Genomic DNA, 54,407 nt, shown 5'->3' with positions numbered 1-54,407 from the left:
GCTGGTGATGACGCCCAGCGACGAAAGCGAGCTGCGCAGAATGCTCAGCACCGGCCACCTGTACAACGGCCCGGCTGCCGTGCGCTATCCGCGCGGTACAGGCCCTGGCGCGGCTGTCGACGAGGGGTTGGAACCGCTGGAGATTGGCAAGGGCGTTGTGCGTCGCCGGGGTGAAAAGGTCGCGCTGTTGGTCTTTGGCGTACAGTTGGCCGAAGCCCTGCAAGTGGCCGAACAGATCAATGCCACGGTCGTCGACATGCGCTTCGTCAAGCCTCTGGATGAATCCCTGGTGCTGGAAATGGCAGGTAGCCACGAACTGCTGGTAACCATCGAAGAGAACGCCATCATGGGCGGTGCCGGTGCTGCCGTAGGCGAGTGCCTGGCCAGGGAGGCGGTGGTCAAGCCGTTGCTGCACCTGGGCTTGCCGGACCTCTATGTCGAACACGCCAAGCCTGCGCAGATGCTGGCAGAGTGCGGGCTGGATGCAGCGGGCATCGAAGCGAGCGTCAAAGCCCGCATGGTCAAGCTGGGGCTTTGACGTGCAGGGCTGCGCTGCAGCCCTGTTGCTCAGCCAAACGAGCCGGCATTCATTTACCCAACGAGGTCGGTGATTGCCGGCTTTTTCTTCGTTCATGGCGACTCTGAGGGCAAGGGCCTTTCTCCGCTGGGCCCCGTCGTGTTGGAGTGCGCAGACTTCGCAGACGTGTACCGCCCGTGAAAAGCCCGACCCTCGCCACCCTGCTTTGCCTCCCTCTGCCCCTGCTGGCGTCCGAACGCGACGAAGCCCTGAAACTGCCCGATGTGCTCATCAGCGCCAGCCGCCAAGTAGAGTCGCGCACCGCAACCAGTGCTGCGAACACCGTGTTCACCCGGACCGATATCGACCGCCTGCAACCGAGCAGCGTCATGGACCTGCTCAGCCGCGTGCCGGGCGTGCAGGTGGCACCGACCGGCGGACGCGGCAGCTTGCCAGGCCTTTTCATTCGCGGCACGAAGACTGCGCAAACGCTGGTGTTGGTCGATGGTGTACGCATCGCCAACGCGACTTCAGGCGACAGCGGCCTGCAGTTTCTCAACGTCGACCAGATCGAGCGTGTCGAAGTGCTTCGCGGCTCCCGGTCGGCGGTGTATGGCAGCGATGCCATTGGCGGGGTCATCCAGGTGTTCACCCGGCGCAGCGTCGGAGATGGCCTGCACCCGCGTGTGCGTCTGGCCGCCGGTAGCCGAAAAACCTTCCAGCGCAGCCTGGGTGTGTCGGGCGCCGACGGCTCAACGCGCTTCAACCTGGGCGCAAGCCTGGACGAAACGGCAGGCATCGATTCAACAGGACCGTCGTTCGGCAGCGACGCCGACCATGACGCTTACCGTAACAAATCGCTCAACTTCAGCCTGAGCCAGACGCTCGGCGAGCGCGTGGAAGTCGGCATGAACCTGCTGCACAGTCAGGGCCGCAGTCAATACGACAACCCATTCGGCGGCTTCGACCCTGTCACCTACGAAAGCGTCGGCCAGCAGCCTTACACCGACTTCAGTATCGCCAGCCTGGGCAGTTACCTCGACGCCCAGCCCAACGACAACTGGCACACGCGGCTGGAGGTAGCGCACAGCGAAAACCGTGACGACAAGCGCGACATGTTGAGCAGTGAACGCTTTGTGTTCAATACCTACCGCGACCAGATGACGTGGCAGAACGACTTGGCGCTGGACGACCAGCACAGCCTGCTCGCCGGTGCCGACTGGTATCAGGACCGGGTGCACGCCAGTACCGACTTCGAAAAGGACAGCCGTTGGAACCGGGCGGTGTTTCTTCAGCACCGCTACCAAGGCACGCTGTTTTCCACTGAAGTGGGCGTACGCCAGGACCGCAACGAGCAATTCGGCACCCATACCACCTGGAGTGGCAGCGTGACCGTTGCGCTGGATGATCGCAATGATGTAGTGCTGTCCTATAGCGAAGGTTTCCGGGCACCTACGTTCAACGACCTGTACTACCCGCAGTTCAGCAACCCTGACCTGGACCCCGAGCATTCTAGAACCCATGAAGTGCAGTGGCGCAGCCAGCTGTCTTCCGACACCCGCCTGGAGGCTTCCTTGTACCGCACCGACCTGCGCGATGCGATCGTGTTCGGCCAGGATGCTATTCCCCGCAACGTGGCCTCGGCGCGCGTCGACGGTGTAGAGCTGGCCCTGGCCCAGCAGTGGGGCGACTGGAGCAGCCAGCTGGGCCTGGCGATGATCGACCCCCGAGACCGCGACAGTGGCCATACATTGGCCCGACGGGCACGCCGCACCCTGAGCCTGGATCTGGACCGCCGTGTGGGTCCCTTCGGCGTCGGTGCCAGTGTGCAAGCCGTCAGCAGCAGCTACGACGATGAAGGCAACCGCAGCCGTTTGGGTGGGTACGGGCTGCTGGGGCTGCGCGGCAGTTGGGCAGCCACCGAGGCGCTGACGGTGGAGGCGAAGCTGGACAACCTGTTCGACCGTGGCTACAGCCGCGCCCTGTACAGCTACGAGGGCAACCCCCACGCCTATCGGGAAGAAGGGCGCACGTTGTTGTTCAGCGTGACCTGGACACCGGCGCTCTAGCAGCTAGCAGTTCGCACAGGCGAGCCGTCGCTTCGATCATCTGCCCACTGGGGCGCTCGATGCCGTTGTCCGGTACCACCAGCAAGCCGTCCTGCGCCACCGCGCGCAGCATCGGCCAGGCCTTCCAGCTGGCCAACTGTTGCACATCTGCGGCCAGGATGATGTCGGGGTCGCGGGCGATGACCGACTCCACGCTCACCTGTGGCGCTGCCGGGTTCAAATCCGCAAAGACATTCCGCGCACCACAGACGGCGAGCGCATCGCTGATCACTTGTTGCCCACCCAGGGTGTACAAAGGGTGATCCCAGACTTGGTAGAAGACCTGCAGAGGCCTGTCACGGTGGTATTGCTGGCGCAGTGCCTTCAATCGTGCCCGCAAGGCGTGAGCGTAGCGGCGCCCTTGATCAGCGCGGCCCACGTGCTCGGCAATTTCTTCGATCTGGCCAATCAACTGTTCGATGCCGCGGGGCTCTGCGCTGAAAGTAGGGATGCCTAGACGCTTGAGCTGGTCGCGCTGCGCAGGGGGTACGCTGCCCGGCCACAGCAAGAGCAGATCAGGGCGCAGACTGAGCAAGCGCTCCATATCCAGCTGGCCATAGCGCCCCACCGAGGGGAGCGCTCGCAGCGCAGGGGGCCGTTCCCCCCCATCGAGCACCCCCACCAGCAGATCGCCTGCCTGAAGTTCGAGCATGATGTCCGTCATCGACGGCGCCAGGCTGACGACGCGCACTGGCCCAGCGCTCGCCAGGCTACAGGCCAGAAGCGCCAGCCCCGCAATGAGCCGGCGCATCAGCCGAGCTGAGGCGGCAGGCGGTACAGGTACAGCAACACCACGGTGGACAAGGCCAGCAGCACCTGCGGGACGGTCTCCAGCCCTACCAGCACCGACACCGCGGCTACCCAGGCGGGGAAGCAGGCATAGGTCATGGCCAGGCGCCGCACGCGAGCCAGTTCGATCCACGCAGCAGGCTCGGCTTCGGTACCGAGGGCCTTGGAGGTGGCAATCAGCGCGCGCTTGTAGGCCCCGAAGCGCGGCAAGGTGAGAAACAATGTGGCTGCGCCAGCGATGAACAGCGGCATGGCCAACATGGGAATCATCGCCTCGCCACCGCCAAAGGCCCAGGCCATGACCGGCAGCGGCACGAGGCCCACCGCCAGGTATTGCCACCAGGCCAGGGCAAGACGCCGCTTGACCTCGGCACGGGTCACGCCTGGGGCACCTCGCCCTGGTGTTCGTTGCCCAGCATATGGCCCAGCTTGCCGGCCTTGGTCGCCAGGTAATGGCTGTTGTGCGGGTTGTGCCCGGTATGCAGCGGCACACGCTCGGCCACCACGATATCCATGTCGGTCAGGGCCTTGACCTTGCGCGGGTTGTTGGTCATCAAGCGCAACGCCTTGACTCCCAGGTGCTCTAGCATTGGCAGGCAGATGGCGTAGTCGCGTTGGTCGGCGGCAAACCCGAGGCGCTCATTGGCTTCGACCGTGTCCGCCCCGCCGTCCTGCAGTTCATAGGCGCGGATCTTGTTCAGCAGGCCAATGCCACGGCCTTCCTGGCGCAGGTAAAGCAGCACGCCACGGCCTTCTCGGGCGATCGCCTGGAGGGCAGCTTCGAGTTGCGACCCGCAATCACAGCGTTGACTGAACAAGGCGTCGCCGGTCAGGCACTCGGAATGCAGGCGCCCCAATACCGGCTGCCCATCGGCGATATCACCCAGGCTGAGCACCACGTGCTCGCGGCCGGTGGCTTCATCCAGAAAGCCGTGCATGGTGAAAGTCGCGAAAGGCGTCGGGAGTTTAGAGGCTGCAACAAAGACGACGGGCACGTTGTGCTCCTGGGATAAGTGGGAATTTCAATGGACCGATTGTATCAGCAGCTTACGAGCAGTGCTCCGGCAGTATACCGCCGGTTATTATCGAAAACCTCGATGCGTGGCAGGTGCGGTTATACGCAACGCGCTACGGCTTGGCGCTGGTATCGAAAGGATAAGGCTGTTTCCAACGCTCGAATATCGGCCTGAGTTCGCCGCTGCGCACCAGTTCGGCCATGCGTTTGTCGAACACATCACGCAGTGCCTCACCCCGTTCACTGCGGGCGAACGCCAGGTACATGGGCAGCTCGACCACGTGGGTACGCCGGAATCGATCAGGTTGCGAGCTTTGCCCAATGACGTAGTCCACTTCGGTCATGGCGTCGACATAGAAGTCCACCCGGTCATGCTCAAGCATGGGCAGAATGCCTTCGCGCCGCTGGATTTCACGGTACTCCCGCACGCGGGGCAAGTATTTGCCATAGGCATAGCCACGCACCCAGGCCAGGCGATAGTCGCCTATGGTTGCCAGTGTGGGGGCCGGCTTGCTGGCAAGCCCGAGGGCGTAGACATGGTCGACGTCGAAATGCCAGCGAGGGTAGAGGTTGTCTTCACTTTCGTTCTTGTAGGAGCCGACCCAGGCATCAGCCTCGCCACGTTTGACCAGGCCAATGGCACGGCTGTAGGGCGCACTCTGCGGCACGACCTCGATCCCTGCGGGCTGGAACACCTTACGCATCACGTCCCAGGCCACACCGGTGCCATCTGCGTTGGTGTAGTCGGCCCACTCCTCGCTGACCAGGTGAACCTGGTCAGGTTGGCTATCGCCGGCAGTCGCCCACGGGGCCGCGACCATCAGTAATGCCAGCAGCATACCCTTCAGCACCATGGCAGCCCCCGTTCTATGCGACAGCCCATACCAGAACCTGCATGCCCAACCAGGCGAAGACGCCGGCCAGCACGTCATCGAGCATGATGCCGACGCCGCCATGGACGTGACGATCAATCCAACGGATGGGCCAAGGCTTGAGGATGTCGAAGAAGCGGAACATCAGAAAGCCCGCCAACAGCCACTGCCAGCCATCGGGCACCAGCCACAGCGTAATCCACATGCCGACCATTTCGTCCCAGACGATGCCTTCATGATCATGCACGCGCAAGTCATTGGCCACCTTGCCGCACAGCCAAAAGCCGAACAGCATGGTGATACCCAGTACCAGCCAGTAGCCCCAATCGGGCAGCATCTGCCAGAGCGGAATGAAGGGTATCGCCACCAGCGAGCCCCAGGTGCCAGGCGCCTTGGGCAAGGTGCCGGAGCCGAACCCGAACGCGATGAAGTGCCAAGGGTTGCGCCAGACCGATGGCGGAACGAACTCCGCAGGCACCTGATTGGGGTGGTCGGTCACGGTATCTCCCTAAAGTGTTGGTAGCCCCGCTGCCGAGGCGTGATGTCCTGACCGTGCGCGTCGCGCAGGGACACGCCCTGCCCTTGCAGTACGCGGCCAATGGGGTAGACCTGGATGAAGCCAAAGTGCGCAAGGTGCGTCAAGGCGTCCGGGGGTGCCGTGAACGCCAGGATGTAGTCGTCACCACCGGCGAGCGCTGCCTGCACGGCCGCCTCGCGCCCCAGGAACGCCTCCACTTCGGGGGACACCGGCACTTGTGCCAGGTTCACCTCGAGCGCCACGCCAGAGGCCTTGGCGATATGACCGCAATCGGCTAGCAAGCCATCGGAAATATCGAGTGCCGCCGTAGCGTGCCCTCTGAGCAAGGCACCGAGGGTGAGCTGCGGCATGGGCGCCCAATAGTGGGCCAGCAGCGGCGCTGCCACGGCCGGCGGTGCCTGGCGCTGCCCGAGCACCAGGGGCAAGGCGCCAGCGGCCTTGCCCAGCGAGCCACCGACATACAGCAGGTCGCCTGGCTGGGCGCCAGTGCGTCGTAATGCCTGCCCGGTGGGCACACGGCCGAACACCGTCACGGTGATGCTCAACGGACCCCGGGTCGTGTCACCGCCAATCAGGCTCATGCGGCAACGGTGTGCCATGCGGCTGAGCCCTGCCGAAAACTCCTCCAACCAATCGTGGCTGACGTCAGGCAGGGTAAGGGCCAGCGTGAAGCCGATCGCAGTGGCGCCCATGGCGGCCAGATCACTGACAGCGACGGCCAGGCAGCGCTGCCCCAGCAGCTTCGGGTCGCAGACGGCAGGGAAATGCACGCCGGCTACCAGGGTGTCGGTCGAGACGGCCAACTGCTCACCGGGAGGGAGATCCAGCAGGGCACAGTCGTCACCGATGCCCAGCGCCACCCCTTCGCCCTCGCCGTGCACTGCACAGTGCGCGGAGGCGAAGTAACGGTTGATCAGCTCGAACTCACCCATGGCCAGGCTGCGCCGCAATCAGCGCTTGTTCGCCTTGACTTCGACTTCGCGCAGCGTCGGTGCCAGTTTGTCGAGCACGCCGTTGACGAACTTGTGGCCGTCGGTGGCGCCGAAGACCTTGGCCAGTTCGACGCCTTCGTTGATCACAACGCGATAAGGCACGTCGATGCGCTTGATGAATTCCCAAGTGGACAGACGCAACACGGCCAGTTCGACCGGGTCGAGCTCGTCGAGGCTCAGGTCCAGGCAGGGCTTGAGCGCACCGTCGATTTCGTCCTTGATGGCCGGAACGCCATGCAGGATTTCACGGAAGTAGGCGCCGTCGACATCCGCAAAATCGTTATCGACCCGAAACTGCGCTTCGATCTCGTTCAACGAATGCTGCGCCATGTGCCATTGATACAGCGCTTGGGTCGCGAGCTTGCGGGCTTCACGGCGCTTGGCGCTCTTCGATGGCTTGCCGGCATCCGCAGGTTTGGGATCGCGCGGGTTGAAACGATCGCTTTCGTCGCTAATCACTTGGCCTCCAACTGCGCCAGCAGGCTTACCATTTCCAGGGCAGACAGGGCGGCTTCTGCACCTTTGTTGCCGGCCTTGGTGCCGGAACGCTCGATGGCCTGCTCGATGGAGTCGACGGTCAGTACGCCGAACGCCACAGGGACACCGAACTCCATGGACACCTGGGCCAGGCCCTTGGTGCACTCGCCCGCCACGTATTCAAAGTGCGGGGTGCCGCCACGGATCACAGCGCCCAGTGCGATGATCGCGTCGTAAGCACCCTGTTGGGCGACCTTCTGGGCAACCAGCGGAATTTCGAACGCGCCAGGTGCACGGATGATGGTGATGTCGTTTTCGCTGACGCCATGGCGTACCAGGGCATCAACGGCACCACTTACCAGGCTTTCGACAACGAAGCTGTTGAAGCGGCCAACCACCAAAGCATAGCGACCTTTGGGGGCAATGAAGGTACCTTCGATGGTCTTCAGGGTCATTGCGATATTCTCATCTTCAAACGCAAGGCCGCTTGCTGGCGGCCTCGACAGGGGTATGGACTCGAGCTGCAGGGCGTCATTGCCGCCTCAAGTCACTTGGAGGGCACGTATTCTACAACTTCCAGGTCGAATCCGGATATCGCATTGAACTTCATCGGCGAACTCATCAGGCGCATCTTGCGCACGCCCAGGTCACGCAGGATCTGCGAACCGGCACCCACGGTGCTGTAGGTGGTCGGGGTCTTGGCCGGTGCATCGCCTGCGCTTTCGCGGATATGCGCGAGCAGCACGTCGCCATCAAGCGGGTGCCCCAGCAGCAGCACCACACCGCTTCCGGCTTCGGCCACGGCGGCCATGGCGGCGCGCAGGCTCCAGCGGCCCGGCTGCTTGACCAGCAGCAGGTCACGCAGCGGGTCCATGTTGTGCACCCGCACCAGGGTGGGCTCTTCGGCGCAGATGGTGCCCAGGGTCAAGGCCATGTGCACGTCACCTTCCACCGCATCGCGGTAGGTGACCAGGTTGAACTCGCCCAGCTCGCTTTCCACCGACTGCTCGGAAACCCGCTGCACGGTGCGCTCGTGGATCATGCGGTAGTGAATGAGATCGGCGATGGTGCCGATCTTCAGGCCGTGCTCGGCCGCGAACACTTCCAGTTCGGCGCGGCGCGACATGGTGCCGTCGTCGTTCATCACCTCGCAGATCACGCCGCTGGGTTCGAACCCGGCCATGCGTGCCAGGTCGCAGGCTGCCTCGGTGTGCCCGGCGCGTGCCAGCGTACCGCCTGGCTGAGCCATGAGCGGGAAGATATGCCCGGGGCTGACGATGTCTTCAGCCTTGGCGTCCCGGGCGGCAGCCGCTTGCACGGTGCGGGCACGGTCGGCGGCGGAGATGCCGGTGGTGACCCCTTCGGCCGCCTCGATCGAAACGGTGAACTTGGTGCCGAAACCCGAACCATTGCGCGGCGCCATCAGCGGCAGCTTGAGGGTTTCGCAACGTTCGCGGGTCATTGGCATGCAGATCAGGCCACGGGCGTGCTTGGCCATGAAGTTGATGTGCTCGGGCTGGCAGCATTCGGCTGCCATGATGATATCGCCTTCGTTCTCGCGGTCTTCGTCATCCATCAGGATGACCATTTTGCCCTGGCGGATGTCTTCGACCAGTTCTTCGATGCTGTTGAGCGCCACGCGGCACCCCCTTCTCAATCAGGATTTCAAGAAGCCGTTGGCGGCCAGGAAACTTTCGGTGATGCCACTGCCCTTGCTCGGCTCGGCCGCCTTGTCGCCCAGCAGCAAGCGCTCCAGGTAACGGGCCAGCAGGTCGACCTCAAGGTTAACCCGACGCCCTGCGCGGTAGTCGGCCATGATGGTTTCGGACAGGGTGTGCGGGACGATGGTCAGCTCGAATTCGGCGCCATTGACCTCATTGACCGTCAGGCTGGTGCCATCGACGGTGATCGAACCCTTGTGGGCGATGTACTTGGCCAGTTCTCGCGGCGCACGCACGCGAAACTGGATGGCGCGGGCGTTATCGCTGCGCGAGATGATTTCGCCCACGCCGTCGACATGGCCGCTGACCAGGTGCCCTCCCAGGCGGGTGGTGGGCGTCAGCGCTTTTTCAAGGTTGACCTTGCTGCCACTTTTCAGGTCGACGAAGGCCGTGCGCTTGAGGGTTTCCACGCTGACATCGGCCCAGAAGCCGTTGCCCGGCAACTCCACCGCCGTCAGGCACACGCCATTGACGGCGATGCTGTCGCCAAGCTTGACGTCACCCAGGTTGAGCTTGCCGGTGTCGACGTGCACGCGCACGTCGCCGCCTTTGGGCGTCAGGCTGCGGATGGTGCCGATGGATTCGATGATGCCGGTGAACATGGGTCTTCCTCAAAACGGTGTGCGCGGGGCAAGCCGCGCATTATACGCCGGGAGCAGGCAGCGGTACGGCTGTGACCCGCCAGTCATCGCCTACTGCGCGCATGTCGGTGATCTGCAGCCGCGGTGCCTCGCTCATGCGGTTCAGTGGCCAGTCCAGCAGGGGACGTGCGCTTGAGCCCAGGAAGGTGCCGGCCATGAACAGCTGGTACTCGTCGACAAGGCCTTGCTGGGCGAAGGCACCCACCAGACCTGCGCCGGCTTCCAGCAGGATTTCGTTGACGCCGCGGGCAGCCAGTGCTTGCAGCAGGGCGCGCAGGTCGACACGGCCATTGTCGCCGGGCAGGCTAAGCAGTTCATGGCCGGCAGCGGCATAACGTGGGTCATCTGCGACGGCGGTCACCACCAGCGCCGGGCCGGCCTGGAAGAATGGTGCCTGCAAGGGCAAGCGCAAACGGCCATCGACCAGCACCCGCAGCGGTGCCCGGCTCAGGGCAAGCGCGGTGGTTTCGGCGTCCAGGCCCAACTCGGCGCCACGCACCGTCATGCGTGCACCGTCAGCCAGCACGCTGCTTGCACTGGTCAGCACCACGCTTGAGCGCGCCCGCAGGCGCTGCACGGCAGAACGCGCCGCAGGGCCGGTGATCCACTGGCTTTCGCCGCTGGCCATGGCGGTACGACCATCCAGGCTCATGGCCAGCTTGGCGCGCACGAACGGCAACCCCTGCTCCATGCGCTTGAGAAACCCGGGGTTGAGTGCCCGTGCCTGCGCTTCGAGCACCCCGCTGGCCACGTCGATACCGGCCTGGGCAAGCCGCTGCAGGCCTTGCCCGGCTACCTGAGGATTCGGGTCCTGCATGGCGGCCACCACCCGCGCCACACCGGCCTTGACCAAGGCTTCGGCACACGGCGGCGTACGGCCATGGTGGCTGCAGGGTTCGAGGGTGACATAGGCACAGCCGCCCCGCGCACGCTCGCCTGCCTGGGCAAGCGCATTCACCTCGGCGTGTGGCTCCCCGGCGCGTACATGCCAGCCCTCGCCCACCACCTCGCCATCGCGGACGATGACGCAGCCCACACGCGGGTTGGGGTGGGTGGTGTAGAGCCCCTTGCGCGCCAACTCAAGCGCGCGGGCCATGTAATGGGCGTCAAGCACAGCTGCGGGGGTTTGCATGCTCACTCTTTGGCTGGCTCACGGGCCAGGCGGTCGATTTCTTCGCGGAATTCGTCAAGGTCCTGGAAGCGCCGATAAACCGAGGCGAAGCGGATGTAGGCCACTTCATCGAGCTTGCGCAACTCGCCCATCACCAGCTCGCCCACCACCAGCGACTTGACCTCGCGCTCACCGGTGGCCCGCAGCCGACTCTTGATGTGGGCCAGGGCGGCTTCGAGGCGCTCGACACTGACAGGGCGTTTTTCCAGCGCACGCTGCATGCCGGCCCGCAACTTGTCTTCGTCGAAGGGCTGGCGAGTACCGTCCTGCTTGATCAGCCGGGGCAGTACCAGCTCGGCGGTTTCGAAGGTGGTGAAGCGCTCGCCGCAGGCGACGCATTCGCGACGGCGCCGCACTTGCTCGCCCTCGGCGACCAGGCGCGAGTCGATGACCTTGGTGTCGTTGGCACCGCAAAACGGACAGTGCATGGTGGCAGGCAACAAAAAAAGGGAGGGCCATGGTAGCGCATCCCACTGGCAAGACAAGCCAAAGGGGTTAACATCCATGCAATTCTGCCCCTGAAGGACTACCCCATGCCTCTTCGCGCGCTTGCCGTGCTGTGCTGCGCCGCCCTGCTCACCGCCTGCGGCAGTGACCGGCCCAAGACCGAACAACCGCCTGCCCCGGCGCCCGCCAAGGTGGCCAAAAAGGCCCAGCCGCTTGGCCCCTTGCCGGCTTATCAGCGCGAGCTGAGCGGCACGTTGCTGGGAATCCCCGCAGGCGCAGAGGTGGAACTTGCCCTGCTGGTGATCGATGAGCGCGATCGGCCGCAACAGCTGCTGGCCAGTAGCACCCTGCCGGGTACCGGACAGGCCTTGCCCTACCAGCTGCGCTTCAATCCCGAGGCATTTCCGGCCGGCGCCAGGGTGGAGCTGCGCGGGCGAGCCAGCCGCTCTGGCCAGTTGATCATGCACTTGCCGCCGCTGCGCATCACCCAGGCACAGACCCAGGCCACCGGCCCGCTGCAGTTCGAAAAGGCACCGTAAGTGGCGCCAGTGGCATTGCAACAGGCCCTGAGCGGCCTGATTGGCGAAGCACGGCTGGTGATCAGCGACCTGCCCGGCTGCGCGTTGAAACTATGGCTGATCGATGACCAGAACATGGACCGCGCCTTCAGCAGTGAAGAAACCCGGCGCATTCTCGAAGACCCGCCGTACTGGAGCTTCTGCTGGGCCAGCGGCCTGGCCATGGCGCGCTACCTGGCCGAGCACCGGGAGTGGGTAGCCGGCAAGCGGGTGCTCGATTTTGGCGCCGGTTCCGGCATCGCCGGCATTGCCGCCGCCCGTGCAGGTGCGCTGGAGGTCGTGGCCTGCGACCTTGATCCGCTGGCCTTGGACGCCTGCCGTGCCAACGCCGCCCTTAACGAGGTAGCACTGGGCTACAGCAGCGACTTTTTTTCCGAAGATGACCGTTTTGACCTGATCCTGGTGGCCGATGTGCTCTACGACCGCGCCAACCTGCCGCTGCTCGATGCCTTCCTCGACCGGGGCCGACAGGTACTGGTAGCCGACTCGCGCGTGCGGGACTTCAGCCACCCTTTGTACCGATCGCTCGGGGTGCTCGACGCCTTGACCCTTCCGGACCTGGCCGAGCCGCACGAATTCCGCCGGGTCAGCCTGTACCACGCCAGCCGCGAGCCTTTATAGTGGTGCCATTCACGGATTTGCGAGAGTCGCGATGAGCCAGGACACCCCATACATCTTCGATGCCACCGATGCCACGTTCCAGCAATTGGTGATCGAGAACTCATTCCACAAGCCGGTGCTGGTCGATTTCTGGGCCGAATGGTGCGCGCCGTGCAAGGCTTTGATGCCCCTTCTGGCAAAAATTGCCGAGGAGTACCAGGGCGAACTGCTGCTGGCCAAGATCAACTGTGACGTCGAGCAGCAGGTAGTGGCGCAATTCGGCATCCGCAGCCTGCCGACCGTGGTGCTGTTCAAGGATGGCCAGCCGGTCGACGGCTTTGCCGGTGCCCAGCCGGAATCGGCGATCCGCGCCATGCTCGAGCCGCATGTGCAGCTGCCGGCGCCACCCACCGCTTCGCCGCTGGAACAGGCTCAGGCGCTGTTCGCCGAAAGCCGCTTTGGCGAAGCCGAAGCCGTGCTGCAGCAATTGCTTGCAGAGGACAACAGCAACGCCGAAGGCCTGATTCTGTACGCCCGCTGTCTGGCCGAGCGCGGTGAACTGGGCGAGGCCCAGGTGGTGCTGGATGCGGTCAAGACAGAGGACCACAAGGCCGCTCTGGCCGGCGCCAAGGCGCAACTGACGTTCCTGCGCCAGGCCGCCAGCCTGCCGGAGGTTGCCGACCTGAAAAGTCGCCTGGCGCAGAATCCACAGGATGACGAAGCCACGTATCAACTGTGCATTCAGCAGTTGGCACGCCAGCAGTACGAGCCCGCGCTCGAAAGCCTGCTCAAGCTGTTCCAGCGCAATCGCGGTTACGAAAACGGGCTGCCACACAAGGCATTGCTACAGGTGTTCGAGTTGCTCGGCAGTGCCCATCCGCTGGTGGGTACGTATCGCCGTAAGCTGTTTGCAGCGATGTACTGACGGCTATCAGGCGTGGAGGCATGAGCAAGGTACGCCACCCTGCTCATGCCCTAGTGCTCAAACTCTGCTCTGGGATACGAGCGGCTCGGTACTGATCAGGCCCAGCACCTGTTGCCTGGGTTGCTCCGCCTTGCCCCGTGAGCCGGCCACTGACACGCTTGTCACGCCGTTCGAGGTCGTCTACGCCTTTTCGCCGGCCTGCCACACATACACCGGCGTTTCGCCCTCACTGAACACCCGCACTTGCCCATGGTGCCGCAACCGCACCAGCAACCGCTTGGCTGCGCCAAAGTCCCCCGTGAGGCCCTGCAAATGCTCAAGCAGCTCAGGCCCCTCCATCCGGCCAGCCGTGCGCAATAATTCGCAGGCTACCCGCCACGGCCCATCATCCTTTGCTGCTGCGGGAGGCACCGCGGCAGCTGGCTGGGGTGTCGAAGCGGGGAGCTGTTCGGCTGGCCGTGCCAACTGCGCCCATTCCTGGGGATCAAGCTCGATGGTCAAGTCCACCGGCCACTTACCGATCGTTCCACGAATTCTCACTGTAGGTCCTCGCTCAAGTCATTGTCGCCATGCTACCGCAACATGAAACCTGAGCCACGAGGCTGGCGGCCCGCCAAACAATCGTTATAACATAACTACCCCTACAATCCGCTCCTGGAGTCGCCCATGCGTCGTCTGCTGCTAGCCTTGCCCTTCGCCTGCTTGCCATTGGCCATGACGGCCCATGCCCACGGAGAACATGAGCATGATCACGGCCATGGCACGCTTGCCGCCCATGAGCATGGCGTGGCCAAGCTCAATGCCGTGCTTGAAGGCAATACCCTGGAGCTTGAGCTGGACAGCCCGGCGATGAACCTGGTCGGCTTCGAGCACATGGCCAGCAGCGATGCCGACAAGGCCAAGGTGGCCGCGGTGCGTCAGCAGTTGGAACAGCCCCTGAAGTTGTTCGCATTGACGGCGGCCGCGGGTTGCACACCAGACCAGCAAGAACTGCAAAGCCCGCTGTTTGGGGATGCCGCCAAGGCGGACGATGATGCCGACGAGCACGAAAAAGGCCACGTTCACAGCGACATCAACGCCCATTACCAACTCACCTGCACAGCGCCCGAAAAACTCACTCAGATCGACCTGTCGCCGCTGTTCAAGGCCTTCCCCGCCACGCAGAAAATCAATGTGCAATTGATCGGCCCGAACGGCCAGAAGGGGGTGGAAACCTCGCCAACCAAGGCTGTGGTCACACTCTGAATGAACCAGCCGCTGATCCACCTGCAAGACCTGGCGTTCGCCTGGCCGGGACAACCGCCGTTGCTGGATATCCCGGCCTTTGAACTGCAAGCCGGTGAAGCCGTGTTTCTCAAGGGCCCAAGCGGCAGTGGCAAGACCACACTGCTGGGCCTGCTCGGCGGGGTCAACCGGCCAGGCCGTGGGCGAATCCAACTGCTTGGACAGGACTTGGCCCTACTCGCCCAAGGTGCCCGCGACCGTTTCCGTGTGGACCACACCGGCTACATCTTCCAGCAATTCAACCTGCTGCCGTTTCTCTCGGTGCGGGAAAATGTCGAGCTGCCCTGTCGTTTCTCGCGCAGCCGCGCCCAGCGTGCCGTCGAGCGCCACGGTAGCGTCGACCAGGCCGCCCGCGAATTGCTTGCCCACCTGGGCCTGGGCGATCCGCAGTTGCTCACGCGGCGAGCCGACAGCCTGTCGATCGGCCAGCAGCAACGCGTCGCCGCCGCCCGCGCCTTGATCGGCCAACCCGAGCTGGTGATCGCCGATGAACCCACATCAGCGCTGGATGCCGATACCCGCGAAGCGTTCATCGCGTTGCTGTTCGATGAATGCCGCGCGGCAGGCTCTAGCTTGCTGTTCGTCAGTCATGACCAGAGCCTGGCCCCGCTGTTCGACCGACACCTGTCCCTGGCCGAGCTCAATCGTGCCGCCAAGCCCCGGGAGGCATGATGTACCTGCTTCGCCTTGCCCTGGCCAGCCTGGCCAACCGCCGCTTCACCGCCTTTCTGACCGCGTTTGCCATCGCCTTGTCGGTTTGCCTGCTGCTGGCTGTCGAACGGGTGCGCACCGAAGCCTGCGCCAGCTTTGCCAGCACCATCAGTGGTACTGACCTGATTGTCGGTGCGCGTTCAGGTTCGGTGAACCTGCTGCTGTACTCGGTGTTTCGCATCGGCAATGCCACCAACAACATACGCTGGGACAGCTACCAGCACTACGCCCAGGACCCACGGGTGAAGTGGGCGATCCCCATCTCGCTGGGCGACTCGCACCGCGGCTACCGGGTGATGGGCACCACCGGCGCCTATTTCGACCACTATCAGTACGGGCGCAAGCAGCACCTGGCGTTGCGCGAGGGCCGGGAATTTGCCGACGATCCTTTCGAAGTGGTACTGGGCGCGGAGGTTGCCGACGCCTTGCACTACAAGCTGGGCGACAAACTGGTGCTGGCCCATGGCGTGGCGGCGATCAGCCTGGTCAAGCACGACGACAAACCATTTACCGTGGTCGGTGTACTCAAGCGCACCGGCACGCCGGTTGACCGCACCTTGTACATCAGCCTGGCCGGCATGGAGGCGATCCATATCGACTGGCACAACGGGGTGCCGGCCCGAGGTGCGGGACGCATCAGTGCAGAACAGGCGCGTGGCATGGACCTGCAACCCGCTGCGATCACGGCGTTCATGCTGGGCTTGAACAACAAGATCGCCACCTTCAGCCTGCAGCGCGAAATCAATGAATACCGCAGCGAGCCGCTGTTGGCGATTTTGCCGGGGGTGGCGTTGCAGGAGTTGTGGAGCCTGATGGGCACTGCCGAACAAGCCCTGTTCGTGGTCTCGCTGTTCGTTGTGCTGACCGGGCTGATCGGCATGCTCACGGCGATTCTTACCAGTCTGAACGAGCGCCGCCGGGAAATGGCGATCCTGCGCTCGGTAGGTGCACGACCATGGCACATCGCCGGGCTGCTGGTACTTGAGGCTCTGGCTCTGGCAACGGCCGGGATCGTTGCCGGGCTTGGCCTGCTGTACGCCGGCATCGCCCTGGCCCAGGGTTACGTGCAGGCCAACTATGGCTTGTACCTGCCATTGGCCTGGCCCAGCACGCATGAATGGTCGTTGCTGGCTATCATCCTTGGCGCAGCGCTGTTGATGGGCAGCGTTCCGGCATGGCGAGCCTATCGGCAGTCGTTGGCAGATGGTTTGTCGATCCACCTTTGAGAGCCTGTGATGATCCGATTTCTCACTGCCTGCCTCGGGGCTCTCCATGCGCTTGCAAGCGCATGGACATGCCGTATGGGGGCCCGCCTGCCAACCGGTAGCCCCGCCCGGCGCCTGCTTTTTTCGCTGCTCGTGATGCTTGCGGTACCTGCATGGGCATCGCAGCCCAGAGAGCTCGACTGGCCCGCCCTGATCCCCGAAGGCGCACCGGTCGTCGCGCCGCAACTGGCGCCCCTGCATGACATGTCGCAGCTCAGCGATGCACTGTCTGCCGAGTCCGCCCCGGCCGCGCGCCAGCAGGCGCCTGCTGCACCCGTGGTGAACAGCCTCGATGGCCAGCAGATCAAGCTGCCGGGCTACATCGTGCCGCTGGAGGTCAATGAGCAAGGCCGCACCACCGAATTTCTGCTGGTGCCGTACTACGGTGCGTGCATCCACGTGCCCCCGCCCCCGTCGAACCAGATTGTGCACATCGTCAGTGAAATGGGCGTAAGGGTCGAAGATCTGTATCAGCCCTACTGGATAGAGGGCACGATGCATGTCAAACCCTCGAGCAGCGAACTGGCTGAGGCGGGTTACCAGATGGAAGCCGAGAAGATCTACGCCTACGAACTCAGATGAGCCTTCCGAAGGCCGGTGCAGACGCTTCTTTGAGCTGGGTCAAACTTTCTGTTTAGTTGCATCCGTACCATTGGACTACACGATTATCAACGTCCTTTGGGAGCTTCCATGAACAAGTCCTTGCTCGGTGCCTCACTCGTGGCCCTGGCACTCACCGCCCCGGCTGCGCACGCTTATCAACCCGGTGATTTCATCGTACGTGCTGGCGCCATCACCACCGCGCCCAACGAGAGCAGCAGCGACCTGAAGTTCGACGGCAACAAGGTGGCAGGCACCAAGGCGACCCTGGACAGCGATACCCAGCTGGGTCTGGCATTCGCCTACATGCTCACCGACCACATTGGTCTGGAATTGCTGGCAGCCACGCCGTTCAAGCACACGGTAGGGGTGAAAGGGCTGGGCGGTGGGCTGGATGGCAAGCTGGCCGACATCAAGCAACTGCCGCCAACCCTTTCGTTACAGTACTACCCGATGGAGGCGTCGTCGAAGTTCCAACCCTATGCGGGCGTGGGCATCAACTACACCTTGTTCTTCGATGAAGACCTGAGCAGCAACCGCAAGCAACAAGGGTTCAGCAACCTGAAACTGCAGGATTCGGTCGGGTTCGCCGGCCAGCTGGGCATGGACTACATGATCACCGACAACCTGCTGGTCAACGCCGCTGTCTGGTATGTGGACATCGACACCAAGGCCAGCGTGAACGGCCCGAGCGCCTTGGGCTATAGCAAGACCAAGGTCGACGTGGACGTGGACCCTTGGGTCTACATGGTCGGCCTGGGCTACAAGTTCTGATCGAGCGCTGTAAAACACACGGGGCGGCCAAGGCCGCCCCGTTTCGTTACTGTCGTACTGAGCGCCGGACTGGGCGCCCATCGGTCGCTAACGGAGCTTGCCCAACAACCGGGACAGCCCCTCCACCATCGAGGTGGCCCGCTTGAAGTCGAAGCGAGCCAGCAACCGCCTGTTGTCCGCACGCGAATGGCGGATGTCGCCCGAGCGCGGCGTGGTATAGCTGACTGCGGGCAAGCTGCCCACCACCTGCTGGAGCGCAGCGAGCATCTGGTTCAGTGACGTGGCCTGGTTGAGACCGATGTTCACGGCCCCCTCCTCGACCTGCGCTTGCTCGAGCGCTTGCACCATGACCTGTACCAGGTCACCCACATACAGGAAGTCCCGCGTCTGTTCGCCGTCACCGAACACGGTGATTGGCTGACCTTGCAGTGCACGCTCGCTGAAGATGCTGATGACGCCCGAATAAGGCGAGGAAGGGTCCTGCCGCGGCCCGAAGATGTTGAAGAACCGGAATATCACAGGCTCAAGCCCATGCTGGCGCCGGTAGAAGTCCAGGTACTGCTCGCTGGCCAGCTTGTCCACGGCATACGGTGTCAGCGGCGCCTTGGGCGTATCTTCGGCAATGGACTGGCCTTCACCGTTGTTGCCATAGACCGCTGCACTGGACGCGAACAACACGCGACGCACCCCGTGAACACGCATGGCTTCGCACACGTTGAGCGTGCCGATGAAATTGCTCTGGTGCGTGCGCACCGGATCGTCGACCGAAGCCTGCACCGAGGCCACCGCAGCCAAGTGCACCACGGCCTGGCAGCCTGCCGCTGCGCGTTGGACCAATTCGGCGTCGGCAACGTCCCCCTCGACAAGCTCAAGCAGGGGGTGGCCCAGTTGCAGGTTGTCGCGCTTGCCCGTGGAGAGGTCGTCGACAATGCGCACGGCGTAGCCACGCGCCAGCAAGGCGTCGCTCAGGTGAGAGCCGATGAAGCCGGCACCGCCGGTGATCAGGATGGGGGCATCAGCCATGGCGATAGAACCGGTCCAGAAGAGGCGGCAAGCCTGCACGCCAGGCACGGGGCTTGATACCGAAGGTGTGAAGGATTTTCTTGCACGCCAGCACTGCGTTCTGCGGCTCTTCGCTGGCATCCGGGCGCGCGGCATGGGCCTGCGGCGTTGGCGTCTGCACCGCGAGCTGTCGATGCTGGCCGGCCTCGGCGAGGATCGCCTGGCCTAGCGCCACAGGCGTGGTCGCTTCGTTCCCGGCGTAGTGGTAGGTACCCCACAACGGCGAATTGCAGTCCAGTTGCTTGAGCACCGAGAGAATGACCCTGGCCGCATCGTCGACGGGTGTCGGGTTGCCACGCCGATCATCGGCCAGCAGCAATTCCTGGGGTAGCTCGGCGCGCGTCAGGAAACGGCCAAGCAGGCCATCGATACTTTCGTCCAGCACCCAGCCGAACCGCAACAGCACATGTTGCGGGCAGGCCGCACGCACGCTTTGTTCGATACGCCAGAGCGCCTGCCCGCGCAGGCCAAGCGGCAATGGCTCGTCCTTTTCGCTGTAGGCGGTGGCACGCGAGCCATCGAACACGCGGTAGCTCGAGGGCTGGACCAGCGTGATCTGGTGGTGCTGGCACAACTCTGCCAGCCGCTCCACGGCGCGTTCCTGAAGCGCCAGACGCTGCTCGCTGACCGACTCGGCCTGGAACCAGTCGAAGTAATACGCCAGGTTGACCACGGCGTCGGGACGATGATCGTCGAGCAACTGGGTAAGGCTGGCAGGCGCCCAGCCCTCCTCTGGAGGGCGCGGCGCCATGAAAGCGATGTCCTCCTCGGCCCCAAGACGAATCAGCGCTTGCCCGAGGGCATTGCCACCACCCAACAGCATTAGGCGCATACGCATAGAGTCAGCAGATCCGGAGGTTGTAAGGGAAAGCGGCCATTTTGCGGTTTCCGGGCGGGGAAGTCCAACGTGGGGCCGTATGGGCATTGCTGCGGGAGAAGGTTGCCCCGTGGCCAACTTTTTCCTCGAGCACACATGACGCGACCACCTACTCGACTTCAAACAACCCATTCCTGAGCGGGCCCACATCCAATCGCTCGCGGATGTCTTCATCTATGCGGGGGTCATCAGGCCGGTACAGTTTTACTTGGCGGTAGGCGTTGATGCGATTGATCTCCTGCCCCAGGTACTCCCACACCACTCGGGTACAGGCGGGATTGCGCCGGTCGCCGCTGGACACGCCTGCCTTGAGGCCGTTGAGGCGGGTGATACGGCTTTTGAAGCTGGGGATGAGAATGGTCTGGCTCATCTCGTTGTAGGTAAGCGATTCGTAGTCGATCAGGAACACCCGGTCCTGCAACTGGAAAGCAGCCCCCAGGTACCGACAACGCACTTCGGCATGCAGGTCCGTTGCGCTCGACCGCTCCTGCCGCTCCTGGCGCTCGAACAGAAAGCGCCCGCCCTCCTCCCACAGATGCACCAGTGATACCAGGACCGTACCCGGCACCGACATGCAATTGGAGTACTCGAAGTAATACCCGCAGTAACGCGACAGGTTGCCCGCGTGATCATGCAGAGGCCGAAACAGCTCGCTGATCGGATCGCCGGTTTGCTCGACCGAGGACGGTACTCGCGCGCCGATCAAGCGTGAAAACTGATCGGCGGGCAGGTCGAGCTCGTATTCCTCCACCCCGAAGAAATCGCCAATGCGTTTGAGGTTGTAAGCCGTCGGACGGCTTTGCCCGCTCAGGTATTTGTTGAACTGGGCGCGATTGATCGACAGTTGGCGGCAAACTTCGGAGATAGAGCGGTAGTGGCTGCAAGCCAGCTTGAGATTGGTAGCGAAATGCTCGCTCATGACAATGGCCTACGTGACGCGAATAGCGCCAGTTTAGCATCAAGTCGCATCAATTAAGACCAAGCCGCGAAATTGTAACGACTCTTGTCATGGCCAACCATGCGCCCCAACGAATAGCGGCACGCCTGCCGGCCGCTGGTCTTTCCACACGAAGAATAAGAATCGAGGTCATTTTCCAATGCTCGAAGTACTCAACGATTTCCTTTCGGGGAAACTGCTCATCGTGCTGATCGTGGGGCTGGGTAGCTACTTCACCCTCCGTTCCCGGTTCGTCCAGTTCCGCCACTTCGCACACATGTTCGGTGTGTTCAAGGAATCGCTGCGTGGCCAGGCAGGCCAACTGAGTTCATTCCAGGCCCTGATGCTGAGCCTGGCCGGCCGAGTGGGCGCCGGTAACATTGCTGGGGTCGGCATCGCCGTGACCCTGGGCGGCCCAGGTGCCGTGTTCTGGATGTGGGTCACCGCGCTGGTGGGCATGTCGAGCAGCTTCTTCGAATGTACCTTAGCCCAGGTGTACAAGCGCGCCGACGGCGATGGCCTGTACCGTGGCGGCCCGGCCTACTACATTCAGCATGGCCTGAAGTACAAGGGCATGGCGATCGTCTTCTCGATCCTGCTGCTGGTCACCTATGGCTTCGCCTTCATCGGCCTGCAGTCGTACACCGTGACCCACTCGCTGCAAAACGCCTTCCACTTCGATCCGCGCCACACCGGCATCGTGCTGGCAGTGCTGCTGGCCATCACCTTCATTGGTGGCATCAAGCGCATCGCGGCGGTGTCCGACCTGCTCGTACCGATCAAGACCTTGGCCTACATCGGCGTGACCCTGTACGTGATCGGCACCCAGATCGAACACGTGCCGGCCATGCTCGAGACCATCTTCAAGAGCGCTTTCGGTCTTGACCCCGCGTTCGGCGGCCTGCTGGGCAGCGCCATCGTCATGGGCGTGAAGCGTGGCGTATTCGCCAACGAAGCGGGCCTTGGCAGTGCACCGAACGTGGCCGCCGTCGCAGCCGTGAAGCACCCAGGTGCCCAGGGCGTGGTACAGGCGTTCAGCGTGTTCCTCGATACGTTCGTGATCTGCACCTGCACCGCGCTGCTGATCCTGCTGTCGGGCTTCTACACCCCTGGTTTCGAGGGTGACGGCATTGTCCTGACCCAGAACTCGCTGGCAGCCGTGGTAGGCGACTGGGGCCGTATCTTCGTGAGCGTGGCGCTGTCGCTGTTCGTGTTCACCTGCATCCTCTACAACTACTACCTGGGCGAGAACAGCCTGCAGTTCCTCAGCCGTAACCGGGCTGTATTGATGGGCTTCCGTGCCCTGGTACTGGCATTGGTCGTGTGGGGCTCGATGCAGGACCTGACCACCGTGTTCGCCTTCGCCGACATAACCATGACGTGCCTGGCCTTCGTCAACCTGATGGCCCTGGCCTTGCTGTTCAAGGTCGGCCTGCGTGTGATGCGCGACTACGATGACCAGCGCAAGGCTGGCATCAAGCAGCCCGTGTTCGATTCGGCCAAGTTCGCCGACCTGGACCTGGACCGCAATGCATGGCCTGCCAACCCGCAGGTGGAAACAGCCGCTGACAAAGCTGTCGGCCAGGCTCAGCCGCTGCGCTGATAGGCTGACATCGCCAGCCGCCCTAGCGAGGGTTGTGCCAGTTGTTTGAGTCACCAGGGGCCGCATTGCGGCCCCACTAGCCTTCCCTCCAAAGCGCGGCTCTTCTTTCCCGTTCATCGCTACGGACGCTTTCCATGCGCGCAGTAAAGAACCTCCTCGTGCTCTACACCGGTGGCACCATCGGCATGCTCGAAACCCCGGAAGGCCTCGCCCCGTCCGGCGGCTTCGAGTCCCGCATGCGCGATCATTTCGCCGTGATGGCCGACGCCCCCGAAGTCACCTGGACGCTCCAGGAACTGGACCCACTGCTCGACAGTGCCAACATGCAGCAGCACAACTGGCTGGCGATGCGTGATGCGATCGTAGATGCCGTGCGGGTCCGTGACCATGATGCGGTACTGGTACTGCATGGCACCGACACCCTGGCCTACAGTGCAGCGGCACTGTCGTTCCTGTTGCTGGGGCTGCCGGTTCCCATCCTGCTGACCGGCTCGATGCTGCCGGCAGGCGCACCTGGCAGCGATGCCTGGGACAACCTGTGCGGTGCACTGCGCCAGTTCGATCATCCCCTTGAAGCGGGCGTGCAGCTGTACTTCGCGGGGAAGCTGCTGCACGGTTGCCGCGCCTCGAAGCTGCGCAGCGAAGCGTTCGATGCCTTTGCAGCCCTGCCGCGCCACCGCCAGAGCGAGCACGTAGCCCCCTTGCCGGCACACTTGGGTTATCAGCAGCCCCGTCAGCGCGTAAACCTTGCGGTGGTGCCGGTGTTCCCTGGTTTGCAGGCCGGTCATCTGGACGCTTTGCTCGGCAGCGGCGTGCAGGGCTTGTTGCTGGAATGCTATGGCAGCGGCACTGGGCCGTCCGATGATCAGGCGCTGCTCGACACTTTGCGTGCAGCACGCGAGCGTGGGGTCATGTTGGTGGCCATTTCCCAGTGCCCGGAAGGCGACGTGGTCTTTGATACCTATGCCGCCGGTAGCCGCCTGCGGGCAGCAGGCCTGGTCAGCGGGGGCGGCATGACGCGGGAGGCGGCCCTTGGCAAGATGTTCGCGCTGTTGGGTGCCGGGCTGGACGTGGATGAGGCCGAGCAGTGGTTTGCCCTGGACCTGTGCGGCGAACGCTAGAAGTGGCGGAAGGCAGCGGGAGTCGAACCTGCCCGGGAACGGATGCCGTCCCCAACCGGGTTTGAAGCCCGGCCGCGCCACCGGGCGCGATTGCCTTCCTTGAAGTGGGTGCCTGGCCTGCTAGCGGGCCAGGGCACTGTCACTGCGGATGTACCGCTGATCGCCGACCCTGCGGGTCAGGCCGATCCGGTCGAAATACTCCAGGATCTGTACACTGCGCTTGCGACCGATGCCCAACATATCGCGAAATGCAGCAACCTGCACTACCGGCGTGTCACCCATGTGACGCTGCAGCAGCTCTGCCATACGCTGTAGAGTCGGTTCTGGGTAGAACAGGTCCCGCACCACCTGGTGCAGCAGCCCCAGGCGTGCGAGCTTGCGCAGTAGCAGGCGTACATCGGCCTCAGCGCACTTTTCCTCGCTCGCCAACGTCCTGACCCAAGGCGGATCGTAGGCTGCGGCCAGCAGTCTGGGCTGCAGGCGGGCCCAGAGCGCCTCATCTGCGGCACTGAGCTGGACCTGATGATCAGGCAAGTGCAGCCAGGGGCCGCTGCTGGCCACTGCGCCCTCGGCCAGCAACTGCTCAAGTAAACTGACGAACCCCGGCCTGTCCAATGGCAACGCCGCGAAACGGCGCAGTCTGTCACGGTCCGGGCCCAATTGATCGGGCTCCTGCTCATGAAAGGCCGCCAATTGGGCCAGCACACGTTGCTTGAGCGCCTGCCATTGGCTTGCGGCGAACAGCAACTGACCTTGGCGGGTGGCGATCACGAGTACGTCGTCGGGTAATTGCCAGCTGTCACGCAGGCGATTGAACTGTCGCTCCAAGCGCTGTGGGTCCAGCCCACCCGGTGCGCTGGCAAGCAAACCCGGCAAGGCCTGCTCAAGGCCCGCACAGTCGCGCAGCACCTGCAACTGTTGCAGCCTTTCGGCGCTGCGGCGTTGTCGACTGGGGGCGAACGGGTCCAGGACCGTGCCGCCGCCAAGCGTGTATTGAGCGCGCTGATCGCGCAGCACCAGGCGGTTGCCATGCACCGCTTGCAAGGGGGCGTTGAGCAGCAACTGTGCGAACATGCGCTGCCCCGCCGCCAAGCTCTGCCCTTCGAGTAAAGCCACCCTGGCAGTTACGTCCTGGGTACCCAGGTGCACGTGCACCGCACTGAAATGCTCGAAGGCACGGGCTTGGCCGGGCAGCAGGCTCAAGTCAATATCGATGCGGGTGCTGGGCGCGTGCAACCACTGCGGCACCAGCCAATCTCCTCGGCGTATCTGGTCCACCGCCAGGCGCTCGGCGGCTATGTTGAGCGCCACACGCTGCCCTGCCTCCGCCACCAGCGCGGGCTGATTCTGGGCATGCAAACCGCGCACCCTCACCGGCCTGCCGGCCTTGCCCAGCAGCAACGTGTCGCCAGCGGTGATCCGCCCTGCCAGCGCCGTGCCAGTCACCACTACCCCCGCGCCCGTGACGGCGAACGCCCGGTCCACGGCAAGGCGAAAGCCTCCGGCCACACTGCGACGGCGGGCATGGGGCGCTGCCGCCAGCAGGGCTTGGCGCAAGGCGTCGATACCGGTGCCCGCGGTACTGGATACGGGAAATTGCGGCGCGTCGGCATACGGGCCAGGCGCCAGCAGTTGGCTGACTTGCTGCTTCACCGCTTCCACGCGTGCGGGCTCGACCCGGTCGCACTTGCTGATGGCCACCAGCGCCTGGGGAATGCCCAACAGTTCGATGATCGCCAGGTGCTCGCGGGTCTGCGGCATGACCCCATCGTCTGCCGCCACCACCAGCAGCACCAGGTCTATACCGTGGGCACCGGCCAGCATGTTGTGGATAAATCGCTCATGGCCCGGCACGTCGATGAAGCCAGTCAGTGGCGCCTGCTCGGCCAGCGACGCGTAGCGATAACCCAGGTCGATGGTCATGCCACGGGCCTGTTCCTCCTGGCGGTGGTCCCCGGCCTGGCCCGTAAGCGCTTGCAGCAGCGCCGTCTTGCCGTGATCGATGTGCCCGGCGGTCCCGACAATCACTGCAAGGCCCCAAATTGCAGGCCTGGCAGCTGCGCCAGCCATTGGGGTTCATCGTCCAGCTGGCGCAGGTCCAGCCACAGTGCATCGTCGTCGATGCGCCCAAGCACCGGCACCGGCAACTCGCGCAGCGCGCGCTCCAAGGCATGCAGGCTGCGCCCGCGCAGACGCTTGGACACCTGCGCACGCACGCACAAGGCGGCGCTGGGCAAGCGTGCGACAGGCTGACTGCCGCTGCCGATCATGCCCAGCGTCGGCTGTACGCTGACGCACCACTGCTCGCCCAGGCAGGTTTGCAACGCTGGCGCCACGCGCAGGGCCTGGGTATGAATCTCTGCCTGGGCACGCGTGAGCAGGCGCAGGCTGGGCAGGCGCTCGGCCAGGCGATCAGGGTTGCGGTACAGCGCCAGTACGGCCTCCAGGGCGGCTAGGGTGATCTTATCCACGCGCAAGGCGCGCTTGAGCGGGTTCTTCTTGATCCTGGCGATCAAGTCCTTGCGCCCGACGATGATCCCCGCTTGCGGGCCGCCCAGCAGCTTGTCGCCACTGAAGGTGACAATGTCGGCGCCATCGCTCAATGCCTGGCGCACCGTCGGTTCGGCCGGTAGTCCCCAGCGCGTGAGGTCCAGCAGGCTGCCACTGCCCAGGTCCTCGAGTAGCGGCAGGCCGTGCTGGCGGGCAATACGGGCCAGCTCCGTGGTGGGTACCTGGGTGGTGAAGCCCTGGATGCTGTAGTTGCTGCAGTGCACGCGCATCAGCAACCCGGTGCGCGGGCTGATGGCGGCCTCGTAGTCGCGGGCGTGGGTGCGGTTGGTGGTGCCGATCTCATGCAACCTGACGCCAGCCCGGGCCATGATGTCGGGTATCCGGAAGGCGCCACCGATCTCGATCAGTTCGCCACGGGAGATGATGCCTTCCTTGCGGGCGCCCAGGCTGTTGAGCGCCAGCAACACAGCGGCTGCATTGTTGTTCACCACGGTGACGGCCTCGGCGCCGGTCAGTTCGCGGATCAACCCCTCGATCAGGTCATCGCGATCACCGCGCTTGCCCGTGCTCAAGTCAAACTCGAGGTTCAGCGGGTAGCGCGCTGCGCACTCCATGGCCTCGATGGCTTCTTCAGGCAGCAAGGCGCGGCCCAGGTTGGTGTGTAACACCGTGCCAGTGAGGTTGAACACGCGGCGAACCTGGCTGCGCTGGTTGACATCGAGGCGTTCGCCGGCGCGGCCCAGCAGTACCTCGGGCGCCACCTCGGCAGCACCGAGCTGGCCATTGCGGACAAGGTCGCGCAAATCGTCCAGCAAGTGCCGCAAGGTCGACAGAACAGCTTCACGGCCGTAACGCTCGATCAGCGCTAGACAAGCCGGGTGGCGCAGGAGTGTATCGATGGAAGGCAGGCGAGGCGTGACGCTGGCTAAGCTGGAGGACATGCGGTACTACCTTGGACGGGTCCATTGTCTGCTGGCCTTGTGGAAGGCAAGCGACGGTAACGCAGACATCCGCAGGTTCGAGAACCTTCGAAATCCGTGTCAAGGGCGCTTGCCAGCGCAAGGCAACTCGGTCTCACAGTGTAGACAATCAACCGCTAGCCGGGCGAGACCATCAGGTTGGGTGCCAGACGATGGTACCCCTCCTCGTCCAGGCGCATGTCCAGGGCCAGGCTAGCCAGGTCGTCGGCCAAGGCTTCGGCTGCTGCGTCATTTTCCAGATAGTGTTGCTTGAGGTAGCTGTTGCACCCTGGGCAACACTCGGCACGCAGCGGCGCTTTGCCGGGCCCGTGACGGTCATCGTCGAGCGCGCTGTAGCGCAGGTCTTTGCTGGAGTCGCAATACACGCACTTGACCCGCACCACGTGCCACTCGCAGGCGCACAACGAACAGGCAAGGTAACGCAAGCCGTTGTGCTTGCCACGGTTACGTACCACGCCCGCCATGGCCGGCGAACCGCATGCCGGGCATTGGGCAAGGCTGGCAGCGGGCTTGAGTTCGGTACTTGGCAGTGCCAGCAACCAGCTTGACCAGGCAGCCTGCAGGGCTGCGCCCACGAACGGCACCAGTGCAGGGGGCACGGCATCGTACTGGCCGCTGAGCAGGGCAATTGCCCAACCCTTGCGCTGGGTATCGTCACTGATGCGCAGCGTGTGCAGTGCTTCTTGCAGCGGGCCTTGGCCCGGCTCATCGAAATGATCGAGCAGCGCCTGCAACCAACCCAGCCATGCGCCTTCGCGCACAAGGCTGTCAGCCGCCAGGGGCGGTAGCCCGTGACTTATGCACAGGCGTTGGCGCTCCTGGGCAACAGGCAGCGCGCTAGGCGGGTTATCCACAAGCTGCTGCTGGATTCGGCATAGCCGCGCGATCAACAGCAAATAGTCGCCCATGGCATGGCCCTGGGCCAGGCGCTCCAGGCGAGCCGCCCGCACGTCGAAGAGGTTGCCTGGCGGCAGGTGCAGAAACGGCGGCATGACGGCCGATGCTTCGATCTGCCCAGGTTCAAGTACGGTACTCAATCGTTCATCCTTCTTTTCGTCGGTGCTCGGTTGGCGTTTTGTCACCGGTCACGTCGCGATACCACAGTTCATGATGCTTGCGCGCCCAAGCCCGGCTGACCCAGCCATGCAGCATGGCGCCTACCGACCCCTTGATCCAGATACCGGCATAGATGTGCACGATGATGCTGAGCACCAGCACGAACGCTGCGAAGGCATGCAGCAAGGTGGCCAGGCGTATGGCGCCGATGTCGAAGAAGTGACTGAAGTAAGCGCGCCAGATCACCACCCCACTGACCATCAGGACCAGCATGCACACCAGCAGCGTCCAGAACAGCAGCTTCTGCCCGGCATTGTACTTGCCGATGGCAGGCACCCCTTCCTCCTGGTTGCGCATGACTCGATCGATTCTTCGCAACCACAGGCGGTCGTTGGCGGTAATGAAGTTGGCACGCCAGAAACGCACCACCAGGCCCAGGAAGAACACGAACATCGCCACACCCAGGAAAGGGTGCAGGATGCGCGTCCATGGCCCGCCGCCGAACAGATTGCTCAGCCAGAACAAGGCGGGGTGAAACAGCGCCAGCCCCGACAGGCCCGCCAGAAAGAACAGGATCGCCACTATCCAGTGGTTGCTGCGCTCGTTGGCGTTGTAACGCAGGATAGGCTTGTTGTCGTTCATGGCCGCTGCTCCCCTTGCCCATCGGACTTGTTCGGGTCGAACACATGCACTGCCGGGTCTACCTGGTGCACGCTGGTGTCGGACGCTGCAGGCTCCTCATCCTCCTCGACACGCTGCGGCCCGACCCGTACATAGTGGAAGAAGCCGGCCACCACCGCGGCCCCCATGGCCAGCAAGGCCAGAGGCTTGGTGAAGCCCTTCCACAGTCCCACCAGCGGGCTGATCACCGGCTGGTCCGGCAGCCCGGCATACAGCTTGGGTGTATCGGCATGGTGCAGTACGTACATCACATGGGTCCCCCCTACGCCATCAGGGTCGTACAGCCCAGCGTTCTCGTAGCCTCGGGACTTGAGGTCGACGATGCGTTCATCGGCATGCACCTTCATCTCGTCCTTGCTGCCGAAGACGATGGCGCCGGTCGGGCAGGTTTTCACGCAGGCTGGCTCCAGTCCTACGCTGACGCGGTCGGAACACAGGGTGCACTTGTAGGCCTTGTGGTCCTTTTGCGAAATGCGCGGGATATTGAACGGGCACCCGGTGATGCAGTAGCCGCAGCCTATGCAATGGTCCTGGTTGAAGTCGACGATGCCGTTGGCGTGCTTGATGATTGCACCGGGGCTTGGGCACGCCTTCAGGCAACCGGGGTCTGCGCAGTGCATGCAGCCATCCTTGCGGATGAGCCACTCCAGGTTGCCGTCGTCGCGCTCGTGCTCGGTAAAGCGCATCAATGTCCAGGTTTCGGCGCTCAGGTCCTGAGGGTTGTCGTAGGTCCCGTGGTTGTGGCCTACCTCGTCGCGCAACTCGTTCCATTCCGAACACGCCACCTGGCAGGCCTTGCAGCCGATGCACTTGGTGGTGTCGATCAGCTTGGCAACCTGCTCCTGCTCGCGTACCGAAGGCGGCACGGTGGTGGTGGCCGACCGGGCGATGATGTCTTGGCTGGCCATCAGAGTTTCTCCACTTTGACGAGGAACGACTTGGACTCCGGTGTCTGGGTATTGCCATCGCCCAGGAACGGTACCAGGGTGTTGGTCAGGTACCCGTGCCGCGTGGACCCGGTAAAGCCCCAGTGCAGCGGGATGCCGATCTGATGCACCGTCTGGTTGTTGACCTGCAGCGGACGTATCCGCTTGGTCACCACCGCAACGGCATCGATATGCCCGCGCTTGCTCGACACACGCACCCTGTCGCCCGCCTTGATGCCTTTTTCATTGGCCAGTACTTCACCAATCTCGACGAACTGCTCAGGCTGGGCAATGGCGTTGAGCCGGCAATGCTTGCTCCAGAAGTGGAAATGCTCGGTCAGGCGGTAGGTGGTGGCCGCGTATGGGAATTCATCATGTGTACCCAAGGTGTCCCACACTGAATCGAAGATGCGCCCTGCCGGGTTGCTGACCACCTTCTTGTTGTTCGGGTGCAGGGGGTTGATGCCAATCGGTGTTTCGAAAGGCTCATAGTGCTCGGGGAACGGCCCCTCGGCCATCTTGTCGATGGCGAAGAAACGCGCCACACCCTCGGGGTTCATGATGAACGGGTTCATGCCCGCTTCCGGCGGCGAATCGACCTTGAAATCAGGCACGTCGGTCCCGCCCCATGCCTTGCCGTTCCACCAGACCAGACGCTTCTTCTCCGGATCCCAGGGCTTGCCTTGCGGGTCGCTGGAAGCACGGTTATAGAGAATGCGTCGGTTGGCCGGCCACGCCCATGCCCAGTTCTGCACCTGATGCATGCCATAGGGGTCGCTGTTGTCGCGGCGCGCCATCTGGTTGCCCTGCTCGGTCCAGCAGCCGGCGAAGATCCAGCAACCAGAAGCCGTGCTGCCGTCGTCCTTGAGCTGGCCGAAGCCCGACAGTTGCTGACCGGACTTGACGGTCGCATCGGTCGGGTCGGTGAAGTCCGTCACGGCCCAGCCGTTCATCTCCTTCGCCAGTTCCTCAGGCGACGGCTCTTCGGCGATCTTGTACGGCCAGTGGATGTTCAGCAGTGGATCGGGGTAGGCCCCCCCTTCCTTCTGGTACCGCTGCCGCAAGCGCAGGAACAGCTCGCTCATGATCTGCACGTCAGTGCGGGTTTCACCCGGGCCGTCGGCGCCTTTCCAGTGCCATTGCAGCCAGCGGCTACTGTTGACCAGCGAGCCATCCTCTTCGGCGAAGCAGGTGGTGGGCAGGCGGATCACCTCGGTCTGGATACCGGCCGTGTCCACATCGTTGAACGGCCCCACGTTGCGCCAGAACTCGGATGTCTCGGTGGCCAACGGGTCCATGACCACCAGCCACTTGAGCTTGGCCAGTGCCGCGGTCACGCGGTTCTTGTCAGGGAGGGCGGCAATCGGGTTGAAACCCTGGCACATGTAGCCGTTGACCTTGCCCTGGCTCATCATCTCGAACATGCGCAGCACGTCGTAGGCAGGCACGTCGAGCTTGGGCAGCCAATCGTAGCCCCAGTTGTTCTCGGCGGTGGCGTTGGGGCCGTACCAGGCTTTCATGAGGCTGACGTGGAACTTGCCGTAGTTCTGCCAGTAGGACAGCTGCCCCGGGCGCAGCGGCTTGGATGCACGCTTGTCGATGAACGCGGCGTAGTCCTGCTCGGCGTCGCCGGCAAGCGTCAAGTAACCCGGCAGCGAGTTGGATAGCAACCCCAGGTCAGTCAAGCCCTGAATGTTGGAGTGACCACGCAAGGCATTCACGCCCCCGCCTGGCATGCCGACGTTGCCCAGCAACAGCTGCACCATCGCCGCGCTACGGATGATCTGCGCGCCGATCGAATGCTGCGTCCACCCCAGCGCATACAGGATCGTCATGGTCTTGCCCGGCGCCGAGCATGTCGCGATTTCTTCCCACACCTTCATCATGGCGTCCTGCGGCATGCCACAGGTCATGCTCGCCAATTCCGGGGTGTAGCGGCTGTAGTGCTGCTTCATCAGCTGGAATACACAGCGTGGGTGCTGCAGTGTCGGGTCTACCTTGGCAAAACCGTCCTCGCCCAGCTCGTAACCCCAGCCAGACTTGTCGGCATAGATGCGCTTGCTCTCGTCATAGCCGCTGAACAGGCCATCCTCGAAGCCATAGGTGTCCTTGACGATGAAGGATACGTCAGTGTAGTTGCGCACATACTCGTGCTGGATCTTGTCATTGCTCAGCAGGTAATTGATCAACCCACCCATGAACGCGATGTCGGTGCCGGTACGGATAGGCGCGTAGTAATCGGCCACCGAAGCGGTACGGGTAAACCTTGGGTCGACCACGATCAGCCGCGCCTTGTTGTGCGCTTTGGCCTCGGTCACCCATTTGAAGCCGCACGGGTGCGCTTCTGCTGCGTTGCCACCCATCACCAGGACCAGATTCGCATTAGCGATATCGGACCAGTGGTTGGTCATGGCGCCACGGCCGTACGTCGGGGCAAGACTTGCCACCGTCGGGCCATGTCAGACACGTGCTTGGTTATCGAACCCCAGCATGCCTGTTGCGCGAACGACCTTGTGAGTCAGGTAGCCGGCCTCGCTGGAGGCGGCGGAAGCGGCAAGAAAACCGGTGGTGAGCCAGCGGTTGACCGTCTGCCCCTGGGCGTTTTTCTCAATGAAGTTCGCGTCGCGGTCTTCCTTCATCAAGGTGGCCACGCGATCGAGCGCTTCGTCCCAGCTGACGCGTACCCACTCGTTGCTACCCGGCTTGCGTACTTCTGGGTACTTGAGGCGGCTGGGGCTATGGATGAAGTCGAGCAGACCCGCGCCTTTGGGGCAAAGGGTGCCGCGGTTCACCGGATGGTCGGCGTCACCTTCGATGTGGATGATGTTCTGCTTGACGTTCTTGCCCGCATCGCCCTGGCTGTACAGGATCAAGCCGCAGCCGACCGAGCAGTAGGGGCAGGTGTTACGGGTTTCCTTGGTATGCGCCAGCTTGAAGTGGCGCACTTGCTCGGCGAACGCAGGCGTAGGGGCCATGCCCAGCGCCGCAAGGCTCGAGCCTCCAAGGCCGACGGCGGCGACCTTGAAGAATTGCCGACGGTTGAGATCCATCGTGCACTCCTGATCAGATTTGGGCGCACGGAACATGGCCGGCGCCTCTTGGTAGTCACGGTGACGGCGGTTTGAGGACCGCCAACAGGTAAGACTAGCAAGGAATCGAAAAGGTGCGATGACGTGGATCAATCGGGTGTGATTGAAAATTTTGTAAGACGGGTCTGATGCACTTGTAGAATCAGTAAATGCAAGCCAAAAAAAACCCAGGGGTATGAACCCTGGGTTTCGGTGGGAAACGCTTAACGTTCGATCAGAACGGAATATCGTCGTCAAAGCTGTCGAAGTCAGCCGCCGGTTGTGGCGCTGGCTGCTGCGGCGCCGGGCGCTGTTGCTGCTGCGGGCGCGGAGCCTGCTGACGGGCCGGCTGCTGGTTGTACTGCTGCTGACCACCACCTTGGTTGTAGTTGTTACCGCCACCCTGGTTATACGGATCGCCGCCGCCTTGCTGGTTCTGCGGACGGCCGCCCAGCAGCTGCATGGTGCCGTTGATGTCAACGATGATTTCAGTGGTGTAGCGCTTGATGCCGTCTTTTTCCCACTCACGGGTCTGCAGCTTGCCTTCGATGTAGCACTGCGAACCTTTGCGCAGGTACTCGCCGGCAATCTCGGCAACCTTGCCGAACAGCGACACACGGTGCCATTCAGTACGCTCGACCTTCTGGCCCGACTGTTTGTCGGTCCATTGCTCGCTGGTTGCCAGGCTCAGGTTGGTCACGGCATTACCGTTGGGCAGGTAGCGGACTTCGGGATCCTGGCCACAAGTACCGACCAGAATGACTTTGTTAACCCCACGGGCCATAACGTTCTCCTAGGCTTCGCACGCCGCTGAGGCCGGATTGATCAGGCGCTCCAGGGTCGTGCGGTCCAAAATTTTCGTATCCAGTTTGATATAGACAGCTGACTCTTCCGAGACCACAACAGCGTCGGTCACGCCGGGCACGGCCATCAACCGTGCAGCCAGGCCAGCATCCTTGGTAGCCTCCGGCGACAAGGGCATGCGCAAGCTGGTCACATACGGTGGCTCGTTCATGCTCAAGGCAACGGCCAACCAGATGGCGCACAGTATCGCGCAACCAAGGAACACGGTGTTCAGCCCACCATGCTGGAACAGCCAGCCACCCAGGATGCCCCCTAGTGCAGCACCGAGAAACTGGCTGGTGGAGTACACCCCCATCGCCGTTCCCTTACCACCTGCTGGCGACACCTTGCTGACCAGCGAAGGCAACGAAGCCTCCAGCAGGTTGAATGCGGTGAAGAATACCACGGTGCCGATCACCAGTCCGCGCAAACCGTCAGCCCACTGCCAGAAGAATAGCTCGACCAGCAGCAATACGCTGACGGCCCCGGCCAGCACGCGTTTCATCTTGCGCTTTTTTTCGCCGTAGATGATGAACGGTACCATTGCAAAAAATGAGACGAACAGCGCGGTCAGGTAGACCCACCAATGTTGTTCCTTGGGCAGTCCGCCACGTTCGACGAAGGCCAGGGGCAGCGCCACGAAGCTGGCCATGAGAATGGCATGCAGGATGAAGATGCTCACATCCAGCCGTAGAAGGTCCGGATGACGCAGGGTCGGGCCAATGGCCTGACGGGCAACACCCGATTCGCGATGCTGCAAAATGTTGTGCGTGGCAGGTACTACGAAGGCAATCAACGCGATGCCAACCAAGGCCAAGCCGGCCGTTGCAAGGAACAATCCTGACAAGCCAAAGGCACTTGTCAGCAAAGGCCCGACGACCATTGCCACTGCGAAGGAAAGGCCAATGCTCATCCCGATCATGGCCATCGCCTTGGTGCGGTGCTGTTCCCGGGTCAGATCCGAAAGCAGCGCCATCACCGCTGCCGAAATGGCGCCCGCCCCTTGCAGGATGCGCCCTGCGATAACCCCCCAGATGGAATCGGCCTGGGCTGCCAGGACGCTACCCAGCGCGAACACGATCAAGCCCAGGTAAATGACGGGCCGGCGGCCGATGCGGTCGGAAATCATCCCAAAGGGAATCTGCAACACGGCCTGGGTGAGGCCGTAGGCGCCGATGGCCAGGCCAATCAGCGCGGGCGTGGCGCCGGCCAGGTCCATGCCGTAGGTGGCCAGGACCGGCAAGACCATGAACATGCCCAGCATACGAAAAGCGAAGACCAGAGCCAGACCGCCGGCGGCGCGGGTTTCATTGCCGCTCATGCGCTCGTTGTGGGTGTCGTGCATGGATTAATCTCGTGTGAACCGGCGGCGATTCTATCAGTCCGACAGCTTGACGGCATCTACGCGACGCTTTGCCGCGTACTGGCAGGGCGCCGTATAATTTTTCGTTTATGCCCGCCGAGCGAGGCCGCAGTGGACAAGATCCTGATACGTGGGGCACGTACCCACAACCTGAAGAACATCGACCTGACCCTGCCCCGGGACAAGCTCATCGTCATTACCGGCCTGTCGGGCTCGGGCAAGTCATCCCTGGCCTTCGATACGCTTTACGCCGAGGGCCAGCGTCGTTATGTGGAATCGCTGTCGGCGTATGCCCGCCAGTTCCTGTCGATGATGGAAAAGCCTGATGTCGACACCATCGAAGGGCTGTCACCGGCGATTTCCATCGAACAGAAATCCACCTCGCACAACCCCCGCTCCACCGTTGGCACCATCACCGAGATCTACGACTACTTGCGCCTGCTGTACGCCAGGGTCGGGACACCCCGCTGCCCAGACCATGACATACCGCTGGAGGCGCAAACGGTCAGCCAGATGGTCGACCTGGTGCTGGAGCGCCCGGAAGGTAGCAAGTTGATGCTGCTGGCTCCGGTCATCCGTGAGCGCAAGGGTGAGCACCTGGCGGTGTTCGACGAGCTGCGCGCCCAGGGCTTCGTGCGCGCCCGCGTCAACGGCAAGCTCTACGAACTGGACGAGTTGCCCAAGCTGGACAAGCAGAAAAAGCACAGCATCGATGTAGTAGTCGATCGTTTCAAAGTGCGTGCTGATCTTCAGCAGCGCTTGGCCGAATCGTTCGAAACCGCGTTGAAGCTGGCGGACGGTATCGCGCTGATCGCGCCCATGGACGACGAGAAAGGCGAAGAGACCATTTTTTCGGCCCGCTTTGCCTGCCCTATCTGTGGTCATGCAATCAGCGAACTGGAACCCAAGCTGTTCTCGTTCAACAACCCGGCCGGTGCCTGCCCGACTTGTGATGGCCTGGGCGTTAAGCAGTATTTCGACACCAAACGCCTGGTCAATGCGCAACTCACCCTGGCCGAAGGCGCCATTCGCGGGTGGGATCGCCGTAACGTCTACTACTTCCAGATGCTAGGGTCGCTGGCTGCGCATTACGGCTTCAGCCTGGACGAAGCATTCGGCGAGCTCGCGCCGGAGCATCAGAAGGTGATCCTGCAAGGCAGCGGCAAGCACAGCGTGGATTTCAAGTACCTCAACGACCGGGGTGACATCGTCAAGCGCTCGCACCCGTTCGAAGGGATCATCCCCAACCTGGAACGTCGCTATCGCGAAACCGAGTCCAATACCGTACGCGAGGAACTGGCCAAGTACCTGGGCACCCAACCGTGCCCGGACTGCCGCGGCACGCGGCTGCGGCGCGAGGCGCGTCACGTGTGGGTTGGCGAGAAGACGCTTCCGGCAGTCGCCAACATGCCAATTGGTGACGCCAGTGGCTACTTCAGCGCGCTTACATTGACCGGTCGCCGAGGCGAGATCGCGGCCAAGATTCTCAAGGAGATCTGCGAGCGGCTGCAGTTCCTGGTGAACGTGGGCCTGGATTACCTCACACTGGACCGCAGCGCAGAAACCCTGTCCGGTGGTGAAGCCCAGCGGATTCGCCTCGCCAGCCAGATCGGCGCGGGTCTGGTGGGGGTGATGTACATCTTGGACGAGCCGTCCATCGGCCTTCATCAGCGCGACAACGATCGTCTGCTTGCCACCCTCAATCACCTTCGCGATCTGGGCAATACGGTAATCGTCGTCGAGCATGACGAGGACGCAATCCGCCTGGCGGACTACGTCGTGGACATTGGGCCAGGGGCTGGCGTGCATGGTGGCAAGATCGTCGCTGAGGGCACGCCTCAGGAAGTCATGGACCACCCGGACTCGGTAACCGGCCAGTACCTGTCCGGCCGTAGAAAGATCGTGGTCCCTGCCAAGCGCACCCCGCGCGACAAGAAGCTGCAGCTCAAGCTTAAGGGCGCACGCGGCAACAACCTGCAGAACGTTGACCTGGAAATCCCCATCGGGTTGCTAACCTGCGTGACCGGCGTCTCAGGCTCCGGCAAGTCCACGCTCATCAACAACACCCTGTTCCCCCTTGCGGCCACGGCCCTGAATGGCGCAAGCAGCCTCGAAGCAGCGCCCCATGCCAGCATGGATGGGTTGCAGCACCTGGACAAGGTGGTGGATATCGACCAGAGCCCCATTGGCCGCACTCCCCGCTCCAACCCCGCCACCTACACCGGGATCTTCACGCCGATCCGCGAGCTGTTCTCCGGGGTGCCTGAATCTCGTTCACGCGGGTATGGCCCGGGCCGGTTCTCGTTCAACGTGAAAGGCGGACGTTGCGAGGCGTGCCAGGGCGACGGCCTGATCAAGGTGGAAATGCATTTCCTCCCGGACATCTACGTGCCGTGCGATGTGTGCAAGAGCAAGCGCTACAACCGCGAAACCCTGGAGATCAAGTACAAGGGCAAGAACATTCACGAGGTGCTGGAAATGACCATCGAGGATGCGCGCGAGTTCTTCGATGCGGTGCCTGCGTTGGCACGCAAGCTCCAGACCCTGATGGACGTGGGCCTTTCCTACATCAAGCTCGGTCAATCGGCGACCACGCTTTCTGGGGGCGAAGCACAGCGTGTGAAGCTGTCACGCGAGCTGTCCAAGCGCGATACTGGGAAGACCTTGTATATCCTGGACGAGCCTACTACGGGCCTGCACTTCGCCGATATCCAGCAGCTGCTGGACGTTCTGCACCGGCTTCGTGACCACGGCAACACCGTGGTGGTCATCGAGCACAACTTGGACGTTATCAAGACTGCCGATTGGCTGGTGGACCTTGGACCGGAGGGCGGTTCCAAGGGCGGGCAGATCATCGCGTGTGGCACGCCCGAGGAACTGAGCAAGATGAAACAATCCTACACCGGGCATTACCTCAAGCCTCTGTTGGAGCGAGACCGGGCGTGATGAACGCGAAGGGGCGCCTCGGCGCCCCTTTTTCATCGGCTTGTAGCCCTTGTGCTAGAGCCGACACACGACTCAAGCACACAGCAATCAAGGCATTACATCTGTGATTGCAGATAATTCTGCAGACCGATCGCCTTGATCAAGCCTTGCTGCTTCTCAAGCCAATAGGTGTGATCCTCTTCGGTATCGGCCAGTTGCGCGCGCAGAATGTCACGGCTCACATAATCCTTGTGCAGTTCGCACAATTCGATCCCCTTGCAAAGCGCCGCTCGCACTTTGTATTCCAGCTTTAAATCAGCTTCGATCATTTCAGGCACGGTGGTGCCGACTTCGAGGTCATCGGCCCGCATGTCTGGGGTGCCCTCGAGCATGAGAATGCGGCGCATCAAGGCGTCAGCATGCTGAGCCTCTTCCTCCATCTCATGGTTGATGCGCTCGTAGAGCTTGGTAAGGCCCCAGTCTTCGTACATGCGCGAGTGAATGAAGTACTGGTCACGTGCGGCCAGTTCGCCCTTCAACAGCATGACGAGGTAATTGATGACGTCTGGGTGGCCTTGCATCGCCGGGGTTCTCCATATGGAAGCGTGTATGCCGCATAGTGTGAACCACGTTGTGCGCCTGGTCACTGAAAAACGCGCGACTCGATGCAAAAAATCGGGCAAACGGTAGTGATATTCATTGAAAAACCGCCCAAATGAGGGCGGTTATTCTTATCACTTCGACTTAGGCGATATTCATTCCAAGCGCCTTAGCGACACCCGCCCCGTAAGCGGGATCGGCCTTGAAGAAGTACTGCAATTGACGCTGGATCACATCGTCGGTCACGCCGGCCATTGCCCCGGCGATGTTGCTGACCAGCAGCTCCTGCTGCGCCTGGCTCATCAACCGGAACAGGGCGCCCGCGTGGCTGAAGTAATCAGTGTCCTCGCGATGATCATACCGATCGGCCAAACCGCTAAGCGCAAGCCCGGGCTCTGCATGACGCGGCGATTGCTTGGGAGCATCGGCGTAGCTGTTGGGCTCATAATTGGGTGCCCCTCCGTAGGCACCCATCGCCATCGAACCATCACGCTGGTAGCTATTGACCGCACAGCGGGGCGCGTTCACCGGCAATTGCTGATGGTTGGTGCCTACCCGATAGCGGTGGGCATCGGCATAAGCAAATACCCGGCCTTGCAGCATGCGATCAGGTGACAGCCCCACTCCAGGGACCATATTGCTTGGCCCGAAGGCAGCCTGCTCAACTTCAGCGAAGTAGTTCAGCGGGTTGCGGTTGAGCTCCAGTACGCCTACTTCAATCAGCGGATAATCTTTCTGCGACCAGGTCTTGGTCACATCGAACGGATTCTCGGGGCGGTTCGCAGCCTCAGCTTCACTCATGACCTGGATGCATACAGTCCAGCGTGGGTGGTCGCCACGCTCGATTGCCTCGCACAGGTCGCGCTGGGCGTAGTCCGGATCGGTACCGGCCAAACGCGCAGCTTCAGCGGGCGCCAGATTCTTGATGCCCTGCTGAGTCTTGAAGTGCCATTTGACCCATGTACGCTGACCGTCCGCGCTGATCAAGCTGTAGGTGTGGCTACCGAAGCCGTGCATATGCCGATAGCCGTCAGGAATGCCGCGGTCCGAAAACAAGATCGTGACCTGGTGCAGCGCTTCCGGCGAATGAGACCAGAAGTCCCACATCATCTGGGCACTCTTCAGGTTGGTCTGGGGGTGGCGTTTTTGCGTGTGAATGAAGTCTGGAAACTTCAGTGGATCACGGATGAAAAACACCGGCGTGTTGTTGCCGACGATGTCCCAGTTGCCTTCTTCGGTATAGAACTTGACCGCGAAACCTCGTGGGTCACGCTCTGTATCGGCCGAGCCGCGCTCTCCACCTACAGTGGAGAATCGCAGAAACGTTTCGGTCTGCTTGCCAACCTGCTCGAACAGTTTCGCACGGGTGAGGTGGGTGATGTCGCGCGTCACCGTGAACGTGCCGTAGGCACCAGAGCCTTTGGCATGCACACGTCGTTCGGGGATATTTTCGCGGTTGAAATGCGCGAGCTTCTCGATCAGGTGGAAGTCGTCGAGCAGCAGGGGGCCGCGTGGGCCTGCGGTACGGGAATTCTGGTTATCCGCAACAGGGGCACCGCTGGCGGTAGTAAGCGTTTTGCTCATGAGCTTTCCTCGATCAGTCTCAAATGCCTGTATGTCGGCTTGGGAGAATTATCAGCAGGATCGCGATCAACGACAAATTCATTGAATTACTGAATGCAATAGAGATTGTTAATGGCCTGAACCACAAAAAACCGGGCACTAGGCCCGGTTCTTTGTAGCAGACAAAACGTCTTACTCGGCAGCTTCTACAGCACCACCGACTGGACGATCAACCAGCTCGACGTACGCCATTGGCGCATTGTCGCCAGCGCGGAAACCGCACTTCAGGATGCGCAGGTAGCCGCCCTGACGGGTGGCGTAGCGCTTGCCCAGATCGTTGAACAGTTTACCAACAGCGGACTTCGAACGGGTACGGTCGAAGGCCAGACGACGGTTGGCAACGCTGTCTTCCTTGGCCAGGGTGATCAGCGGCTCGGCAACGCGACGCAGTTCCTTGGCTTTCGGCAGGGTGGTTTTGATCAGCTCGTGCTCGATCAACGACACTGCCATGTTCTGGAACATAGCCTTGCGGTGAGAGCTGGTACGGCTCAGGTGACGTCCACTTTTACGATGACGCATGATTCATTCCTTACCAAACACTACGTTCGGTGATTACGACGATCAGGCGGTCGCCTTGTCGTCTTTCTTAAGACTTGCAGGCGGCCAGTTGTCGAGGCGCATGCCGAGAGACAGACCACGAGAGGCCAGGACGTCCTTGATTTCAGTCAGGGACTTCTTGCCGAGGTTAGGAGTCTTCAACAGCTCCACTTCGGTACGCTGAATCAGGTCGCCGATGTAGTAGATGTTCTCCGCCTTCAGGCAGTTGGCCGAACGTACAGTCAGTTCCAGGTCGTCAACCGGACGTAGCAGGATCGGATCGATCTCGTCTTCCTGCTCGACTACGACAGGCTCACTGTCACCTTTGAGGTCGACGAACGCGGCCAGCTGCTGTTGCAGGATGGTCGCGGCGCGGCGGATAGCCTCTTCAGGATCCAGGGTGCCGTTGGTTTCCAGATCAATGACCAGCTTGTCCAAGTTGGTACGCTGTTCAACACGTGCGTTTTCGACCACATAGGCGATACGACGCACAGGGCTGAACGAAGCGTCCAACTGCAGACGGCCAATGCTACGGCTTTCGTCTTCGTCGGTCTGACGGGAGTCGGCCGGCTCGTAACCGCGACCACGAGCTACAGTGAGCTTCATGTTCAGGGCGCCATTCGACGCCAGGTTCGCGATTACGTGATCGGGGTTGACGATCTCGACATCGTGATCCAGCTGAATATCGGCAGCGGTAACCACCCCCGAACCCTTTTTCGACAAGGTCAGCGTAACTTCGTCACGACCATGCAGTTTGATAGCCAGGCCTTTCAGGTTCAACAGGATTTCAATGACATCTTCCTGTACACCTTCGATCGCGGAGTACTCGTGGAGTACGCCATCGATCTCGGCCTCGACTACTGCACAGCCAGGCATGGAGGACAACAGGATGCGGCGCAGCGCGTTGCCCAGGGTATGGCCGAAGCCACGCTCGAGAGGCTCGAGCGTGATCTTGGCGCGGGTCGGACTGACTACCTGCACATCAATGTGGCGGGGAGTCAGGAACTCATTTACCGAAATCTGCATGGATGCACCTATTTTCTAGCCCTTACTTGGAGTAGAGCTCGACAATCAGGTTTTCGTTGATGTCGGCAGACAGGTCGCTGCGAGCAGGAACGTTCTTGAAAACGCCCGACTTTTTGGCAGCATCCACATCAACCCACTCAACGCGGCCACGCTGGGCACACAGTTCAAGGGCTTGAACAATGCGCAGCTGGTTCAGCGACTTCTCACGAACCGCGACCACGTCACCCGGACGAACTTGGTAGGATGGAATGTTTACAGTCTTACCGTTGACGCTGATCGCTTTGTGCGAAACCAGCTGACGGGACTCGGAACGAGTCGAGCCGAAGCCCATACGGTAAACGACGTTATCCAGACGGCACTCGAGCAGTTGAAGCAGGTTTTCACCGGTTGCGCCTTTTTTCGAGGCAGCAGCTTGGTAGTAACCGCGGAACTGACGCTCCAGAACACCGTAGATACGACGGACTTTTTGTTTCTCGCGCAGCTGGGTACCGTAGTCGGACTGACGGCCACGGCGCTGGCCGTGGATACCTGGGGCTGCTTCGATGTTGCACTTCGATTCCAGAGCGCGAACGCCGCTCTTCAGGAACAGATCGGTGCCTTCACGACGAGACAGTTTGCATTTTGGACCAATGTAACGTGCCATTTATCTGTCTCCTGATTACACGCGACGCTTCTTCGGCGGACGGCACCCGTTATGCGGGATTGGCGTCACGTCGGTGATGCTGGCGATCTTGTAGCCGCAGCTGTTCAATGCACGAACGGCGGACTCACGACCTGGACCTGGACCCTTGACGTTTACGTCGAGGTTCTTCAGACCATATTCCAGCGCAGCTTGACCAGCACGCTCAGCAGCGATCTGAGCTGCGAACGGGGTGGATTTGCGCGAACCACGGAAACCCGAACCACCGGAGGTCGCCCAGGACAAAGCATTGCCCTGACGGTCGGTGATGGTCACGATGGTGTTGTTAAAAGAAGCGTGGATGTGGGCGATGCCATCAACCACTGTCTTTTTGACTTTTTTACGAGGACGAGCAGCAGGTTTTGCCATGTCTATATTCCTGGGCGATTACTTGCGGATCGGCTTACGCGGGCCCTTACGGGTGCGTGCGTTGGTCTTGGTGCGCTGACCGCGAACCGGCAGACCTTTACGATGACGCAGGCCGCGGTAGCAACCCAGGTCCATCAAGCGCTTGATCTTCATGTTTACGTCACGGCGCAGGTCACCTTCAGTGGTGAACTTCGCGACTTCGCCACGCAGGGTTTCGATTTGCTCGTCGCTCAGATCCTTGATCTTAGCGGCTGGATTTACACCAGCATCCACACAGATTTTCTGTGCAGTAGTGCGACCGACACCATAGATGTAGGTCAGCGAGATAACAGTATGCTTGTTATCTGGAATGTTGACGCCTGCAATACGGGCCATTCAGTGGGACTCCAATTGACAGCTACCTACGCCCCGGAAGCCAAGAAATAGGGCGCGAGATAATATCGCTGTAGAAACAAATAATCAACCCAGCAGCACACTAGCTGCTGGGTTTGAAGCGCGAATCACACTCAGCCTTGGCGCTGTTTGTGACGCGGTTCCGCGCTGCAGATCACTCGTACGACGCCTTCGCGACGGATGATCTTGCAGTTGCGGCACAGCTTTTTCACCGATGCACGAACTTTCATTACCGACTCCTCGAACCTTAGGGGCGTATCAGCGCAGCAAACCGCTGCCACCGTAGCCTTTCAGGTTGGCTTTCTTCATCAGGGATTCGTACTGGTGCGAAACGAGGTGCGATTGTACTTGGGACATGAAGTCCATCACAACCACTACCACAATCAGCAACGAGGTCCCGCCAAGGTAGAACGGCACATTTGCTGCCACCACCAGGAACTGGGGCAGAAGGCAGACGGCCATCATGTAAAGAGCACCGAACATGGTCAGACGAGTCAAGACGCCATCAATGTAGCGCGCCGACTGCTCACCAGGACGGATACCCGGAATAAAGGCACCGGACTTCTTCAGGTTTTCCGCTACGTCTTTCGGATTGAACATCAACGCCGTGTAGAAGAAGCAGAAGAAAATGATCCCTGCACTAAACAGCAGAATGTTCAACGGCTGACCAGGAGCGATCGACTGCGAGATGTCCTGCAGCCAGCCCATACCTTCGGACTGACCGAACCAGGCACCCAGCGAAGCCGGGAACAGCAAGATGCTGCTCGCGAAAATGGCCGGGATTACCCCTGCCATGTTCACCTTCAGCGGCAAGTGGCTGGTTTGCGCAGCGAAGACCTTGCGGCCCTGCTGACGCTTGGCGTAATGAACGGCGATACGCCGCTGACCACGTTCAATAAACACCACAAAACCGATGATCGCTACTGCAAGCAAACCGATAGCGACCAGGGCGAAAATGTTGATATCACCCGTACGCGCAGACTCGAAAGACTGCCCGATTGCTCTCGGAAGACCGGCAACGATACCTGCGAAGATCAACATCGAGATACCGTTGCCCACACCGCGCTCGGTGATCTGCTCACCCAGCCACATCATGAACATCGCGCCTGCCACGAAAGTGGAGACGGCAACGACATGGAAGCCGAGGCCTACAGAAAACGCCACGCCCTGGTTGGCCAGGCCAATGGACATGCCAATGGCTTGAACCAGCGCCAGGATAACGGTGCCGTAGCGGGTGTACTGGCTGATCTTGCGACGGCCAGCTTCACCTTCCTTCTTCAACTGCTCCAGTTGCGGGCTGACCGCAGTCATCAGCTGCATGATGATCGATGCCGAAATGTACGGCATGATCCCCAATGCAAAGATGCTCATGCGCTCGAGCGCGCCACCGGAAAACATGTTGAACAAGCTAAGAATGGTCCCCTCATTCTGCCGAAACAGATCCGCCAGACGGTCCGGATTGATGCCGGGAACCGGGATATGTGCACCTATCCGATAGACGATGATCGCCATGAACAGAAAGCGCAGACGAGCCCAGAGTTCCGACATCCCGCCCTTACCGAGCGAAGAGAGAGCACCTTGCTTAGCCATTTATTCCTCGAACTTGCCGCCAGCTGCTTCGATAGCCGCACGCGCACCCTTGGTGGCTGCGATACCCTTGATGGTGACTGCGCGAGTGACTTCGCCAGACAGCATGATTTTCACACGCTGTACGTTCTGGCCGATCACGTTGGCATCCTTCAGGGATTGCACGGAGATCACGTCGCCGTCCACTTTGGCCAACTCGGACAGACGCACTTCTGCGCGGTCCATGGCTTTCAGGGAAACGAAGCCGAACTTCGGCAGACGACGGTGCAGCGGCTGTTGACCGCCTTCGAAGCCCGGAGCGATGGTGCCACCGGAACGGGAGGTCTGACCTTTGTGACCGCGGCCACCAGTCTTACCCAAACCGCTACCGATACCACGGCCCGGACGATGCTTCTCGCGACGGGAACCCGGCGCTGGACTCAGATCATTGAGTTTCATCGATTAACCCTCGACCTTCAGCATGTAGTAAGCCTTGTTGATCATCCCGCGGTTCTCGGGAGTATCCTGGACTTCTACAGTGTGACCGATGCGACGCAGACCCAGGCCTTTAACGCACAGAATGTGGTTAGGCAGACGGCCGGCGGTGCTCTTGATCAGCGTTACTTTAACGGTTGCCATGATCAGAAGATCTCCTCGACGCTCTTGCCGCGCTTGGCAGCAATGGATTCAGGAGATTGCATGGCTTTCAGACCCTTGAAGGTGGCGTAAACCACGTTCACTGGGTTGGTCGAACCGTAGCACTTGGCCAGAACGTTCTGAACGCCAGCAACTTCCAGGACAGCACGCATTGCGCCACCGGCGATGATACCGGTACCTTCCGAGGCAGGCTGCATGTAAACCTTCGAGGCGCCGTGGGCAGCCTTGGTGGCGTACTGCAGGGTGGTGCCCTTCAGGTCAACCTGAATCATGTTGCGGCGAGCAGCTTCCATGGCTTTCTGGATCGCGGCAGGTACTTCGCGCGACTTGCCACGGCCAAAGCCAACACGACCCTTGCCATCACCCACCACGGTCAGCGCGGTGAAGGTGAAGATACGGCCGCCTTTTACGGTTTTGGCAACGCGGTTAACTTGAACCAGCTTCTCGATGTAGCCTTCGTCGCGCTTTTGATCGTTATTTGCCATAACTTAGAACTCCAGCCCGCCTTCACGAGCAGCATCAGCCAGCGCTTTGACGCGGCCATGGTACTTGAAGCCGGAACGGTCAAAGGCAACTTGAGATACACCGGCGGCTTTCGCGCGCTCAGCTACCAGCTTGCCAACCTTAGTGGCCGCGTCGATGTTGCCAGTGGCGCCATCACGCAGGTCTTTGTCCAAGGTCGAGGCGCTTGCCAGAACCTTGCTGCCGTCGGCCGAAATGACCTGGGCGTAGATGTGCTGCGAGGAGCGGAACACGCACAGGCGCACGACTTCGAGTTCGTGCATCTTGAGACGTGCTTTGCGAGCGCGACGCAGTCGAGTAACTTTTTTGTCGGTCATTTGCTAGGCCCTACTTCTTCTTGGCTTCTTTACGACGGACTACTTCGTCCGCGTAACGCACACCTTTGCCTTTGTAAGGCTCTGGCGGACGGAAATCGCGGATTTCAGCGGCCACCTGACCCACCAGCTGCTTATCGATACCCTTGATCAGGATGTCGGTCTGGCTTGGGGTTTCTGCGGTGATACCGGCTGGCAGTTCGTAGTCCACTGGATGCGAGAAGCCCAGAGCCAGGTTCAGGACGGTGCCTTTTGCCTGTGCCTTGTAACCAACACCGACCAGCTGGAGCTTGCGCTCGAAGCCTTGGCTTACGCCTTGGACCATGTTGTTCACCAGAGCGCGGGTAGTACCGGCCATGGCGCGAGCTTGCTGATCACCGTTGCGAGCGACGAAGCGCAGTTCGCCGGACTCTTCGGTAACTTCAACAGACGAGTGAACGTTCAGTTCGAGAGTGCCCTTGGCACCCTTCACCGAAAGCTGCTGGCCGGCGAATTTTACTTCGACGCCTGCTGGCAGCTTAACGGGGTTCTTAGCGACGCGAGACATGCCTATCTCCCCTTAGAACACTGTGCACAGAACTTCGCCGCCGACACCGGCAGCGCGCGCAGCGCGGTCAGTCATCACACCTTTGTTGGTGGAGACGATAGACACGCCCAGGCCGCCACGTACTTTCGGCAGATCTGTGACGGACTTGTACTGGCGCAGGCCTGGACGGCTGGAGCGCTTCAGTTCCTCGATGACCGGACGGCCTTCGAAGTACTTCAGTTCGATCGACAGGGAAGGCTTGGCCTCACCGGTTACCTGGTAACCAGCGATGTAACCTTCATCTTTCAGAACTTTGGCAACCGCGACCTTCAGGGTGGAGGAAGGCATGCTTACGACGGACTTTTCAGCCATCTGGGCATTACGGATGCGAGTTAGCATGTCCGCTAACGGGTCCTGCATACTCATGGGCTAGATGCTCCTGATACAAGAATTATTAGCCTTGCGGCTATCACAACCACCTAAACAGGCAGAGCACGAAGCCCAGGCTCAGGTGAGCCGGTCATTCTAGACACAAGCCAGAAACGAAACAAGCCCCATGTAGGGGCTTGTTCGAGGGAAGAGTCACCGGCGGTCGGAAGATTAACCGCCTACGCCGATGACTCAACCTGCAGCGATTACCAGGAGGCCTTGACCAGACCTGGTACGTCGCCACGCATTGCCGCTTGGCGCAGCATGTTACGGCCCAGGCCGAACTTACGGTATACACCGTGAGGACGACCGGTCAGGCGGCAACGGTTGCGCAGGCGAGCAGCGCTAGCATCGCGCGGCTGCTTCTGCAGAGCGACAACGGCAGCGAAACGCTCTTCAGGAGAGGCGTTCAGATTGACGATGGTCGCTTTCAGCTCAGCGCGCTTTTTAGCGTACTTAGCTACCGTTTGCTGACGCTTCAGCTCACGGTTTTTCATGCTCTTCTTGGCCATTTTCCTACTCCAATCAGTTGCGGAACGGGAACTTGAAAGCACGCAGCAGAGCGCGGCCTTCGTCGTCCGAACGAGCAGTGGTGGTCAGGGTAATGTCCAAACCGCGCAGAGCATCGATCTTGTCGTAGTCGATTTCCGGGAAGATGATCTGCTCTTTCACGCCCATGCTGTAGTTGCCACGACCGTCGAAGGACTTGGCATTCAGGCCGCGGAAGTCGCGAACCCGAGGCAGGGAGATCGCCAGCAGGCGGTCCAGGAATTCGTACATCTTGTCGCTACGCAGGGTCACCTTGACGCCGATCGGCCAGCCTTCACGGACTTTGAAGCCAGCGATGGATTTGCGAGCGAAAGTCACGACCGGCTTTTGACCGGTGATCTTTTCCAGGTCGGCAACAGCGTGCTCGATGACTTTCTTGTCGCCGATCGCTTCGCCCAGACCCATGTTCAGGGTGATTTTGGTAACGCGCGGAACTTCCATCACGTTCGACAGCTTAAGTTCATCCTTAAGCTTAGGAGCGATCTCGTTCCGGTAAATCTCTTTCAGTCGTGCCATGGTCTTCTACCTAGCAGTGTTCAAGCATCAACCGCTTTTTGGGTCGACTTGAAGACACGAATTTTCTTACCGTCTTCTACTTTGAAACCAACGCGGTCAGCCTTGTTGGTTTCACCGTTGAAGATGGCAACGTTGGAAGCGTGCAGAGGCGCTTCTTTTTCGACGATACCGCCCTGAACGCCCGCCATCGGGTTAGGCTTGGTATGACGCTTGACCAGGTTCACACCACCAATGACCAGACGGTCGTCAGCGAGAACCTTCAGCACCTTACCGCGCTTACCTTTGTCTTTGCCGGCGATCACGATGATCTCGTCGTCACGACGAATCTTTTGCATGTCGGATCTCCTTACAGCACTTCAGGGGCGAGCGAGACGATCTTCATGAACTTCTCAGTACGAAGTTCACGGGTCACTGGCCCGAAGATGCGAGTGCCGATCGGCTCTTGCTTGTTGTTCAGCAGAACAGCAGCGTTGCCGTCGAAACGAATGATGGAACCGTCAGCGCGACGAACACCGTGACGGGTGCGCACGACAACAGCAGTCATCACTTGGCCTTTTTTGACCTTACCGCGTGGAATCGCTTCCTTGACGGTAACTTTGATGATGTCACCGATGCCGGCGTAGCGGCGGTGAGAACCGCCGAGCACCTTGATGCACATGACGCGACGAGCGCCGCTGTTATCGGCCACATCGAGCATGGATTGAGTCTGAATCATAAAATTTCTCCGACCCCTAGCCCTTAGACTTCAACAGCGCGTTCGAGGACTTCAACCAGTGCCCAGGACTTGGTCTTGGCCAGCGGACGGGTTTCGGTAATGGAAACCTTGTCGCCGATCTTGCACTGATTGGTTTCGTCGTGCGCGTGCAGCTTAGTCGAACGCTTAACGTATTTACCGTAGATCGGGTGCTTTACGCGACGCTCGATCAGAACGGTGATGGTCTTGTCCATTTTGTCGCTGACGACACGGCCAGTCAGCGTACGGACGGTTTTTTCAGCTTCAGCCATGATCACTTACCTGCCTGCTGGTTGAGCACAGTCTTCACGCGAGCGATGTCACGCTTGACTTGCGAGAGCAGGTGCGACTGCCCCAACTGGCCAGTTGCTTTCTGCATACGCAGATTGAACTGGTCGCGCAGCAAGCCGAGCAGTTGCTCGTTCAGTTGCTGTGCGGATTTTTCACGAAGTTCATTCGCTTTCATCACATCACCGTCCGCTTAACAAAGGAGGTGGCGAGAGGCAGCTTCGCAGCGGCCAGAGCGAAAGCTTCGCGCGCCAGCTCTTCAGAAACACCCTCGATCTCGTACAGGACTTTGCCTGGCTGGATCTGGGCAACCCAGTACTCAACGGAACCCTTACCTTTACCCATACGAACCTCGAGAGGTTTCTTGGAGATCGGCTTGTCCGGGAATACACGGATCCAGATCTTGCCGCCACGTTTTACGTGACGGGTCAGCGCACGACGTGCGGACTCGATCTGGCGAGCGGTGAGGCGACCGCGAGCAACAGCTTTCAGGGCGAACTCGCCGAAGCTGACTTTGCTACCGCGCAGTGCCAGACCACGGTTGTGGCCAGTCATCTGCTTGCGGAATTTTGTACGCTTAGGTTGCAACATTTGGCGTACCCCTTACTTAGCAGCTTTTTTACGAGGCGCTGGTGCTTGTGGTTTCAGTTCTTCTTGGCGACCACCAATAACTTCGCCTTTGAAAATCCAAACCTTCACACCGATCACACCGTAAGTGGTGTGAGCTTCGTAGGTGTTGTAGTCGATATCGGCACGCAGGGTGTGCAGAGGCACACGACCTTCGCGATACCACTCGGTACGAGCAATCTCAGCGCCGCCGAGACGACCGCTCACCTGGATCTTGATGCCCTTGGCACCAATACGCATGGCGTTCTGTACGGCGCGCTTCATGGCGCGACGGAACATAACGCGGCGTTCCAGCTGCTGAGCTACGCTTTGCGCAACCAGCATAGCGTCGAGTTCCGGCTTGCGGATCTCTTCGATGTTGATGTGCACAGGCACACCCATCTGCTTGGTCAGGTCCTGGCGCAGCTTCTCGACATCCTCACCTTTCTTCCCGATAACGATACCTGGACGAGCGGTGTGGATGGTGATGCGTGCAGTTTGAGCCGGACGATGAATATCGATACGGCTTACGGACGCGCTTTTTAGTTTGTCTTGGAGGTACTCACGCGTTTTCAGATCCTTCAACAGGTAATCTGCGTAAGTAGCACCGTCTGCGTACCAGACGGAGGTGTGCTCCTTGACGATTCCCAGGCGAATGCCAGTGGGATGTACTTTCTGACCCATCTGATCGACTCCGTTACTTGTCCGCAACCTTGACAGTGATATGGCAAGACCGCTTGACGATGCGATCAGCACGGCCTTTGGCACGTGGCATGATGCGCTTCAGCGAACGCCCTTCGTTGACGAAGACGGTAGAGACCTTCAGGTCATCAACGTCTGCGCCTTCGTTGTGTTCGGCGTTGGCTACGGCCGACTCGAGGACTTTCTTCATGATTTCAGCGGCTTTTTTGCTGCTGAAGGCCAACAGGTTGAGCGCTTCGCCCACCTTCTTCCCGCGGATCTGGTCGGCGACCAAGCGGGCTTTCTGGGCGGAGATTCGAGCGCCCGACAACTTAGCGGCTACTTCCATTTCCTTACCCCTTAACGCTTGGCTTTCTTGTCAGCCACGTGCCCGCGATAGGTGCGGGTACCGGCGAACTCGCCCAGTTTGTGGCCGACCATGTCTTCGTTCACGAGAACTGGGACATGCTGGCGACCGTTGTGAACCGCGATGGTCAGACCGACCATTTGTGGCAGGATCATCGAGCGACGCGACCAGGTTTTAACTGGTTTGCGATCGTTCTTCTCCACCGCCACTTCGACCTTCTTCAAGAGGTGAAGATCGATAAAAGGACCTTTTTTCAGAGAACGTGGCACTGTCGTATCCCTCTAGTTACTTGCGACGACGGACGATCATGTTGTCGGTACGCTTATTACCACGGGTTTTAGCACCCTTGGTTGGGAAGCCCCATGGCGATACCGGATGACGACCACCGGAGGTACGACCTTCACCACCACCATGCGGGTGGTCAACCGGGTTCATGGCAACACCACGAACGGTTGGGCGAACGCCGCGCCAGCGTTTGGCACCAGCTTTACCCAGCGAACGCAGGCTGTGCTCGGAGTTCGAGACTTCACCCAGGGTCGCACGGCACTCAGCCAGGACTTTACGCATTTCACCAGAGCGCAGACGCAGGGTCACGTAGACACCTTCGCGAGCGATCAGCTGAGCCGAAGCACCAGCGGAACGAGCGATCTGTGCACCTTTACCCGGCTTCAGTTCGATGCCGTGAATGGTGCTACCTACTGGAATGTTGCGCAGCTGCAGGGAGTTACCGGCCTTGATTGGGGCCAGGGCACCTGCGATCAGCTGGTCGCCAGCGCTCACGCCTTTAGGGGCGATAATGTAGCGACGCTCACCGTCTGCGTAGCACAGCAGGGCGATGTGAGCAGTACGGTTTGGATCGTATTCGATACGCTCGACAGTGGCTGGGATGCCATCTTTGTCGTTGCGACGGAAGTCGACCAGACGGTAATGCTGCTTATGACCACCACCTACGTGACGCGTAGTGATGCGGCCATTGTTGTTACGACCACCAGACTTCGATTTTTTCTCGAGCAGCGGTGCGTGAGGAGCGCCTTTATGCAGCTCCTTGTTGACCACCTTGACCACGAAACGGCGGCCAGGGGAAGTCGGTTTGCATTTAACGATTGCCATGATGCACCCCTTCCTTACTCAGCACTGCTGCTGAAATCGAGATCTTGGCCTGGCTGAAGGGAGACGATCGCCTTCTTCCAGTCATTACGCTTGCCCAGACCACGTGCGGTACGCTTGGTTTTACCCAGAACGTTAACGGTCGACACGTTTTCAACTTTTACGTTGAACAGGCCTTCGACAGCTTTCTTGATTTCCAGCTTGGTTGCGTCAGTAGCAACCTTGAATACGAACTGGCCTTTTTTCTCAGCCAGAACGGTAGCCTTCTCGGAGACGTGCGGGCCAAGGAGGACTTTGAATACGCGTTCCTGGTTCATCCCAGCAGCTCCTCGAATTTCTTCACGGCCGAGACAGTGATCAACACTTTCTCGTATGCGATCAGACTGACCGGGTCGGAACCTTGTACGTCACGAACGTCGACGTGCGGCAGGTTACGAGCAGCCAGGTACAGGTTCTGATCAACAGCGTCGGAAACGATCAACACATCGCTCAGACCCATGCCGTTCAGCTTGTTCAGCAGATCTTTGGTTTTCGGCGCTTCAACAGCGAAGTCCTGAACCACGACCAGACGGTCGCTACGCACCAGCTCAGCGAGGATGGAGCGCAGAGCTGCGCGGTACATCTTCTTGTTGAGCTTCTGCGAGTGATCTTGAGGGCGAGCTGCGAAGGTTACACCACCGCCACGCCAGATCGGACCACGAGTGGTACCAGCACGAGCACGGCCAGTACCCTTCTGACGCCATGGGCGCTTACCGCCACCAGCCACGTCGGAACGGGTCTTTTGCTGCTTGGTGCCCTGACGGCCGCCGGCCATGTAGGCCACGACTGCTTGGTGTACCAGCGTCTCGTTGAATTCGCCACCGAAAGTCAGTTCGGAAACTTCGATCGCCTGAGCGTCATTTACATTAAGTTGCATGTCAGTTTCCCCTTAACCGCGAGCCTTGACAGCTGGACGTACAACCACGTCGCCGCCAGTAGCGCCTGGAACGGCACCCTTGACCAGCAGCAGGTTGCGCTCAGCGTCTACGCGAACAACTTCCAGGGACTGAACAGTCACGCGCTCGGCGCCCATGTGACCGGACATCTTCTTGCCCTTGAACACACGACCAGGAGTCTGGCACTGGCCGATGGAACCTGGGACACGGTGCGACACGGAGTTACCGTGGGTGTTGTCCTGGCCACGGAAGTTCCAGCGCTTGATGGTACCGGCGAAGCCTTTACCTTTGGACTGACCAGTAACGTCTACCAGCTGGCCTGCAGTGAAGAGTTCAGCTTTGATCAGATCGCCAGCCTGGAAATCGCCTTCTTCAAGACGGAACTCCCAAACACCGCGACCAGCGGCAACGTTGGCCTTGGCGAAGTGGCCTGCCTGAGCGGCAGTCACACGCGAAGCACGACGCTCGCCGACAGTGACTTGCACTGCACGGTAGCCATCGGTTTCTTCAGTTTTGAACTGGGTGACGCGATTCGGCTCGATCTCAATGACCGTGACCGGAATGGAGACACCTTCTTCGGTGAAAATGCGGGTCATACCGCACTTGCGACCGATTACACCAATAGTCATGTTGTAAACCTCATGAGTGTACGGGGCTTTCACCCGCTATGGCCGCCCATTTCAGAGCGTTACACGACCAGACCGAAGTCTTAGCCGAGGCTGATCTGCACTTCCACACCTGCCGCCAGATCAAGCTTCATCAGCGCATCAACGGTTTTATCCGTTGGCTGGACGATGTCCAGAACGCGCTTATGAGTGCGAATCTCGTACTGATCACGCGCGTCTTTGTTGACGTGCGGGGAGACCAGAACGGTGAAACGCTCTTTGCGGGTAGGCAGTGGAATTGGACCACGCACTTGTGCACCAGTACGTTTCGCGGTTTCCACGATTTCCTGGGTGGATTGGTCGATCAGGCGATGGTCGAAAGCCTTCAACCTGATACGGATTTGCTGATTTTGCATTGGATTTCAGACTCCAGGCTGTTCCCAACGGGCGCACTACGCCCGCTAAAAGGAGGCGTGATTCTATAGACGCCCCCAATTAGTGTCAACCCAATAAAAAAAGCCCCCGCTGAGCGGGGGCCTTTTTCAATCGGTCGAGTGATTACTCGATGATTTTGGCTACGACGCCGGCGCCGACGGTACGACCGCCTTCACGGATAGCGAAGCGCAGACCGTCTTCCATTGCGATGGTCTTGATCAGGGTAACAGTCATCTGAATGTTGTCGCCTGGCATTACCATTTCAACGCCTTCCGGCAGTTCGCAGTTACCGGTCACGTCAGTGGTACGGAAGTAGAACTGAGGACGGTAGCCTTTGAAGAACGGAGTGTGACGACCGCCTTCTTC

General features: G+C 61.0%; 67 protein-coding genes, 1 tRNA gene and 1 pseudogene (1 of these 69 running past the window's edge). 13 read left to right on the top strand and 56 right to left on the bottom strand.

From position 1 onward, the window contains the following. Both dxs and ACF8R3_RS09965 read left to right on the top strand, forming a co-directional pair. Positions 1-538, top strand: partial view of a 1-deoxy-D-xylulose-5-phosphate synthase gene (gene dxs / locus ACF8R3_RS09970; RefSeq protein ID WP_167339124.1) — the end only. It extends 1,358 nt beyond the left edge of the window; the window shows 538 of its 1,896 coding nt (coding positions 1,359-1,896); its start codon lies off the left edge, out of view; the stop codon is at positions 536-538. A gap of 176 nt (positions 539-714) precedes the next feature. Further along, positions 715-2,586: a TonB-dependent receptor domain-containing protein gene (locus ACF8R3_RS09965; protein WP_392515548.1), complete on the top strand. Its 1,872-nt coding sequence runs from the start codon at positions 715-717 to the stop codon at positions 2,584-2,586. Here ACF8R3_RS09965 and ACF8R3_RS09960 read toward each other — a convergent pair. The 12 genes from ACF8R3_RS09960 to nrdR all read right to left on the bottom strand — a co-directional run bounded on the left by ACF8R3_RS09960 (position 2,558) and on the right by nrdR (position 11,269). Further along, entirely contained in the window at positions 2,558-3,376 is an 819-nt protein-coding gene (locus ACF8R3_RS09960; protein ID WP_078479189.1) for a cobalamin-binding protein, read from the bottom strand. The two genes, ACF8R3_RS09965 and ACF8R3_RS09960, sit on opposite strands and share 29 nt — an antisense overlap. After that, entirely contained in the window at positions 3,376-3,795 is a 420-nt protein-coding gene (locus ACF8R3_RS09955) for a hypothetical protein (protein WP_058603975.1), read from the bottom strand. The genes ACF8R3_RS09960 and ACF8R3_RS09955 overlap by 1 nt, the downstream gene beginning before the upstream one ends. Continuing rightward, positions 3,792-4,409: a GTP cyclohydrolase II gene (ribA, locus tag ACF8R3_RS09950; protein WP_023534989.1), complete on the bottom strand. Its 618-nt coding sequence runs from the start codon at positions 4,407-4,409 to the stop codon at positions 3,792-3,794. Before ribA ends, ACF8R3_RS09955 begins: the two co-directional genes overlap by 4 nt. A gap of 133 nt (positions 4,410-4,542) precedes the next feature. Then, positions 4,543-5,283 carry an ABC transporter substrate-binding protein gene (locus tag ACF8R3_RS09945; protein ID WP_058603974.1) on the bottom strand — a complete coding sequence of 247 codons (741 nt, stop codon included), beginning with the start codon at positions 5,281-5,283 and terminating at the stop codon, positions 4,543-4,545. A 13-nt stretch (positions 5,284-5,296) separates the two neighbouring features. Beyond that, the gene (locus tag ACF8R3_RS09940) at positions 5,297-5,800 is read right to left on the bottom strand and encodes a phosphatidylglycerophosphatase A (protein ID WP_023535011.1); all 504 of its coding nucleotides are present in this window, start codon (positions 5,798-5,800) and stop codon (positions 5,297-5,299) included. Further along, positions 5,797-6,771: a thiamine-phosphate kinase gene (thiL, locus tag ACF8R3_RS09935; RefSeq protein ID WP_058638690.1), complete on the bottom strand. Its 975-nt coding sequence runs from the start codon at positions 6,769-6,771 to the stop codon at positions 5,797-5,799. Before thiL ends, ACF8R3_RS09940 begins: the two co-directional genes overlap by 4 nt. An 18-nt stretch (positions 6,772-6,789) precedes the next feature. Continuing rightward, positions 6,790-7,290 (bottom strand): transcription antitermination factor NusB, encoded by a 501-nt coding sequence (gene nusB / locus ACF8R3_RS09930; RefSeq protein WP_144965412.1) that lies wholly within the window; start codon positions 7,288-7,290, stop codon positions 6,790-6,792. Continuing rightward, a complete protein-coding gene (ribE, locus tag ACF8R3_RS09925) occupies positions 7,287-7,763 on the bottom strand; it encodes a 6,7-dimethyl-8-ribityllumazine synthase (protein ID WP_023534949.1) in 477 nt (158 codons plus the stop codon). The genes nusB and ribE overlap by 4 nt, the downstream gene beginning before the upstream one ends. A 92-nt stretch (positions 7,764-7,855) precedes the next feature. Next, a complete protein-coding gene (ribBA, locus tag ACF8R3_RS09920; RefSeq protein WP_392515547.1) occupies positions 7,856-8,947 on the bottom strand; it encodes a bifunctional 3,4-dihydroxy-2-butanone-4-phosphate synthase/GTP cyclohydrolase II in 1,092 nt (363 codons plus the stop codon). Positions 8,948-8,965: 18 nt separating this feature from the next. Then, complete coding sequence (locus tag ACF8R3_RS09915) at positions 8,966-9,631, bottom strand: riboflavin synthase (protein WP_392515546.1); 666 nt, start codon at positions 9,629-9,631, stop codon at positions 8,966-8,968. Positions 9,632-9,671: 40 nt separating this feature from the next. Beyond that, positions 9,672-10,802, bottom strand: coding sequence for a bifunctional diaminohydroxyphosphoribosylaminopyrimidine deaminase/5-amino-6-(5-phosphoribosylamino)uracil reductase RibD (gene ribD / locus ACF8R3_RS09910; RefSeq protein ID WP_325943095.1), 1,131 nt, complete (start codon positions 10,800-10,802; stop codon positions 9,672-9,674). Positions 10,803-10,804: 2 nt separating this feature from the next. After that, positions 10,805-11,269 (bottom strand): transcriptional regulator NrdR, encoded by a 465-nt coding sequence (nrdR, locus tag ACF8R3_RS09905; RefSeq protein ID WP_027915127.1) that lies wholly within the window; start codon positions 11,267-11,269, stop codon positions 10,805-10,807. 105 nt (positions 11,270-11,374) lie between these two features. On the opposite strand from nrdR, the gene ACF8R3_RS09900 reads away from it, so the two are divergent. The 3 genes from ACF8R3_RS09900 to trxA are packed head-to-tail and all read left to right on the top strand — an operon-like array spanning position 11,375 to position 13,391. Continuing rightward, positions 11,375-11,827: a YbaY family lipoprotein gene (locus ACF8R3_RS09900; RefSeq protein WP_058638671.1), complete on the top strand. Its 453-nt coding sequence runs from the start codon at positions 11,375-11,377 to the stop codon at positions 11,825-11,827. Beyond that, a complete protein-coding gene (locus ACF8R3_RS09895; RefSeq protein WP_392515545.1) occupies positions 11,828-12,487 on the top strand; it encodes a class I SAM-dependent methyltransferase in 660 nt (219 codons plus the stop codon). A gap of 31 nt (positions 12,488-12,518) precedes the next feature. Continuing rightward, the gene (gene trxA, locus ACF8R3_RS09890; RefSeq protein ID WP_058603969.1) at positions 12,519-13,391 is read left to right on the top strand and encodes a thioredoxin; all 873 of its coding nucleotides are present in this window, start codon (positions 12,519-12,521) and stop codon (positions 13,389-13,391) included. 180 nt (positions 13,392-13,571) lie between these two features. On the opposite strand, the gene ACF8R3_RS09885 is transcribed toward trxA, so the two are convergent. Further along, positions 13,572-13,931: a hypothetical protein gene (locus ACF8R3_RS09885; protein WP_058638672.1), complete on the bottom strand. Its 360-nt coding sequence runs from the start codon at positions 13,929-13,931 to the stop codon at positions 13,572-13,574. Between the two features lie 126 nt (positions 13,932-14,057). Here ACF8R3_RS09885 and ACF8R3_RS09880 point away from each other — a divergent pair, with 126 nt between their 5' ends. The 5 genes from ACF8R3_RS09880 (at position 14,058) to ACF8R3_RS09860 (ending at position 18,025) form a co-directional block, all read left to right on the top strand. Further along, positions 14,058-14,636, top strand: coding sequence for a DUF2796 domain-containing protein (locus tag ACF8R3_RS09880; protein ID WP_392515544.1), 579 nt, complete (start codon positions 14,058-14,060; stop codon positions 14,634-14,636). Then, on the top strand, positions 14,637-15,347 hold the full coding sequence (locus ACF8R3_RS09875; RefSeq protein ID WP_196125870.1) for an ABC transporter ATP-binding protein: 711 nt from the start codon (positions 14,637-14,639) through the stop codon (positions 15,345-15,347). It abuts the gene before it with no gap. Next, positions 15,347-16,612, top strand: coding sequence for an ABC transporter permease (locus tag ACF8R3_RS09870; protein WP_392515543.1), 1,266 nt, complete (start codon positions 15,347-15,349; stop codon positions 16,610-16,612). Before ACF8R3_RS09875 ends, ACF8R3_RS09870 begins: the two co-directional genes overlap by 1 nt. Positions 16,613-16,747: 135 nt before the next feature. Next, positions 16,748-17,233 carry a DUF3299 domain-containing protein gene (locus ACF8R3_RS09865; RefSeq protein ID WP_033737060.1) on the top strand — a complete coding sequence of 162 codons (486 nt, stop codon included), beginning with the start codon at positions 16,748-16,750 and terminating at the stop codon, positions 17,231-17,233. Between the two features lie 108 nt (positions 17,234-17,341). Next, on the top strand, positions 17,342-18,025 hold the full coding sequence (locus tag ACF8R3_RS09860) for an OmpW family protein (protein ID WP_100852333.1): 684 nt from the start codon (positions 17,342-17,344) through the stop codon (positions 18,023-18,025). An 87-nt stretch (positions 18,026-18,112) separates the two neighbouring features. Here the strand turns inward: ACF8R3_RS09860 and ACF8R3_RS09855 are convergent, their stop codons facing one another. The 3 genes from ACF8R3_RS09855 to ACF8R3_RS09845 all read right to left on the bottom strand — a co-directional run bounded on the left by ACF8R3_RS09855 (position 18,113) and on the right by ACF8R3_RS09845 (position 20,883). Beyond that, positions 18,113-19,048 (bottom strand): NAD-dependent epimerase/dehydratase family protein, encoded by a 936-nt coding sequence (locus ACF8R3_RS09855; protein ID WP_058603962.1) that lies wholly within the window; start codon positions 19,046-19,048, stop codon positions 18,113-18,115. Continuing rightward, positions 19,041-19,925 (bottom strand): sugar nucleotide-binding protein, encoded by an 885-nt coding sequence (locus ACF8R3_RS09850; protein ID WP_033695074.1) that lies wholly within the window; start codon positions 19,923-19,925, stop codon positions 19,041-19,043. Before ACF8R3_RS09850 ends, ACF8R3_RS09855 begins: the two co-directional genes overlap by 8 nt. A 148-nt stretch (positions 19,926-20,073) precedes the next feature. Continuing rightward, the gene (locus tag ACF8R3_RS09845; RefSeq protein WP_145256259.1) at positions 20,074-20,883 is read right to left on the bottom strand and encodes a helix-turn-helix transcriptional regulator; all 810 of its coding nucleotides are present in this window, start codon (positions 20,881-20,883) and stop codon (positions 20,074-20,076) included. Positions 20,884-21,061: 178 nt separating this feature from the next. Here ACF8R3_RS09845 and ACF8R3_RS09840 point away from each other — a divergent pair, with 178 nt between their 5' ends. Together ACF8R3_RS09840 and ACF8R3_RS09835 are read left to right on the top strand one after the other, a co-directional pair. Next, complete coding sequence (locus tag ACF8R3_RS09840) at positions 21,062-22,504, top strand: sodium:alanine symporter family protein (protein WP_058638680.1); 1,443 nt, start codon at positions 21,062-21,064, stop codon at positions 22,502-22,504. Between the two features lie 134 nt (positions 22,505-22,638). Beyond that, a complete protein-coding gene (locus tag ACF8R3_RS09835; protein WP_058638681.1) occupies positions 22,639-23,625 on the top strand; it encodes an asparaginase in 987 nt (328 codons plus the stop codon). Positions 23,626-23,628: 3 nt separating this feature from the next. Here the strand turns inward: ACF8R3_RS09835 and ACF8R3_RS09830 are convergent. From ACF8R3_RS09830 to ACF8R3_RS09790, 9 genes are all read right to left on the bottom strand, one after another. Continuing rightward, positions 23,629-23,724 (bottom strand) — tRNA-Sec (locus tag ACF8R3_RS09830). Positions 23,725-23,745: 21 nt separating this feature from the next. Next, positions 23,746-25,653 carry a selenocysteine-specific translation elongation factor gene (gene selB, locus ACF8R3_RS09825; RefSeq protein ID WP_392515542.1) on the bottom strand — a complete coding sequence of 636 codons (1,908 nt, stop codon included), beginning with the start codon at positions 25,651-25,653 and terminating at the stop codon, positions 23,746-23,748. Continuing rightward, entirely contained in the window at positions 25,650-27,077 is a 1,428-nt protein-coding gene (gene selA / locus ACF8R3_RS09820; RefSeq protein ID WP_392515541.1) for an L-seryl-tRNA(Sec) selenium transferase, read from the bottom strand. Before selA ends, selB begins: the two co-directional genes overlap by 4 nt. Before the next feature lie 155 nt (positions 27,078-27,232). Beyond that, on the bottom strand, positions 27,233-28,153 hold the full coding sequence (gene fdhE / locus ACF8R3_RS09815) for a formate dehydrogenase accessory protein FdhE (protein ID WP_058603956.1): 921 nt from the start codon (positions 28,151-28,153) through the stop codon (positions 27,233-27,235). Positions 28,154-28,157: 4 nt separating this feature from the next. Next, positions 28,158-28,814, bottom strand: coding sequence for a formate dehydrogenase subunit gamma (locus ACF8R3_RS09810; protein ID WP_058638684.1), 657 nt, complete (start codon positions 28,812-28,814; stop codon positions 28,158-28,160). Next, entirely contained in the window at positions 28,811-29,761 is a 951-nt protein-coding gene (gene fdxH, locus ACF8R3_RS09805) for a formate dehydrogenase subunit beta (protein ID WP_058603954.1), read from the bottom strand. The genes ACF8R3_RS09810 and fdxH overlap by 4 nt, the downstream gene beginning before the upstream one ends. Next, positions 29,761-32,829 (bottom strand): formate dehydrogenase-N subunit alpha, encoded by a 3,069-nt coding sequence (gene fdnG / locus ACF8R3_RS09800; protein WP_326383769.1) that lies wholly within the window; start codon positions 32,827-32,829, stop codon positions 29,761-29,763. Before fdnG ends, fdxH begins: the two co-directional genes overlap by 1 nt. Before the next feature lie 253 nt (positions 32,830-33,082). After that, a complete protein-coding gene (locus ACF8R3_RS09795) occupies positions 33,083-33,631 on the bottom strand; it encodes a single-stranded DNA-binding protein (protein WP_058638686.1) in 549 nt (182 codons plus the stop codon). 9 nt (positions 33,632-33,640) lie between these two features. Beyond that, complete coding sequence (locus ACF8R3_RS09790) at positions 33,641-35,035, bottom strand: MFS transporter (protein ID WP_058603951.1); 1,395 nt, start codon at positions 35,033-35,035, stop codon at positions 33,641-33,643. A gap of 129 nt (positions 35,036-35,164) precedes the next feature. On the opposite strand from ACF8R3_RS09790, the gene uvrA reads away from it, so the two are divergent. Then, on the top strand, positions 35,165-37,999 hold the full coding sequence (gene uvrA, locus ACF8R3_RS09785) for an excinuclease ABC subunit UvrA (RefSeq protein ID WP_058603950.1): 2,835 nt from the start codon (positions 35,165-35,167) through the stop codon (positions 37,997-37,999). Between the two features lie 95 nt (positions 38,000-38,094). On the opposite strand, the gene bfr is transcribed toward uvrA, so the two are convergent. From bfr to ACF8R3_RS09630, 31 genes and pseudogenes are all read right to left on the bottom strand, one after another. Further along, positions 38,095-38,559 (bottom strand): bacterioferritin, encoded by a 465-nt coding sequence (gene bfr / locus ACF8R3_RS09780; protein WP_023534970.1) that lies wholly within the window; start codon positions 38,557-38,559, stop codon positions 38,095-38,097. Between the two features lie 163 nt (positions 38,560-38,722). Next, entirely contained in the window at positions 38,723-40,162 is a 1,440-nt protein-coding gene (locus ACF8R3_RS09775; RefSeq protein WP_392515540.1) for a catalase, read from the bottom strand. A 171-nt stretch (positions 40,163-40,333) separates the two neighbouring features. Then, on the bottom strand, positions 40,334-40,720 hold the full coding sequence (gene rplQ, locus ACF8R3_RS09770) for a 50S ribosomal protein L17 (RefSeq protein ID WP_003255451.1): 387 nt from the start codon (positions 40,718-40,720) through the stop codon (positions 40,334-40,336). Between the two features lie 42 nt (positions 40,721-40,762). After that, positions 40,763-41,764: a DNA-directed RNA polymerase subunit alpha gene (locus tag ACF8R3_RS09765; RefSeq protein WP_003255452.1), complete on the bottom strand. Its 1,002-nt coding sequence runs from the start codon at positions 41,762-41,764 to the stop codon at positions 40,763-40,765. Between the two features lie 22 nt (positions 41,765-41,786). Next, entirely contained in the window at positions 41,787-42,407 is a 621-nt protein-coding gene (rpsD, locus tag ACF8R3_RS09760) for a 30S ribosomal protein S4 (RefSeq protein ID WP_003257114.1), read from the bottom strand. A gap of 15 nt (positions 42,408-42,422) precedes the next feature. Continuing rightward, complete coding sequence (gene rpsK / locus ACF8R3_RS09755) at positions 42,423-42,812, bottom strand: 30S ribosomal protein S11 (RefSeq protein WP_003255454.1); 390 nt, start codon at positions 42,810-42,812, stop codon at positions 42,423-42,425. An 18-nt stretch (positions 42,813-42,830) separates the two neighbouring features. Beyond that, positions 42,831-43,187, bottom strand: a complete 357-nt coding sequence (gene rpsM, locus ACF8R3_RS09750) for a 30S ribosomal protein S13 (RefSeq protein ID WP_009681976.1) — start codon at positions 43,185-43,187, stop codon at positions 42,831-42,833. A gap of 131 nt (positions 43,188-43,318) precedes the next feature. Then, positions 43,319-43,435: a 50S ribosomal protein L36 gene (rpmJ, locus tag ACF8R3_RS09745; protein ID WP_002555468.1), complete on the bottom strand. Its 117-nt coding sequence runs from the start codon at positions 43,433-43,435 to the stop codon at positions 43,319-43,321. Between the two features lie 28 nt (positions 43,436-43,463). Then, entirely contained in the window at positions 43,464-44,795 is a 1,332-nt protein-coding gene (gene secY / locus ACF8R3_RS09740; protein ID WP_003257108.1) for a preprotein translocase subunit SecY, read from the bottom strand. After that, positions 44,796-45,230, bottom strand: coding sequence for a 50S ribosomal protein L15 (gene rplO, locus ACF8R3_RS09735; RefSeq protein WP_023535012.1), 435 nt, complete (start codon positions 45,228-45,230; stop codon positions 44,796-44,798). It abuts the gene before it with no gap. 3 nt (positions 45,231-45,233) lie between these two features. After that, positions 45,234-45,410, bottom strand: a complete 177-nt coding sequence (gene rpmD, locus ACF8R3_RS09730) for a 50S ribosomal protein L30 (protein ID WP_023535007.1) — start codon at positions 45,408-45,410, stop codon at positions 45,234-45,236. A 2-nt stretch (positions 45,411-45,412) separates the two neighbouring features. Further along, complete coding sequence (gene rpsE / locus ACF8R3_RS09725; RefSeq protein WP_003255465.1) at positions 45,413-45,913, bottom strand: 30S ribosomal protein S5; 501 nt, start codon at positions 45,911-45,913, stop codon at positions 45,413-45,415. A gap of 3 nt (positions 45,914-45,916) precedes the next feature. Continuing rightward, complete coding sequence (gene rplR, locus ACF8R3_RS09720) at positions 45,917-46,267, bottom strand: 50S ribosomal protein L18 (protein ID WP_008089801.1); 351 nt, start codon at positions 46,265-46,267, stop codon at positions 45,917-45,919. Between the two features lie 10 nt (positions 46,268-46,277). Further along, positions 46,278-46,811, bottom strand: coding sequence for a 50S ribosomal protein L6 (rplF, locus tag ACF8R3_RS09715; RefSeq protein WP_009681972.1), 534 nt, complete (start codon positions 46,809-46,811; stop codon positions 46,278-46,280). 12 nt (positions 46,812-46,823) lie between these two features. Next, positions 46,824-47,216: a 30S ribosomal protein S8 gene (gene rpsH / locus ACF8R3_RS09710; protein ID WP_008089805.1), complete on the bottom strand. Its 393-nt coding sequence runs from the start codon at positions 47,214-47,216 to the stop codon at positions 46,824-46,826. A gap of 209 nt (positions 47,217-47,425) precedes the next feature. After that, the gene (rpsN, locus tag ACF8R3_RS09705; RefSeq protein ID WP_023534988.1) at positions 47,426-47,731 is read right to left on the bottom strand and encodes a 30S ribosomal protein S14; all 306 of its coding nucleotides are present in this window, start codon (positions 47,729-47,731) and stop codon (positions 47,426-47,428) included. Between the two features lie 13 nt (positions 47,732-47,744). After that, entirely contained in the window at positions 47,745-48,284 is a 540-nt protein-coding gene (rplE, locus tag ACF8R3_RS09700; protein ID WP_023535025.1) for a 50S ribosomal protein L5, read from the bottom strand. 20 nt (positions 48,285-48,304) lie between these two features. Next, positions 48,305-48,619: a 50S ribosomal protein L24 gene (gene rplX / locus ACF8R3_RS09695; RefSeq protein WP_003255476.1), complete on the bottom strand. Its 315-nt coding sequence runs from the start codon at positions 48,617-48,619 to the stop codon at positions 48,305-48,307. Between the two features lie 11 nt (positions 48,620-48,630). Beyond that, positions 48,631-48,999 carry a 50S ribosomal protein L14 gene (rplN, locus tag ACF8R3_RS09690; protein WP_002555479.1) on the bottom strand — a complete coding sequence of 123 codons (369 nt, stop codon included), beginning with the start codon at positions 48,997-48,999 and terminating at the stop codon, positions 48,631-48,633. A gap of 23 nt (positions 49,000-49,022) precedes the next feature. After that, positions 49,023-49,289 carry a 30S ribosomal protein S17 gene (gene rpsQ / locus ACF8R3_RS09685; RefSeq protein WP_023534981.1) on the bottom strand — a complete coding sequence of 89 codons (267 nt, stop codon included), beginning with the start codon at positions 49,287-49,289 and terminating at the stop codon, positions 49,023-49,025. 2 nt (positions 49,290-49,291) lie between these two features. After that, the gene (rpmC, locus tag ACF8R3_RS09680; RefSeq protein WP_002555481.1) at positions 49,292-49,483 is read right to left on the bottom strand and encodes a 50S ribosomal protein L29; all 192 of its coding nucleotides are present in this window, start codon (positions 49,481-49,483) and stop codon (positions 49,292-49,294) included. Further along, the gene (gene rplP, locus ACF8R3_RS09675; protein ID WP_003255479.1) at positions 49,483-49,896 is read right to left on the bottom strand and encodes a 50S ribosomal protein L16; all 414 of its coding nucleotides are present in this window, start codon (positions 49,894-49,896) and stop codon (positions 49,483-49,485) included. Before rplP ends, rpmC begins: the two co-directional genes overlap by 1 nt. Before the next feature lie 12 nt (positions 49,897-49,908). Beyond that, positions 49,909-50,595, bottom strand: a complete 687-nt coding sequence (gene rpsC, locus ACF8R3_RS09670; RefSeq protein ID WP_003255481.1) for a 30S ribosomal protein S3 — start codon at positions 50,593-50,595, stop codon at positions 49,909-49,911. Positions 50,596-50,608: 13 nt separating this feature from the next. Beyond that, positions 50,609-50,941 carry a 50S ribosomal protein L22 gene (rplV, locus tag ACF8R3_RS09665; RefSeq protein WP_003103908.1) on the bottom strand — a complete coding sequence of 111 codons (333 nt, stop codon included), beginning with the start codon at positions 50,939-50,941 and terminating at the stop codon, positions 50,609-50,611. An 11-nt stretch (positions 50,942-50,952) separates the two neighbouring features. Next, positions 50,953-51,228 carry a 30S ribosomal protein S19 gene (gene rpsS / locus ACF8R3_RS09660; protein ID WP_003255482.1) on the bottom strand — a complete coding sequence of 92 codons (276 nt, stop codon included), beginning with the start codon at positions 51,226-51,228 and terminating at the stop codon, positions 50,953-50,955. Between the two features lie 16 nt (positions 51,229-51,244). Then, positions 51,245-52,069, bottom strand: coding sequence for a 50S ribosomal protein L2 (rplB, locus tag ACF8R3_RS09655; RefSeq protein ID WP_027915105.1), 825 nt, complete (start codon positions 52,067-52,069; stop codon positions 51,245-51,247). Positions 52,070-52,083: 14 nt separating this feature from the next. Further along, a complete protein-coding gene (rplW, locus tag ACF8R3_RS09650; protein ID WP_003255484.1) occupies positions 52,084-52,383 on the bottom strand; it encodes a 50S ribosomal protein L23 in 300 nt (99 codons plus the stop codon). Beyond that, entirely contained in the window at positions 52,380-52,982 is a 603-nt protein-coding gene (gene rplD / locus ACF8R3_RS09645) for a 50S ribosomal protein L4 (RefSeq protein WP_003255485.1), read from the bottom strand. Before rplD ends, rplW begins: the two co-directional genes overlap by 4 nt. 12 nt (positions 52,983-52,994) lie before the next feature. Then, positions 52,995-53,630 (bottom strand): 50S ribosomal protein L3, encoded by a 636-nt coding sequence (rplC, locus tag ACF8R3_RS09640; protein ID WP_003257089.1) that lies wholly within the window; start codon positions 53,628-53,630, stop codon positions 52,995-52,997. A gap of 80 nt (positions 53,631-53,710) precedes the next feature. After that, the gene (gene rpsJ, locus ACF8R3_RS09635) at positions 53,711-54,022 is read right to left on the bottom strand and encodes a 30S ribosomal protein S10 (protein ID WP_003186070.1); all 312 of its coding nucleotides are present in this window, start codon (positions 54,020-54,022) and stop codon (positions 53,711-53,713) included. A 142-nt stretch (positions 54,023-54,164) separates the two neighbouring features. After that, positions 54,165-54,407: pseudogene (locus ACF8R3_RS09630) on the bottom strand (elongation factor Tu); the annotation flags it as partial.

Source organism: Pseudomonas sp. FYR_7 (assembly GCF_043106155.1).
Lineage (GTDB): Bacteria > Pseudomonadota > Gammaproteobacteria > Pseudomonadales > Pseudomonadaceae > Aquipseudomonas > Aquipseudomonas parafulva_B.
This window is presented reverse-complemented; position numbering and strand designations above follow the sequence as displayed.

Bases quoted from the DNA above. Each gene is read 5' to 3' on its own strand.
- ACF8R3_RS09875 (WP_196125870.1), top strand. From the start codon at position 14,637: ATGAACCAGCCGCTGATCCACCTGCAAGACCTGGCGTTCGCCTGGCCG.
- ACF8R3_RS09840 (WP_058638680.1), top strand. From the start codon at position 21,062: ATGCTCGAAGTACTCAACGATTTCCTTTCGGGGAAACTGCTCATCGTG.
- ACF8R3_RS09870 (WP_392515543.1), top strand. From the start codon at position 15,347: ATGTACCTGCTTCGCCTTGCCCTGGCCAGCCTGGCCAACCGCCGCTTC.
- rpmD (WP_023535007.1), bottom strand. From the start codon at position 45,410: ATGGCAACCGTTAAAGTAACGCTGATCAAGAGCACCGCCGGCCGTCTG.
- rplN (WP_002555479.1), bottom strand. From the start codon at position 48,999: ATGATTCAGACTCAATCCATGCTCGATGTGGCCGATAACAGCGGCGCT.
- ACF8R3_RS09795 (WP_058638686.1), bottom strand. From the start codon at position 33,631: ATGGCCCGTGGGGTTAACAAAGTCATTCTGGTCGGTACTTGTGGCCAG.
- rplQ (WP_003255451.1), bottom strand. From the start codon at position 40,720: ATGCGTCATCGTAAAAGTGGACGTCACCTGAGCCGTACCAGCTCTCAC.
- rplC (WP_003257089.1), bottom strand. From the start codon at position 53,630: ATGACTATTGGTGTAATCGGTCGCAAGTGCGGTATGACCCGCATTTTC.
- selA (WP_392515541.1), bottom strand. From the start codon at position 27,077: ATGTCCTCCAGCTTAGCCAGCGTCACGCCTCGCCTGCCTTCCATCGAT.
- rpsC (WP_003255481.1), bottom strand. From the start codon at position 50,595: ATGGGTCAGAAAGTACATCCCACTGGCATTCGCCTGGGAATCGTCAAG.
- fdxH (WP_058603954.1), bottom strand. From the start codon at position 29,761: ATGGCCAGCCAAGACATCATCGCCCGGTCGGCCACCACCACCGTGCCG.
- rplO (WP_023535012.1), bottom strand. From the start codon at position 45,230: ATGAAACTCAATGATCTGAGTCCAGCGCCGGGTTCCCGTCGCGAGAAG.
- secY (WP_003257108.1), bottom strand. From the start codon at position 44,795: ATGGCTAAGCAAGGTGCTCTCTCTTCGCTCGGTAAGGGCGGGATGTCG.
- ACF8R3_RS09775 (WP_392515540.1), bottom strand. From the start codon at position 40,162: ATGAGCAAAACGCTTACTACCGCCAGCGGTGCCCCTGTTGCGGATAAC.
- nrdR (WP_027915127.1), bottom strand. From the start codon at position 11,269: ATGCACTGTCCGTTTTGCGGTGCCAACGACACCAAGGTCATCGACTCG.
- rplP (WP_003255479.1), bottom strand. From the start codon at position 49,896: ATGTTGCAACCTAAGCGTACAAAATTCCGCAAGCAGATGACTGGCCAC.
- thiL (WP_058638690.1), bottom strand. From the start codon at position 6,771: ATGGGTGAGTTCGAGCTGATCAACCGTTACTTCGCCTCCGCGCACTGT.
- ACF8R3_RS09865 (WP_033737060.1), top strand. From the start codon at position 16,748: ATGCTTGCGGTACCTGCATGGGCATCGCAGCCCAGAGAGCTCGACTGG.
- ACF8R3_RS09945 (WP_058603974.1), bottom strand. From the start codon at position 5,283: ATGGTGCTGAAGGGTATGCTGCTGGCATTACTGATGGTCGCGGCCCCG.
- rpmJ (WP_002555468.1), bottom strand. From the start codon at position 43,435: ATGAAAGTTCGTGCATCGGTGAAAAAGCTGTGCCGCAACTGCAAGATC.
- rpsN (WP_023534988.1), bottom strand. From the start codon at position 47,731: ATGGCCAAGAAGAGCATGAAAAACCGTGAGCTGAAGCGTCAGCAAACG.
- ACF8R3_RS09850 (WP_033695074.1), bottom strand. From the start codon at position 19,925: ATGCGTATGCGCCTAATGCTGTTGGGTGGTGGCAATGCCCTCGGGCAA.
- trxA (WP_058603969.1), top strand. From the start codon at position 12,519: ATGAGCCAGGACACCCCATACATCTTCGATGCCACCGATGCCACGTTC.
- rpsM (WP_009681976.1), bottom strand. From the start codon at position 43,187: ATGGCCCGTATTGCAGGCGTCAACATTCCAGATAACAAGCATACTGTT.
- ACF8R3_RS09810 (WP_058638684.1), bottom strand. From the start codon at position 28,814: ATGAACGACAACAAGCCTATCCTGCGTTACAACGCCAACGAGCGCAGC.
- ACF8R3_RS09900 (WP_058638671.1), top strand. From the start codon at position 11,375: ATGCCTCTTCGCGCGCTTGCCGTGCTGTGCTGCGCCGCCCTGCTCACC.
- rplD (WP_003255485.1), bottom strand. From the start codon at position 52,982: ATGCAACTTAATGTAAATGACGCTCAGGCGATCGAAGTTTCCGAACTG.
- ACF8R3_RS09790 (WP_058603951.1), bottom strand. From the start codon at position 35,035: ATGCACGACACCCACAACGAGCGCATGAGCGGCAATGAAACCCGCGCC.
- rplB (WP_027915105.1), bottom strand. From the start codon at position 52,069: ATGGCAATCGTTAAATGCAAACCGACTTCCCCTGGCCGCCGTTTCGTG.
- bfr (WP_023534970.1), bottom strand. From the start codon at position 38,559: ATGCAAGGCCACCCAGACGTCATCAATTACCTCGTCATGCTGTTGAAG.
- rpsH (WP_008089805.1), bottom strand. From the start codon at position 47,216: ATGAGTATGCAGGACCCGTTAGCGGACATGCTAACTCGCATCCGTAAT.
- rplE (WP_023535025.1), bottom strand. From the start codon at position 48,284: ATGGCACGACTGAAAGAGATTTACCGGAACGAGATCGCTCCTAAGCTT.
- rplF (WP_009681972.1), bottom strand. From the start codon at position 46,811: ATGTCTCGCGTCGCTAAGAACCCCGTTAAGCTGCCAGCAGGCGTCGAA.
- rplX (WP_003255476.1), bottom strand. From the start codon at position 48,619: ATGCAAAAGATTCGTCGTGACGACGAGATCATCGTGATCGCCGGCAAA.
- ribE (WP_023534949.1), bottom strand. From the start codon at position 7,763: ATGACCCTGAAGACCATCGAAGGTACCTTCATTGCCCCCAAAGGTCGC.
- rpsJ (WP_003186070.1), bottom strand. From the start codon at position 54,022: ATGCAAAATCAGCAAATCCGTATCAGGTTGAAGGCTTTCGACCATCGC.
- ACF8R3_RS09765 (WP_003255452.1), bottom strand. From the start codon at position 41,764: ATGCAGATTTCGGTAAATGAGTTCCTGACTCCCCGCCACATTGATGTG.
- rpsD (WP_003257114.1), bottom strand. From the start codon at position 42,407: ATGGCACGTTACATTGGTCCAAAATGCAAACTGTCTCGTCGTGAAGGC.
- ACF8R3_RS09915 (WP_392515546.1), bottom strand. From the start codon at position 9,631: ATGTTCACCGGCATCATCGAATCCATCGGCACCATCCGCAGCCTGACG.
- ACF8R3_RS09855 (WP_058603962.1), bottom strand. From the start codon at position 19,048: ATGGCTGATGCCCCCATCCTGATCACCGGCGGTGCCGGCTTCATCGGC.
- ribD (WP_325943095.1), bottom strand. From the start codon at position 10,802: ATGCAAACCCCCGCAGCTGTGCTTGACGCCCATTACATGGCCCGCGCG.
- rpsQ (WP_023534981.1), bottom strand. From the start codon at position 49,289: ATGGCTGAAGCTGAAAAAACCGTCCGTACGCTGACTGGCCGTGTCGTC.
- ACF8R3_RS09880 (WP_392515544.1), top strand. From the start codon at position 14,058: ATGCGTCGTCTGCTGCTAGCCTTGCCCTTCGCCTGCTTGCCATTGGCC.
- rplW (WP_003255484.1), bottom strand. From the start codon at position 52,383: ATGAACCAGGAACGCGTATTCAAAGTCCTCCTTGGCCCGCACGTCTCC.
- rpmC (WP_002555481.1), bottom strand. From the start codon at position 49,483: ATGAAAGCGAATGAACTTCGTGAAAAATCCGCACAGCAACTGAACGAG.
- ACF8R3_RS09845 (WP_145256259.1), bottom strand. From the start codon at position 20,883: ATGAGCGAGCATTTCGCTACCAATCTCAAGCTGGCTTGCAGCCACTAC.
- ACF8R3_RS09860 (WP_100852333.1), top strand. From the start codon at position 17,342: ATGAACAAGTCCTTGCTCGGTGCCTCACTCGTGGCCCTGGCACTCACC.
- rplR (WP_008089801.1), bottom strand. From the start codon at position 46,267: ATGACCGACAAAAAAGTTACTCGACTGCGTCGCGCTCGCAAAGCACGT.
- rpsK (WP_003255454.1), bottom strand. From the start codon at position 42,812: ATGGCAAAACCTGCTGCTCGTCCTCGTAAAAAAGTCAAAAAGACAGTG.
- ACF8R3_RS09960 (WP_078479189.1), bottom strand. From the start codon at position 3,376: ATGCGCCGGCTCATTGCGGGGCTGGCGCTTCTGGCCTGTAGCCTGGCG.
- rpsE (WP_003255465.1), bottom strand. From the start codon at position 45,913: ATGGCAAATAACGATCAAAAGCGCGACGAAGGCTACATCGAGAAGCTG.
- rplV (WP_003103908.1), bottom strand. From the start codon at position 50,941: ATGGAAGTAGCCGCTAAGTTGTCGGGCGCTCGAATCTCCGCCCAGAAA.
- ACF8R3_RS09835 (WP_058638681.1), top strand. From the start codon at position 22,639: ATGCGCGCAGTAAAGAACCTCCTCGTGCTCTACACCGGTGGCACCATC.